Annotated in this window: 40 protein-coding genes, 2 tRNA genes and 3 rRNA genes (2 of these 45 cut by a window edge); 17 read left to right on the top strand and 28 right to left on the bottom strand. The window is 38.7% G+C overall.

Annotated features, from left to right (window positions below):
* A protein-coding gene (locus tag B5488_RS14760) for a glutamate synthase subunit beta (RefSeq protein ID WP_079735963.1) crosses the window boundary here: on the top strand, positions 1-1,286 show its 3' portion. The gene continues 175 nt to the left of window position 1, outside the view; only the last 1,286 of its 1,461 coding nucleotides appear in the window; its start codon lies off the left edge, out of view; its stop codon occupies positions 1,284-1,286.
* A gap of 128 nt (positions 1,287-1,414) precedes the next feature.
* Here B5488_RS14760 and hemL read toward each other — a convergent pair whose 3' ends face one another.
* Genes hemL through B5488_RS14740 form a run of 4 tightly spaced genes read right to left on the bottom strand, consistent with a single transcriptional unit; the run spans position 1,415 to position 4,839 of the window.
* Positions 1,415-2,704 (bottom strand): glutamate-1-semialdehyde 2,1-aminomutase, encoded by a 1,290-nt coding sequence (gene hemL / locus B5488_RS14755; protein WP_079735962.1) that lies wholly within the window; start codon positions 2,702-2,704, stop codon positions 1,415-1,417.
* A gap of 6 nt (positions 2,705-2,710) precedes the next feature.
* The gene (locus B5488_RS14750) at positions 2,711-3,541 is read right to left on the bottom strand and encodes a glucosaminidase domain-containing protein (protein ID WP_079735961.1); all 831 of its coding nucleotides are present in this window, start codon (positions 3,539-3,541) and stop codon (positions 2,711-2,713) included.
* A gap of 1 nt (position 3,542) precedes the next feature.
* Complete coding sequence (locus tag B5488_RS14745; RefSeq protein ID WP_079735960.1) at positions 3,543-4,481, bottom strand: 1-aminocyclopropane-1-carboxylate deaminase/D-cysteine desulfhydrase; 939 nt, start codon at positions 4,479-4,481, stop codon at positions 3,543-3,545.
* Between the two features lie 31 nt (positions 4,482-4,512).
* Positions 4,513-4,839: a hypothetical protein gene (locus B5488_RS14740; protein WP_079735959.1), complete on the bottom strand. Its 327-nt coding sequence runs from the start codon at positions 4,837-4,839 to the stop codon at positions 4,513-4,515.
* A gap of 32 nt (positions 4,840-4,871) precedes the next feature.
* Here B5488_RS14740 and B5488_RS17995 point away from each other — a divergent pair, with 32 nt between their 5' ends.
* Entirely contained in the window at positions 4,872-5,042 is a 171-nt protein-coding gene (locus tag B5488_RS17995) for a DUF5522 domain-containing protein (RefSeq protein ID WP_170065312.1), read from the top strand.
* Here the strand turns inward: B5488_RS17995 and B5488_RS14735 are convergent.
* Entirely contained in the window at positions 5,037-5,501 is a 465-nt protein-coding gene (locus tag B5488_RS14735; protein WP_170065311.1) for a copper resistance protein NlpE, read from the bottom strand. The genes B5488_RS17995 and B5488_RS14735 overlap by 6 nt on opposite strands.
* Before the next feature lie 190 nt (positions 5,502-5,691).
* Here B5488_RS14735 and B5488_RS14730 point away from each other — a divergent pair, with 190 nt between their 5' ends.
* The 3 genes from B5488_RS14730 to B5488_RS14720 all read left to right on the top strand — a co-directional run bounded on the left by B5488_RS14730 (position 5,692) and on the right by B5488_RS14720 (position 10,129).
* Positions 5,692-7,689: a urocanate hydratase gene (locus B5488_RS14730; RefSeq protein WP_079735957.1), complete on the top strand. Its 1,998-nt coding sequence runs from the start codon at positions 5,692-5,694 to the stop codon at positions 7,687-7,689.
* Positions 7,690-7,701: 12 nt separating this feature from the next.
* The gene (locus B5488_RS14725; protein WP_079735956.1) at positions 7,702-8,244 is read left to right on the top strand and encodes a DUF4136 domain-containing protein; all 543 of its coding nucleotides are present in this window, start codon (positions 7,702-7,704) and stop codon (positions 8,242-8,244) included.
* A gap of 130 nt (positions 8,245-8,374) precedes the next feature.
* Positions 8,375-10,129, top strand: a complete 1,755-nt coding sequence (locus tag B5488_RS14720; protein WP_079735955.1) for an aromatic amino acid hydroxylase — start codon at positions 8,375-8,377, stop codon at positions 10,127-10,129.
* Between the two features lie 140 nt (positions 10,130-10,269).
* Here B5488_RS14720 and tnpC read toward each other — a convergent pair whose 3' ends face one another.
* From tnpC to alaS, 6 genes are all read right to left on the bottom strand, one after another.
* Entirely contained in the window at positions 10,270-11,910 is a 1,641-nt protein-coding gene (gene tnpC, locus B5488_RS14715) for an IS66 family transposase (RefSeq protein ID WP_079733450.1), read from the bottom strand.
* A gap of 38 nt (positions 11,911-11,948) precedes the next feature.
* On the bottom strand, positions 11,949-12,323 hold the full coding sequence (gene tnpB, locus B5488_RS14710) for an IS66 family insertion sequence element accessory protein TnpB (RefSeq protein ID WP_079733451.1): 375 nt from the start codon (positions 12,321-12,323) through the stop codon (positions 11,949-11,951).
* Between the two features lie 3 nt (positions 12,324-12,326).
* The gene (tnpA, locus tag B5488_RS14705; protein ID WP_079733452.1) at positions 12,327-12,611 is read right to left on the bottom strand and encodes an IS66 family insertion sequence element accessory protein TnpA; all 285 of its coding nucleotides are present in this window, start codon (positions 12,609-12,611) and stop codon (positions 12,327-12,329) included.
* Positions 12,612-12,635: 24 nt separating this feature from the next.
* Complete coding sequence (locus B5488_RS14700; RefSeq protein ID WP_079735954.1) at positions 12,636-13,244, bottom strand: DUF4230 domain-containing protein; 609 nt, start codon at positions 13,242-13,244, stop codon at positions 12,636-12,638.
* 290 nt (positions 13,245-13,534) lie between these two features.
* Complete coding sequence (locus tag B5488_RS14695) at positions 13,535-14,488, bottom strand: GSCFA domain-containing protein (protein ID WP_079735953.1); 954 nt, start codon at positions 14,486-14,488, stop codon at positions 13,535-13,537.
* A 147-nt stretch (positions 14,489-14,635) separates the two neighbouring features.
* A complete protein-coding gene (gene alaS, locus B5488_RS14690) occupies positions 14,636-17,245 on the bottom strand; it encodes an alanine--tRNA ligase (protein WP_079735952.1) in 2,610 nt (869 codons plus the stop codon).
* A gap of 130 nt (positions 17,246-17,375) precedes the next feature.
* Here alaS and B5488_RS14685 point away from each other — a divergent pair, with 130 nt between their 5' ends.
* From B5488_RS14685 to B5488_RS14665, 5 genes are read left to right on the top strand one after another with little or no spacing between them, the layout of a single operon-like run.
* The gene (locus B5488_RS14685; protein ID WP_079735951.1) at positions 17,376-18,353 is read left to right on the top strand and encodes a M23 family metallopeptidase; all 978 of its coding nucleotides are present in this window, start codon (positions 17,376-17,378) and stop codon (positions 18,351-18,353) included.
* Entirely contained in the window at positions 18,353-18,682 is a 330-nt protein-coding gene (locus B5488_RS14680; protein ID WP_079735950.1) for a MerR family transcriptional regulator, read from the top strand. Before B5488_RS14685 ends, B5488_RS14680 begins: the two co-directional genes overlap by 1 nt.
* A 2-nt stretch (positions 18,683-18,684) precedes the next feature.
* Entirely contained in the window at positions 18,685-19,281 is a 597-nt protein-coding gene (locus B5488_RS14675) for a LemA family protein (RefSeq protein ID WP_079735949.1), read from the top strand.
* Between the two features lie 5 nt (positions 19,282-19,286).
* Entirely contained in the window at positions 19,287-19,727 is a 441-nt protein-coding gene (locus B5488_RS14670) for a TPM domain-containing protein (RefSeq protein WP_079735948.1), read from the top strand.
* Positions 19,728-20,525 carry a TPM domain-containing protein gene (locus B5488_RS14665; RefSeq protein ID WP_079735947.1) on the top strand — a complete coding sequence of 266 codons (798 nt, stop codon included), beginning with the start codon at positions 19,728-19,730 and terminating at the stop codon, positions 20,523-20,525.
* Positions 20,526-20,911: 386 nt separating this feature from the next.
* Here the strand turns inward: B5488_RS14665 and B5488_RS14660 are convergent, their stop codons facing one another.
* From B5488_RS14660 to era, 3 genes are all read right to left on the bottom strand, one after another.
* Positions 20,912-23,671, bottom strand: coding sequence for a TonB-dependent receptor (locus B5488_RS14660; RefSeq protein WP_079735946.1), 2,760 nt, complete (start codon positions 23,669-23,671; stop codon positions 20,912-20,914).
* 105 nt (positions 23,672-23,776) lie between these two features.
* Positions 23,777-25,084: a ribosome biogenesis GTPase Der gene (der, locus tag B5488_RS14655; protein WP_079735945.1), complete on the bottom strand. Its 1,308-nt coding sequence runs from the start codon at positions 25,082-25,084 to the stop codon at positions 23,777-23,779.
* Between the two features lie 178 nt (positions 25,085-25,262).
* Entirely contained in the window at positions 25,263-26,144 is an 882-nt protein-coding gene (gene era / locus B5488_RS14650) for a GTPase Era (RefSeq protein ID WP_079735944.1), read from the bottom strand.
* Positions 26,145-26,499: 355 nt separating this feature from the next.
* On the opposite strand from era, the gene B5488_RS14645 reads away from it, so the two are divergent.
* Both B5488_RS14645 and B5488_RS14640 read left to right on the top strand, forming a co-directional pair.
* On the top strand, positions 26,500-28,044 hold the full coding sequence (locus tag B5488_RS14645; protein WP_079735943.1) for a SulP family inorganic anion transporter: 1,545 nt from the start codon (positions 26,500-26,502) through the stop codon (positions 28,042-28,044).
* Positions 28,045-28,080: 36 nt separating this feature from the next.
* The gene (locus tag B5488_RS14640) at positions 28,081-29,511 is read left to right on the top strand and encodes a nicotinate-nucleotide adenylyltransferase (protein WP_079735942.1); all 1,431 of its coding nucleotides are present in this window, start codon (positions 28,081-28,083) and stop codon (positions 29,509-29,511) included.
* Between the two features lie 101 nt (positions 29,512-29,612).
* Here the strand turns inward: B5488_RS14640 and B5488_RS14635 are convergent, their stop codons facing one another.
* The gene (locus tag B5488_RS14635; RefSeq protein WP_079736635.1) at positions 29,613-31,559 is read right to left on the bottom strand and encodes a M1 family metallopeptidase; all 1,947 of its coding nucleotides are present in this window, start codon (positions 31,557-31,559) and stop codon (positions 29,613-29,615) included.
* A 177-nt stretch (positions 31,560-31,736) separates the two neighbouring features.
* Positions 31,737-32,192, bottom strand: coding sequence for an RNA methyltransferase (locus tag B5488_RS14630; protein WP_079735941.1), 456 nt, complete (start codon positions 32,190-32,192; stop codon positions 31,737-31,739).
* 115 nt (positions 32,193-32,307) lie between these two features.
* Here B5488_RS14630 and B5488_RS14625 point away from each other — a divergent pair, with 115 nt between their 5' ends.
* Positions 32,308-33,138, top strand: a complete 831-nt coding sequence (locus B5488_RS14625; protein ID WP_146128788.1) for a universal stress protein — start codon at positions 32,308-32,310, stop codon at positions 33,136-33,138.
* A gap of 66 nt (positions 33,139-33,204) precedes the next feature.
* Here the strand turns inward: B5488_RS14625 and rrf are convergent.
* From rrf to B5488_RS14575, 10 genes are all read right to left on the bottom strand, one after another.
* Positions 33,205-33,313, bottom strand: a 5S ribosomal RNA gene (gene rrf / locus B5488_RS14620).
* 169 nt (positions 33,314-33,482) lie between these two features.
* Positions 33,483-36,316: ribosomal RNA gene (locus B5488_RS14615) — 23S ribosomal RNA — on the bottom strand.
* 243 nt (positions 36,317-36,559) lie between these two features.
* Positions 36,560-36,633: transfer RNA gene (locus tag B5488_RS14610), tRNA-Ala, on the bottom strand.
* Positions 36,634-36,804: 171 nt separating this feature from the next.
* A tRNA-Ile gene (locus B5488_RS14605) sits at positions 36,805-36,878 on the bottom strand.
* A gap of 188 nt (positions 36,879-37,066) precedes the next feature.
* Positions 37,067-38,592 (bottom strand): 16S ribosomal RNA (locus B5488_RS14600).
* Together the 16S, 23S and 5S rRNA genes with 2 tRNA genes alongside form the textbook arrangement of a ribosomal RNA operon.
* Before the next feature lie 727 nt (positions 38,593-39,319).
* Entirely contained in the window at positions 39,320-41,227 is a 1,908-nt protein-coding gene (locus tag B5488_RS14595; RefSeq protein WP_079735939.1) for a putative porin, read from the bottom strand.
* An 809-nt stretch (positions 41,228-42,036) separates the two neighbouring features.
* Positions 42,037-43,461, bottom strand: a complete 1,425-nt coding sequence (locus tag B5488_RS14590) for a RagB/SusD family nutrient uptake outer membrane protein (RefSeq protein ID WP_079735938.1) — start codon at positions 43,459-43,461, stop codon at positions 42,037-42,039.
* 13 nt (positions 43,462-43,474) lie between these two features.
* Positions 43,475-46,489 (bottom strand): SusC/RagA family TonB-linked outer membrane protein, encoded by a 3,015-nt coding sequence (locus B5488_RS14585; protein ID WP_079735937.1) that lies wholly within the window; start codon positions 46,487-46,489, stop codon positions 43,475-43,477.
* Positions 46,490-46,709: 220 nt separating this feature from the next.
* Positions 46,710-48,143: a RagB/SusD family nutrient uptake outer membrane protein gene (locus tag B5488_RS14580; protein ID WP_079735936.1), complete on the bottom strand. Its 1,434-nt coding sequence runs from the start codon at positions 48,141-48,143 to the stop codon at positions 46,710-46,712.
* A 12-nt stretch (positions 48,144-48,155) separates the two neighbouring features.
* Entirely contained in the window at positions 48,156-51,284 is a 3,129-nt protein-coding gene (locus B5488_RS14575; protein WP_079735935.1) for a SusC/RagA family TonB-linked outer membrane protein, read from the bottom strand.
* A 269-nt stretch (positions 51,285-51,553) separates the two neighbouring features.
* On the opposite strand from B5488_RS14575, the gene B5488_RS14570 reads away from it, so the two are divergent.
* Both B5488_RS14570 and B5488_RS14565 read left to right on the top strand, forming a co-directional pair.
* On the top strand, positions 51,554-52,153 hold the full coding sequence (locus tag B5488_RS14570; RefSeq protein WP_079735934.1) for a ribonuclease HII: 600 nt from the start codon (positions 51,554-51,556) through the stop codon (positions 52,151-52,153).
* Positions 52,154-52,183: 30 nt separating this feature from the next.
* A complete protein-coding gene (locus tag B5488_RS14565) occupies positions 52,184-54,637 on the top strand; it encodes a hypothetical protein (RefSeq protein ID WP_079735933.1) in 2,454 nt (817 codons plus the stop codon).
* Positions 54,638-54,658: 21 nt separating this feature from the next.
* Here B5488_RS14565 and lipB read toward each other — a convergent pair whose 3' ends face one another.
* Both lipB and B5488_RS14555 read right to left on the bottom strand, forming a co-directional pair.
* Positions 54,659-55,357, bottom strand: coding sequence for a lipoyl(octanoyl) transferase LipB (lipB, locus tag B5488_RS14560; protein ID WP_079735932.1), 699 nt, complete (start codon positions 55,355-55,357; stop codon positions 54,659-54,661).
* Positions 55,354-55,518: a YqaE/Pmp3 family membrane protein gene (locus tag B5488_RS14555; protein WP_079735931.1), complete on the bottom strand. Its 165-nt coding sequence runs from the start codon at positions 55,516-55,518 to the stop codon at positions 55,354-55,356. The genes lipB and B5488_RS14555 overlap by 4 nt, the downstream gene beginning before the upstream one ends.
* A gap of 227 nt (positions 55,519-55,745) precedes the next feature.
* Here B5488_RS14555 and lysS point away from each other — a divergent pair, with 227 nt between their 5' ends.
* Together lysS and B5488_RS14545 are read left to right on the top strand one after the other, a co-directional pair.
* Positions 55,746-57,437 carry a lysine--tRNA ligase gene (lysS, locus tag B5488_RS14550; protein WP_079735930.1) on the top strand — a complete coding sequence of 564 codons (1,692 nt, stop codon included), beginning with the start codon at positions 55,746-55,748 and terminating at the stop codon, positions 57,435-57,437.
* 187 nt (positions 57,438-57,624) lie between these two features.
* Positions 57,625-57,671, top strand: partial view of a zinc-dependent metalloprotease gene (locus B5488_RS14545; RefSeq protein WP_079735929.1) — the 5' portion only. Its footprint extends 2,443 nt past the window's final position; only the first 47 of its 2,490 coding nucleotides appear in the window; the start codon lies at positions 57,625-57,627; its stop codon lies off the right edge, out of view.

The following is a 57,671-nucleotide window of genomic DNA, read 5'->3' as shown; positions in this document are numbered from 1 at the left end:
CGCTTGGAAACTTAATTCCAGATTTTAACCATGCGGTTTATAAAAACGACTGGAAAAAGGCACTTAGCATTTTACATGGAACCAATAATTTCCCTGAATTTACCGGGAGATTATGCCCGGCACCTTGCGAATCTGCTTGTGTTCTGGGAATTACAGATCCGCCGGTGGCCATTGAACTTATTGAGAAATATATTGTTGAGCGAGGATTTAAAGAAGGTTGGGTAACACCGCAACCTCCAAAATCCAGAACAGGAAAAACAGCCGCAGTTGTAGGCTCGGGTCCTGCCGGGCTTGCAGCAGCACAACAGCTAAACCGATCCGGCCACGAAGTCACCGTTTTTGAGCGTGACAAGAAAATTGGCGGACTTCTACGTTATGGAATTCCAGATTTTAAGATGGAAAAACATGTGATAGATCGCCGGGTAAATATTATGAAACAAGAAGGAATCAAATTTGAAACAGGGGTTCATGTAGGCGAAAATTATGAAGCAGAAAAACTCAAAGAATTTGATGCCGTAGTACTTTGCGGTGGTGCCACTAAACACCGAAATCTTCCTATTGATGGAGCCGAAGGTGACGGTGTGATGCAGGCAATGGATTTCCTAAAAAATAACAACGAAGTTGTAGACGGATTAAAAGAGCAAACCGAAAAATTTTCAGCTGAAGGTAAAAATGTGATTGTTATTGGAGGTGGTGACACCGGTTCCGACTGTGTTGGAACTTCTAATCGCCACGGAGCAAAATCGGTTACCAATTTTGAAATCATGCCGGTTCCAGGAGAACATAGAGACAAAGAAAATCCTTGGCCATACTGGCCGTTTACGCTAAAAACTACTTCTTCTCACGAAGAAGGTGTGGAGCGCAATTGGAGTATTAATACCAAAGAATTTATTAGGGATAAAGAAGGAAACTTAAAAGCTCTAAAAACAGTAAATATAGAATGGATTAAAGGTAAAAATGGAAGGCCACAGCTAAAAGAAGTTGAAGGATCTGAAAAAGAATGGCCTTGTGAACTAATACTTTTAGCTTTAGGATTTACAGGACCAGAAAAAACTTTAAGTGAACAATTAGGTTTGGAACTTGATAGCAGAACTAATATTAAAGGAGATAAAAGTTACCAAACCAACATTCCAAATATATTTACCGCAGGAGATATGCGTCGCGGGCAATCTTTAATTGTTTGGGCAATTTCTGAAGGTCGTGAGGCTGCATATCACGTAGATAAATTTTTAATGGGAAAATCTTTGTTACCAAGAAAAGGGGAAGGTGATCTTCCCGCTGCTTAATTTGAATTTTGAATAAATTGTAGGTTAAAAGCGTCCGGGTTTCGGGCGCTTTTAATTTTTAAAGTGAAGTTGAAAAACAATTAATAAACCTCACAGGTTTAAAATCCTGTGAGGTTTATTTTTTGGAATTACAGTGTTTTAGCCACTTTATTTACTGCTTCAATCGTAGTGTCTAAATCGTCATACGAAAGTGCATCACTTATAAACCAGGTTTCATAGGCGCTTGGTGCTATATAAATTCCGTTTTCCAGCATTCCGTGGAAGAATTTATTGAAAGTACCAAGGTTTGCAGATGTTGCAGCCGAAGCAAAATCGGTTACGGGTTCTTTCCCAAAATGTACCGAAATCATAGAACCTATACGGTTTATGGTAAAATCGATATTGTTTTGAGTCAGCACTTTTTCCATTCCTTCGTGAAGGTATGCAGTCTTTTTATCTATGCTTTCAAAAATCTCTCTTTTGCCATCCAGTTCAGTAAGCATAGCTAATCCTGCCGCCATCGCCAGCGGATTCCCACTTAGCGTTCCGGCCTGATAAACCGGCCCAACCGGTGCCAGGTAATCCATAATTTCATTTCGGGCAGCAAAAGCTCCAACCGGCAAACCACCACCAATAACTTTTCCGAAGCAGGCGATATCGGCGTTTACTCCCATTCGCTCCTGGACGCCTCCTGCAGCTAGCCTAAAGCCGCTCATTACTTCATCAAAAACCAATAAAATATCGTACTGATCACAAAGTTCTCGCAAACCTTCAAGAAAACCTTTATTTGGAGGAATACAGCCCATATTTCCGGGTACGGGTTCTATAATAATACAGGCAATTTCATCTTTATTGGCTTCAATTAAAGATTTTACATTTTGAAGATCGTTATATTTTGCAAGCAGTGTATCTTTTGCAGTCCCCTGTGTAACTCCCGGGCTATTTGGCGTTCCAAAAGTAACCGCACCGCTACCGGCCTGGATGAGAAAAGAATCGCTATGCCCGTGATAACAACCGGCAAATTTGATGATCTTTTCTTTTCCGGTAAAACCGCGAGCAAGTCTAACCGCACTCATAGTCGCTTCGGTCCCCGAATTTACCATTCTTATCTTATCGATATTAGGAACCATTTTTACCGCCAATTCCGCGATTTTGGTTTCAATTTCGGTAGGAGTACCAAAAGAAGTTCCTTTTTTGGCAATATCTATAACCGCATCTATTACCGGTTTGTGGGCGTGACCTAAGATTAACGGTCCCCACGAATTTATATAGTCTATTAATTTGTTTCCGTCTTCATCATACAAATAGGCTCCTTCGGCTCTTTTTATAAAAATGGGATCTCCGCCCACTGCTTTAAATGCTCTTACCGGTGAGTTCACTCCGCCGGGAATTACTTTTTGTGCCGAAGCGAACAATTCGCTACTTCTTTTATAGATCATAAATTTTTATTCTGAAGAGATAATTACCAACATTTGCCCTACGGAAATATTAGTGTCTCTTAAATTATTAAATCGTTGTAATTCTTCTACAGTGGTATTATGTTGTTTTGCAATCCCGTATAAAGTATCGCCTTTCTTAACCCTGTAAGTAACAGATTCGGGTGATTCTGGTGTATAGGTGTAACTTGGCGAAGGCCGGTTTAAAACTGTCCCATCAAATTGATAGAGCCTGTAGCGCTCTATCAAACTAATTAATTTATCAGGATAACGTCTATCGGTAGCATAACCAGCTTTTCTTAAACCTCTTGCCCATCCTTTATAGTCATCTTTATCTAAATCAAAAAGTTCAGAATAACGCTTTCTTTCGGTTAAAAAAAGTGAATGATCGCGGTAGGAATAACGGGCATCTTTATATTTTCTAAAACATTCACCACGGGCATCGTCGTCGTGGTAAGCTCTAGCGCCTTTCCAGTCGTGACATTTAATTCCAAAATGATTATTAGCACGCAAAGTGAGATCTCCTTTGCCTCCGCCAGATTCTAAAATTCCCTGGGCTAGGGTAATACTCGCCGGAATATCGTAAAGTCTCATTTCTTCCATAGCTACCGCTGCAAAATCCCTAATATAATCTTCTACAGTGTACAACCGCGGATTCACCGGTGGGAGTATTGGTTCGCCATCTAAAGGTTTTACTCCTTCTATTTCTCTACCTGAAGATTCAGTAAAAACATTTTCCTTGTTGGAATCTTTTTTAGTGGTGACTACTTTTTTCTTGCTTCCGCAGGAAACTGCAAATGCAGCGAGAAAAATCAAAACAAAAAACCGGTTAATTCTCATATTAAAAAGTGATTAGGGGCAATTTTTTCTTTTTTAAAAACGTATTCATTCCCTGAATTCCTTGTAAACCTCCAGTGTGAATGGCCAGAATTTTACTTCCGGAAGGGAAATATCCGGCTTTTATAAGGTCAAAAATACCAAAAACTAACTTTCCTGTATATATCGGATCTAATTGAATTTTATATTTTTTTTTGAAATTATTAATAAAATTTATCAATTCTGAATTTACCTTAGCATAACCACCAAAATGATAATCCAGTTTTAACGTCCAATTTTCCTTAAAACTGTATTTTTCAATTTCTTTGGAAAGAAAATCGCCTTTTAAAGCCGGAAAACCCAAAATTTCTTGATTTATACCTGAAGCATTTATCAAACCCGCAAGGGTGCCACCGGTACCTACAGAAGCCGCAATAAAGTCGAATTGTCTATCATTTTCTGTCAAAATTTCCTGGCAACCTTTAACCGCCAACTCATTAGTTCCCCCTTCCGGAACAAGATAAAATTCACCGAATTCGTCTTTTAATCGCTGCTCAAACGCTTTGGTTTCCTTTTCTCTATAATCTGCTCTTGAAACAAATTTAAATTGCATTCCACAGGAATTAGCATACTTAAGGGTGGGATTTTGCGCTAAAGTATTTTGAAGATTCCTGCCTAATTCCTCTCCCCGTATAATCCCTATTGTTTTTAACCCGAATAGTTCCCCAGCTGCTGCCGTTGCGGCGATATGATTGGAAAAAGCTCCTCCAAAAGTGAGAAGCGTTTTTTGCTTTTGTTCAAGCGCCCTGGCAATATTATATTTTAATTTCCTGAATTTATTCCCTGAAACTTCCGGATGCAGTAAATCTTCCCGTTTTAGATATAGCGAAATTCCATTAGAAAACTCAGTAACAAACTGATTTTCAGAATGTAATTCAGTAAAAATATTTGGAGATTTGGACATAGGCAAATATCCGAATTCTAAAATGAGCTACCTAAACAAACTGTAAAAATGCCCAGAATTTACGTTCCTGTAAATAATTTTCTTTCATTTCCTGGCTGTACGCTTCGCGCTCAAAACTGATATTTTTATAGGCAAGAAAACGGTCTTTATAATAAAGTAAGCGCAGCAAATATTCAGCTAAATACCAAATATAGAAAGGTAAAATAAGTAATTCTAATTGCTGCCTTAGATGAATTTTTTCGTGATTAATAAAATTAAAATCATCTTTTAGATCACTATTTTTAAGAATAACAAAAGGCCATAAACTCACCCCTTTAAATGATTTTCCCAGAAGATATTTGTTAACGATTAGAATCACGTGTGGAAGTTAAGAAATTGTATTTTTGCGATATGAGTTTTTTCAAAAAAAGAATTCCGTTAGAAGAAGGCGATTATTACATCACGCCCGAAGGTTATCGTTGTTTTACCGAAAAATATCACCTAAAACGCGGCTATTGCTGTGAGAGCGGTTGTCGGCATTGCCCATACGGTTTTGATAAAAAAACCGGGAAACAATCATAGATCATTAATTTTTGTTAGTCTGTATTTCATCGCAGAATCTCCCATTACTTTAGATTCGTCCTTAAAAATCTGTAGCAGGTAATTTTCGCTAACTTTAAAATAGAGTTTTTGTCGCTCTCCCAACCCAATGGTATTCCCCTGCTTATTCCACTCTAATTTCCCTGTTTCGTTAAGATTGTTTTCTTCAGCTTCGGCTCTTCCCAGGTAATGTTGGGATAGCACATAATCTAAATTTTTCTTTAACCGAATACTGGTTTCAATTCCATCACAATTTTCACAAGGCAAAACACCTTCATACACACCTGCCCAATCCAGGGAATCTTGAGCACTATATAAATCTTTTGAAGGTGCTTTCTTATTTTCACTCGAACTTCCAAAAGAAATTGGTTTTGCAGTTTTCTCTTCATTTTTGCAGGAAATAAGAAAAAGAATTGAAAAGAGAATTATTATGATTTTCACCTTTATAAGAATTTATAAGTTATTAATTTGGTTGTTGTGGCTGTTGACGATAGCCGTGTTTTGTAAATGCCCATTACGGGCTTTCAATTTAAATCTTTAAAAGAGCGCTAAATTTATAGAAAATGAAATTTAAAACTCCTTAATTTAACATTTCTTCCTATTATTGAAACCTATTGCAAACAGAAATTAAATGGACTTTAAAGCGAAAATATTACAGGGAATTCCAAGCGAACTTCCTCCCAAAAAAGAATACGATACCTCGGTAAACCACGCGCCTAAACGCAAGGCTATTTTAAATGCCGAAGAGAAGCAACTAGCTCTTCAAAATGCCTTGCGTTATTTTGAAGAAAAACATCACCAGGAATTGCTACCTGAATTCAAGGAGGAATTAGAGAAATACGGGAGAATCTATATGTATCGCCTGAAACCGGACTATGATATATATGCCCGAAATATTGAAGCATACCCCGGAAATAGCACGCAGGCAAAAGGAATTATGTTAATGATTCAAAACAACCTGGATCCCAAAGTAGCGCAACATCCCGACGAATTGATCACTTACGGTGGCAACGGTGCGGTTTTTCAAAATTGGGCGCAATACCTGCTCACTTTGCAATATTTAGCCGAAATGGAAAACGACCAGACTTTGGTAATGTATTCCGGTCATCCTATGGGCTTGTTCCCCTCTCACGAAAATGCACCGCGAGTAGTTGTAACCAACGGAATGATGATCCCAAACTATTCGAAACCCGATGACTGGGAGAAATTTAATGCGCTAGGTGTAACTCAATACGGCCAAATGACGGCCGGAAGTTATATGTACATCGGTCCCCAGGGAATTGTTCACGGTACGACGATTACAGTCTTAAATGCTGGTAGAAAAATTTCAAAATCGGGAGAAGGCCTGGAAGGGAAATTATTTGTGACTTCCGGTCTTGGCGGAATGAGCGGCGCACAACCCAAAGCCGGAAATATCGCCGGCTGTATCACTGTTTGTGCTGAAGTGAATCCAAAAGCAACACAAACCCGTCATAGCCAGGGCTGGGTAGACGAAGTGATCTCTGATTTAGAGAAACTTGCCAAAAGAGTGAAGGAAGCCAAAGCCAACAAGGAAGTAGTTTCTATCGCTTTTCAAGGAAATATCGTAGAAGTTTGGGAATATTTTGACAAAAAAAATATTTATATTGATTTGGGTAGTGACCAGACTTCCTTACATAATCCCTGGGCCGGAGGTTATTATCCGGTAGGATTAAGCCTGGAAGAAGCCAATAAAATGATGGCCGAGGAACCAGGGAAATTCAAAGAAAAAGTACAGGAAAGTTTAAAAAGACAAACCGCGGCAATTAATAAACATACCGCTAAAGGCACCTATTTCTTCGATTACGGAAATGCTTTCTTATTAGAAGCTTCACGGGCTGGAGCCGATATTTTTGCTGAAAATGGTAAAGATTTTAAATACCCGAGTTACGTTCAGGATATTATGGGGCCAATGTGTTTTGATTACGGTTTTGGACCTTTCCGGTGGGTTTGTGCATCAGGAAAAGAAGAAGATCTCGATAAAACCGATAAAATAGCGACCCAGGTTTTAGAAGAACTTAAAAAGAATTCTCCGGAAGAAATTCAGCAGCAAATGGCTGATAATATCCAGTGGATAAAAGGTGCAAGGGAAAACAAACTGGTAGTGGGATCTAAAGCCAGGATCCTCTATGCCGATGCCGAAGGCCGAATGAAAATTGCTAAAGCTTTTAATGATGCCATTGGAAATGGGGAAATAGGAACGGTTATTTTAGGTCGTGATCATCACGATGTTTCCGGCACAGATTCTCCCTATCGTGAAACCTCAAATATCTACGATGGATCCCAGTTCACAGCCGATATGGCTATACAAAATGTAATTGGAGATAGCTTTAGAGGCGCTACCTGGGTGAGCATCCATAATGGCGGCGGAGTTGGCTGGGGCGAGGTTGTAAATGGCGGATTTGGTATGATTCTTGAAGGAGATAAAGCATCGGAAGAGCGCTTAAAATCTATGCTTTTCTGGGATGTTAACAATGGAATTGCCCGCCGAAGCTGGGCCCGGAATAAAGAAGCAGTCTTCGCTGCAAAAAGGGCTATGCAAATGGAACCAAAGCTAAAAGTAACGATCCCAAACCTGGTAGACCCAGCTCTTTTCGACACTAACATTTAAAACTATTATTTTATGAAAGTCTTAAAAATTACACCGGTTTTACTTCTGCTGGCTGTTTTGGTTACTTCCTGCAGTAGTGTGAGAGTTGCTTCAGATTACGATAGGGAAGTAAATTTTAATCAGTACCAAAGTTACGCGTTTTTTAAACCGGGGATAGATAAAGCCGAGATTTCCGATTTAGATAAGAAACGAATTCTTAGGGCCATAGAAGATGAAATGCAGCGTAAAGGTTTTACAAAATCTGATAATCCTGATCTTTTGGTAAGCATTTTTACTAAAACCAATGAAAATATAAACATCTACCAAAACAATATGATGGGCTGGGGATACGGTTGGGGATGGCATCCCTGGTATTGGGGCTCAGGCTTTAATACGGTAAACCGCACCAGCGATGGTACTCTTTATATAGATCTCATAGATGCTGAAGGTAAAGAATTGGTTTGGCAGGGAATGGGAACTGCTGCCCTCGCGAGCGATGTGAATAAAAAGCAAGCCAGAATTAACGAAATTGTTCAGGAAATACTGGAAAAGTATCCTCCACAAATAGAAGATTAACCCAACAAATTTTTTCAACAAAAATGCTCCTTATACAGGAGCATTTTTATTTTATAAGGCAATTGATTATCAATTTATGAATTTCAGCTTAATTTCTTATCTTTATATTGAATTTTAGCTAATCACAATTATGCTCGATAAAATTGAATCTAATGCGATTTTAGACCGCTTGCCGGCCCATCTTCAGCAATATATAAAACCACAGAATTACGACGATTATACGCCGGTTAATCACGCAGTTTGGCGGTATGTAATGCGCAAAAATGTAGATTACCTAAGTAAAGTTGCGCACAAATCTTACCTGGAAGGTTTAAAACTAACCGGGATTTCCATAGACCATATTCCCAATATGTACGGGATGAACCGTATTTTAAAGGAAATTGGCTGGGCTGCCGTTGCTGTAGACGGGTTTATCCCGCCAGCTGCTTTTATGGAATTCCAGGCTTTTAATGTTTTGGTAATTGCCAGTGATATTCGGCAACTGGAGCATATAGAATATACCCCGGCACCCGACATTATTCACGAAGGCGCGGGCCACGCTCCTATTATCGCCAATCCCGAATATGCAGAATATTTAAGACGTTTTGGTGAAATTGGATGTAAAGCGATTTCCAGTGCGAGAGATTATGAAATGTATGAAGCTATAAGGCATCTTTCTATCATTAAGGAAGCCGAAGACGCACCGCAGCAAGAAATTGAAGCGGCTGAAAAAAAGGTTGATAAACTTCAGAATGAAACAACTGAGCTTAGTGAAATGGCGCAGATTAGAAACCTACACTGGTGGACAGTTGAATACGGATTAATTGGTACGCTTGAAAATCCTAAAATCTACGGCGCAGGTTTGCTTTCTTCTATTGGTGAGAGCGCCTGGTGCATGACCGATAAGGTGAAAAAGATCCCTTATTCCATTGAAGCCTGCAAACAGGAGTTTGATATTACTAAACCTCAACCTCAACTTTATGTTACTCCAGATTTTGCGCATTTAAGTTTAGTTTTAGAAGAATTTGCCAATAAAATGGCCTTGAGAAAAGGTGGATTGAAAGGAATTCAAAAATTGATTGATTCTAAAAATCTTGGTACTATAGAATTAAGTACCGGGTTACAAATTTCAGGAGATTTTTCAAAAGTTATTGAGCACGAAGGAAAACCAATTTATATAAAAACTTCAGGAAAAACGGCGCTTTCGCACCGGGAAAAAGAACTGGTGGGTCACAGTGTAGAAAACCATCCAGACGGTTTTAGCTCACCAATTGGGTCTTTAAAAGGAATTAATCTCGCTATAGAAGATATGAGTCCGCGGGATCTTAGCGCTTATGATATTTACGAAGGTGAAAAGATTGAATTTGAATTTGAAGGCGGAATAAAAGTTAAAGGAGAAATTATTACCGGCACCAGAAACCTACAAGGTAAAATTATCCTGATAAGTCTTAAAGATTGTACTGTTACTTATGGCGATGAAATTCTATTTAAACCTGAATGGGGTAAATATGATATGGCGATAGGAAAGGAAGTTATTTCAGCATTTGCCGGCCCTGCCGATAATCTTTCGTTCGATCTTATTACCCACAAAACTTCCAGTACTACTATAAAAAGCAAAAACACACCGGAACGGGAAGAATTGAATTCCCTTTATGCTTCGGTTAGAAATATTAGAGGAGGAAAAGATGCAACATTTTCGTTAGATGCGGCCTTAGATCTGGCAAAAAAACATCACCAGAAAGATTGGTTGCTTTCTGTAGAAATCTATGAGATGGTGGTGGGTAAGGATGAAAAACTCACTAAAGAGGTTTTAAATCATTTAGAAGATGTAAAATCCAAAAGGCCAGATATTTCGCATTTAATTGATGGAGGAATAAATCTTATAGATGCGCAATTAGTTAAATAAGCTCCCGCATTTAATAGGAAAAATTAGAGTTTTATCTCCTGTAATTCTTCTGAATCATTAAAATTATGATCATTGTACTGTATCCATTCGGCTAAGTACCCCTTATAAAACTTGAATAATTTTGTAAGCAGTTCTTTTGCCTATTTATTCAGCTGTAATTTTTTGTAATTCTGGGGATAGAGATTCTTAATATCCTTATACTTGATGATCATGATATTCTCTAAGGTATATTTTAACCACTGGTAAGGATTTACCTCATGTTTTTTGCAGATGGCAAAAAAGGAATAGATTGCTGCGGCTCTTTGCGCAGCCTGATGGGACCCGGCAAATAGGTAGTTTTTTCTACCGATTGCAATGGTTCGGATTTTATTCTCTATTAAATTATTGTCAATACGTAAATTGCCGTCATAGAGGTATGCACACAACGCATCCCACCTGGAGACGCTATAGGCAAGGGCTTTTCCTATCAGACTTTTGGGCAGGGTGCGGGCAAGCTGCTGGGTCATCCATTTCCCCAATTCATTGATCACCGGTAGTGCCTTTTTCAGCCTAAGCTCCTTGGTGTCTTCAGGGCCCAGCTTAGCTTCTTTGATTTCTCTTTCAATGGCATATAAACATTGTATCTGCCTTAAGGCATGTTTTGCCCTTTGCGGATCATTATCCAAGGATTTTTCATAATAACGTCTGGCATGAGCCCAGCATCCTAGATGGGTTACCCCTTCCTTTTTAGCATATTCATCATACACTACATAACCATCTGTCTGAAGATAGCCTTTAAAGTCTTTCAGCATATGGACAGGTGCCTTTTGCCCACGGGTAGGCTGGTAGTCAAAGACTACATTTCCATCGATCGGGCTATGGTATACCCAATAGTAACCCAGATGGGTTTTTCCTTTTTTTCCCTCATCCTGGACTTTTATTGTCGTCTCGTCTACTTGCAAGTAGCCTTGGGATTTTACATCTGCTATTAATTCTTCAAAGAGAGGAACAATCCGGTCGAGCCCTTTGGCACACCAGCCATTGATAGTAGAAGGAGCAATGGGTATCTTTTCCCTTTTAAAACGCTGAAGCTGCCGGTAAAGTGGTAAATGGTCACAGAATTTATCGACCAATATGGAAGTTACAAGTCCGGCCCCGGCAATACCTTTATCGATCACCCGCTCCGGTAGTTCCCCAATGACCACACCTTCGCCAGACTTGTGGGCATATTTATACCGAATATACCTGCGGATAAAAAACCGTGCAGGTTCGCAGTCCAGTTCATCGGTAACTTCCTGACCGATACATTTCCTTCCGGAGATATCCTCCTGGGGATAGATCTTCACTTCTTCTACCGGGAGATGGTCTGGTAATGGCTGGCGGCCTTTATGATTGGTATTTTTCTTCTTGCGCTGGTAGGTAATCTTCTCAGTAAAGGCTTCTTCCCGGTTTTGAAGTTCTTGGGTATTGGGCTCAAAAGGCAGGGTCAACTGATCCTTATCCTCAAAACGCTCGCGTTTCTGACCAAACTGCATCCTTCGAAACATATCCAGCTGGCTTTCCAGATAAGCTACTTTTTCTTCAAGAACCCCAGATTTGCTTAAATATTTACGAAGTTGCTCATCGCCCCGGGCAAGTTCCTTGTCTGCTTGTTTTAAATCTTTCTCCTGTTGCTTTAATTCTTGCTGAAATTTTTGAAGCTCTTTTTTATGGGAAGCGATCGCTTTGGAATGCTCTTGGGACTGCTCTTTTATAAGGGCCAACAATTGTTGTTTTGAGAAGGATTCAAGGGCTTTTTCCATACTATAAAAGTACGGTTTTTTAGCCTTTAAAGCAACAATTATTTTACATTTTTATCAGCAAAAACAAGGGGTTTGGGAGGGTTGTACCTGGAAAGGTGACGCAGTTTTTCTGCTTTAATCCCTTCAATCATCATCACCAGTTGGCCCCAACTCACACCTCCTGATCGCAGGCCTTTGGGCAGGGAGAACGTACCCTTTTCCAGGCGCTTATAATAAATGACAAAACCCCCGGATTCCCAGTGCAGGAGTTTGATGTGGGTGGCCCGGCGGTTGATAAAAATAAACACATCTCCACTAATAGGATCTTTTCCCATCTTACCGGTTACCAATCCCGATAGGCCGTGGAATCCTTTGCGCATATCACAAGCTCCCTTATAGAGATAATACCGGTGGGAAGAACTTAAACTGAACATAAGCTACAGGTTGATCAGTGCAGATAATTGACCCAAACCAATACCGGAAACCTCTAATTGCACGCCATTAGGATACCTAAGGCGGTACTGAGATTGGAAAAAATCTGCTTTATCAGGAGATAATTTTACAAAACCGTCAAAAGCTTCCTCTTTTGTGTTTTTCCATTTTTTTAACCAGTAAAAAAACTTACTGGGGGCTATCCCATGGTTACGGCAGAAAGTTTTCTTACTTAAACCACTAATTTCCCATTCCTTGATTATTTCAAACATACTGGCTTGCTTATCCATTTATTTTTTGTGGCAAGCTAGAATTTATCTGAAGTTTACAAAAGATGTACTTAGCCGTTTGGATACATTGTACTGAAGCGTCCATCCCATAGAACTGGTTAGAATATAGATTTTTTGTAATTCGCTAATCAGTCTGTTTTGTGCATTTGATTTCAGCGAAGAAGCATCTACTTTTTTTCTGATAGATTTTTCTATACGGGTTCTTATTTTGTTATGGTCCTCAGCGTCAAACTGGTTTAAATAATCCTGGGTAACATCGTAATATTTTATATCGGGATTTATAGAAATTTCTTCTTTAGGAATATAAGTAATACGAACAATTTTATTTTCTTCATCAATTTCGGTTCGGAGTTTACTTAAATCGTAGGCCACCGTTGCCTTTGCATTAACTACGATTAATGCTTTTTTTCTAGCCGAAAAAACATCTAAATAGAATTTCTTAGAGTCCTTGTAAGAATAAACCTGCGAGAAAGTTCCTTCAGTCACTACCAGTTTCCCAACATTTTTAATTTGCTGCTGAAGCAGGGCTGTGCTTTCTTCTAACTGGTCTCTTTCATTATTTCTATTTTCACAATAGCGAATTCCAAAAACAACAAGCAATACCAAAATAGCTCCTATAAGGAAATTTCTCATTTTTCAATTTTTTCTAAAGGTACAAAGAATGTGAATTTAGGGGATTTTGAAGAAAACATTAAAGTTTTAAAACACTTATGGACGGCCCCACCCGTCCATAAGTTTTTAAATTTCTAAAATCTACCCCAACAAATTTTAGAAAACGAATTAAGATACCAGTCAAAACTCTCGGCTTCTCAGCTATTCGTTTTCAATGACTTATATCTAAAATTCTACGATAAAAATACAAAAAAAATTAGTATACAGACAGATTCGAAATTAATTTAATATTTTTTTGACAATATCTTAATTTAGAACTGAATGTGGGGATAGCGGTTTTGAAGAGTTAAAACTTTAGAATTCAATTTTTCCAGGAAGTGTTGATGTGCATCAGATTTAGGATTAAATGGGCGATGTGCTAATCCTTTTTGAATATTTTCCACCTCATTTAAAACCGAAAAGGAAGCTTCTGAAAACCAGGTTTCTATAAATCGTTTCCAAATATAATCTATGGCTGCTGGAGAAGGGTGCAACATATCTTCAGCATAAAACCGATAGTCCCGAAGTTCGTCCATCATCAATTCGTAGGAAGGGAAATAAAGCCCTTTAACCCCTAAATTCCTTTCTAATATATTATGAACAGCGCTAATTAAATGCGCCTTGCTTCGTTGATTTTCAATAAATCCGTCTTTGAGATGCCGAACTGGAGAAACCGTAAAAATTACCGTAATTTCAGGATTTATTTCCTGCAGGAATACTATAATATTATTCAATGAAACCTCTATTTCCCCAACTGGTTGTAGTTCCTTTCTAAATTCCTTCTGCGGAATTTTATGACAATTGGCTACCGTTTTTTCGTTTTCCAAATGAAAATAACTCCAGGCAGTGCCTAAAGTAATCACCAAATGTGAACTTTGCTGAAGAAACTCGCGGGCGTTATTTAATGCTGAATTTAGGTTTTTTAGCAAAACCTCAGCGTCTGGATGACTTAACGAAGAATGTGCATCAAAACAATGCCAACGCTCCTGGTGCTGAAAAATATCTTTTTCAGTATATAGCTTTTCTTCATTAAGCTTCTGAAAAAACTTTGCAATAGCTAATGGATGGAATAGAATTCCGAAGGGATTCTGGAAATTTTGCAGTTTATAGAAATCCAGTTTTTTTCCGATATTCTCTACAAAACAGGAACCAATAAGAAAGACCTTAGATTCGTAATCTATCTTAGGTTCAGCCTCTTTTATAGGTATCTTGGTCCTGAATTCCATAGAGTTATATAGAAGCTGTCTTAAAAGGTTTTAAAACCGTCATCTTGAATTTATTTCAAGATCTAACGTACTGGTAATCAAAAAACATGTTAGAAGCTGAAACAAGTTCAGCGTGACGAAAATAAACTTTTCAGACAGCCTCGTGCTTTATTTTAAATAGGCCTGTGCTTCTTGCAAAGCCTCATAAATTCCTTCCGGCTTTTTACCACCGGCAGTTGCGAAAAACGGCTGGCCACCGCCACCGCCCTGGATATATTTACCAAGGTCTTTTACAATTTTCCCCGCGTGCAAATCTTTTTGTTTAGCCAAATCTTTAGAAATATAGCAGCTCAAAAGAGCCTTTCCATTATGCTCGGTTCCGAATAATAAAAATAGGTTTTCAAACTCTTCTCCCAACTGGAATGCAAGGTCTTTTATGCCGCCGGCATCAAGATCAACTTTTTTCGCAAGAAAATTCACTCCGTTTATTTCAGAAATTTCAGACCTTAATTCGGTTTTCATGTTTTTAGCTTTATCTCTTAATAAAACTTCAACCTGCTTTTTTAAAGCTGCGTTTTCTTCCTGCAAAGTATTCACCGCTTTTACCGGGTCTTTTGCATTTTTCAATTCGGCTTTTATTTGCTCCAAAACCTCATCCTGGTTAGCAAAATAATCTTTAACTGCTTCCCCGGTAATTGCTTCAATCCTTCTAATTCCTGAAGCTACGGCACCTTCCGAGGTAATTTTAAAATGCCATATTTCGGAAGTATTCTTTACGTGGATTCCCCCGCAAAGCTCCATAGATTCTCCAAAACGAATGGCGCGAACAGCATCCCCGTATTTTTCACCAAAAAGCGCCAGAGCGCCCTGGTTCACAGCTTCCTTAAACGAAATACTTCGTTGCTCTTCTAAAGGTAATTGTTCATTGATTCGCTGATTTACCAGTTTTTCAACCTGCTCTAATTCCTCTTTATTTACTTTGCTGAAGTGCGAAAAATCAAAACGCAAGTAATCTCCTTTAACCAGAGAACCTTTTTGTTCTACGTGAGTTCCCAAAACTTCCCGAAGCGCCTGGTGCAATAAGTGCGTGGCTGTATGATTAGCCGCGGTAGCTGCACGATTTTTCGAGTTTACAACTGCCTTAAATTTATCTTTTGGATTCTTAGGGAGCGATTTAGCAAAATGAACAATTAAGTTATTCTCCTTTTTAGTGTCGGTGATTTCAATCTTATTGTTTTCAATATCTGTAAGAAAACCTTTATCTCCAACCTGTCCACCACCTTCAGGATAAAACGGGGTTTGTGTAAGCACAATTTGATATAATGCACCTTTTTTGCTTTCCACTTTTCGGTATCGGGCAATTTGAGTTTCAGCTTCTAAATTATCGTAACCCACAAATGCTTCTGCATTTACTGGATTTATTTCTTCCCAGTCTCCGGCAGTAACCTGGGTGGCTGCACGAGACCTGTCTTTTTGCTCTTTAAGCTGAACTTCAAATTCCTTTTGATCAAGATCAAATCCGCGTTCGCGTAAAATAAGCGCGGTTAAATCTATAGGAAAACCAAAAGTATCGTAAAGCTCAAAAGCTTTCTTCCCCGAAACAGTTTTCCCTTTAGTTTCAAAAATTATATTTTCCAATAAAATCAAGCCCTGATCTAATGTTCTTAAGAAAGATTGCTCTTCTTCCCTAATCACATTTTCGCATAAAGTTTTTTGAGATTTAAGTTCAGGAAATGCTTCCCCCATTTGCTTGCTTAGCACTCCTACCAACTTATAAATAAACGGCTCTTTGGTATCTAAAAATGTAAATCCGTAGCGAATGGCGCGTCTTAAAATTCTTCTAATCACATAACCGGCACCGGTATTTGAAGGCAGTTGCCCATCGGCAATAGAAAAAGTTACCGCTCTTACGTGATCTGCAATTACCCGGGTTGCGATATCGGTTTTTTCAGATTTTCCGTAGGTGGAATTTGTTATTTTTTCAAGTTCAGAAATTAGCGGCGTAAATACATCGGTATCATAATTAGATTGTGTTCCCTGTAAAACCATACAAAGACGTTCAAAACCCATCCCGGTATCTATATGTTTTGCTGGCAATTCTACCAGCGAACCATCGGCTTTTCGGTTATATTGCATAAAAACCAGGTTCCAGATCTCCACCACTTGTGGGTGATCTTCATTCACCAATTCTTTTCCGGGTTTCTTGGCTTTTTCAGCTTCAGAACGAATATCTATATGAATTTCAGAACAAGGTCCGCAAGGTCCCTGGTCGCCCATTTCCCAAAAATTATCTTTTTTATCGCCATAAACAATACGATCTTCAGGAACAATCTTTTTCCAAAGATCTAATGCTTCGGTATCTAAGCCTAATTTATCCTCTTTGCTTCCTTCAAAAACAGAAACGTAAAGATTTTCAGGAGTAATTTTAAAAACTTCAGTAAGTAATTCCCAGGCCCAGTTTATGGCTTCCTCTTTAAAATAATCGCCAAAACTCCAGTTTCCCAACATCTCGAACATCGTGTGATGGTAAGTATCCATTCCCACTTCTTCCAAATCGTTATGCTTTCCGCTTACGCGAAGACATTTTTGGCTATCGGTAATTCGGGAACTTGATGGTTCGCTATTACCTAAAAAATACTCCTTAAACTGAACCATCCCCGCATTGGTGAACATAAGGGTGGGATCGTCTTTTAACACCATAGGCGCAGAAGGAACGATTTTATGAGATTTGGACTTAAAAAATTCTAAAAACTGGCTTCTTATTTCCTGAGATTTCATCTACTTAATCTAATCTAAAATTATTAATTGTGTTGGTGCTGAAACAATTCCTATATTTGTTCGTTTACCAGACTAAACTTAGCACGGTAATTGCTCAGTATTGTTGGCAAAAATAGCATAAATTTGACTCATGTCGAAGGTTAAATATTATTACGATAGCGACACGCAATCCTATAGAAAAATAGAGCGCCGAAAAGGCCGCCGCATAGGGATTGTACTGCTTAGTATCTTAGGATCTTTCCTTGCCGGTTTTCTATTACTGGTAATTTATTTAAATATTCCGCAGATTGTAACTCCAAAAGAAAAAGCCTTAAAACGCGAACTTCAAAATATGGAATTGCAATATGGTTTATTGAATAAAAAAATGGGTCAAATCCAGAATGTTCTTGCTAATATTGAAGATCGCGATAATAATATTTACCGGGTTTATTTTGAAGCTAACCCAATTCCTGAAGAGCAAAGACGCGCAGGTTTTGGCGGTATTAACCGCTATAAAGACCTGGAAGGTTTTGATAATTCTAAACTGATTATTGAGACTAGCAAGCGAATGGATATTCTTACCAAGCAGCTGGTGGTACAATCTAAATCTCTTGATGAAATTGCCGCATTGGCAAAGGAAAAAGAGAGCCTGTTATCCTCCGTACCTGCTATACAGCCGGTAAAAAACGAAGATCTTAGTAGAATTGCTTCCGGTTACGGTTGGAGAACCGACCCGTTTACCAAAGTGAGAAAATTTCATCACGGAATGGACTTTAGCGCCCCTCGTGGTACGCCGGTTTATGCCACGGGAAATGGCAGAGTTGAAAGAGCAGACAATCGCTCTACCGGTTATGGAAATCACATAAGAGTAGATCACGGTTATGGCTATACCAGCCTTTACGCTCATTTATATAAATATAATGTGCGAGTGGGACAACGAGTTCAACGCGGCGATATTATTGGTTACGTGGGAAGCACGGGAAGGTCCCAGGGGCCACATTTGCATTATGAGATCTTTAAAGATGACAACCGAATTAACCCTATTAATTTTTATTACGGAAACCTTTCGCCAGAAGAATTTGATAAAGTTCTGGAAAAAGCGCAACAAGAAAACCAATCCCTGGATTAATGCATCTTAATTTACCAGAAAAAAGATATTACGGCATTGGCGAAGTAGCAGAAGCCTTTAAGGTAAACACCTCCTTAATTAGGTTTTGGGAAAAGGAATTCGATGTAATTCAGCCTAAAAAAAATGCTAAGGGAAATCGTAAATTCACACCCGAGGATATTAAGAATTTAGAGCTTATTTATCACCTGGTAAAAGAGCGCGGTTTCACCCTGGAAGGTGCAAAAACACATTTAAAAGAAGAAAAACACAAAACCCTTAGCAACTTCGAAATAATTCGTAAGTTGGAAGGAGTAAAAGCAAAACTAATCAATCTTAAAAATCAGTTGTAGAAATGAAAAAATGGTTAATCCCAGTAATAGTAATCGTAGTTCTTGGCATTATTGTTTACAGTCTTACCGCAGGAGTAAATAACACCGCGGTAGAATATGAAGAAGGAGTTATAAAGAATTGGGCCGATGTTGAAAATGCTTATCAGCGAAGAAGTGATCTTATCCCGAATTTGGTGAATACCGTAGAAGGTTCAGCCGATTTTGAGCGTGGAACTTTAACTGATGTTATTGAAGCGCGCGCCAAAGCAACTTCTGTAAATGTTGATGCCGGAAATTTAGATCCGCAGCAAATTCAGCAATTCCAACAGGCGCAAGGCGGATTATCTTCAGCATTATCAAGGCTTTTAGTCTCTGTTGAAAGATATCCCGATATTAAATCGAATCAGAACTTCCTTCAATTACAATCGCAATTAGAAGGAACAGAAAACCGAATAAGTGTTGCGAGAAATCGCTATAATGAAGCCGTGAGACAATACAACACTTATATTAGAAAATTCCCGAATAATATTTTTGCCGGAATGTTCGGTTTTGAAAGAAAACCAGCTTTTGAAGCAGAAGAAGGTGCAGAGAACGCCCCAGATGTTGAATTTGATTTTTAAGCAAGATGAGCAAAGTTGAAGATTTTTTAAGCAAAAGAGACGAAGAAGAGATTATTGAAGCCATTAGAACAGCAGAGAGTCATACTTCCGGCGAAGTAAGAGTTCACTTGGAAAAAACCACCGGCGAGATGGATATTTTTGATCGCGCCATGGAAGTTTTTCATATGCTGAAAATGGATAATACCAAGCACGATAATGGAGTGCTTATTTATGTTGCCGTAGAAGATCACAATTTTGTGATCTATGGCGATAAAGGTATTAATGATGTAGTCCCAGATGATTTTTGGGAAAGCACCAAAGATGCTATTGTAGAAAAGTTTAAAAAAGGAGAATTTAAGCAAGGTTTGGTAAACGGTATTTTAACCGCCGGCCAGCAACTTAAAAAACACTTCCCGTATAGCGATGATACACGGGACGAACTCTCCAACGAAATTTCAAAAGGATAAATGCCACAATTCACTAAAAAATTCAACCTATTATTTTTGTTTTTTCTCGTTTTTTCGGGGGTTATATATGCACAGCGCGATGTTCCGCCTAAACCATCAGACCAGACAAGCGTTTATGATGAAGCCGATATCTTGTCTTCTTCGGAAGAAAGTCAGTTAGAACAGAAGTTAATTAACTATGCCGATACGACTTCAACCCAAATTGTAATAGCTACTATAGAATCTTTACAGGGAGAATACGAAGGAGTTTACGCTGCAGAATGGGCTCAAGAATGGGGAATTGGACAAAATGAAAAAGATAACGGACTCTTAATTCTTGTTGCTGAAAATGACCGGAAAATCTGGATAACCACGGGTTATGGACTCGAAGAATACCTGACTGATGCACGAAGTAAACAAATAATAGAACAAATTATTCTTCCTGAATTTAGGAACGAAAGTTATTACAACGGCCTCAATGCTGGCACTACGGCTGTCTTCCAGGTCCTGGCCGGCACTTTTGAAGGCACACCACAATCCCGAAATTCAGAAAGAAGCTTTCCTCTCCAGGGAGTTGTTATGCTTATTATTTTTGTAGTCATTATTATTTCGTTTTTTAAACGGCGTGGTGGCGGTGGCCGCAATGGCGGAAGAAGAAGCGCCGGAGACACTTTTCTAGACGCTATTATCTTAAGCTCTCTAGGACGTGGTACTTTTGGCGGAGGCAGCTCTGGTGGAGGTTTTGGCGGCGGAGGCGGCTTTGGTGGTGGTTTCGGCGGCGGCGGCTTCGGCGGCGGCGGTGCCGGTGGAAGCTGGTAAATTCAGTGCGCAGGTTTCAGTAGGCAGTGGGCAGTAAAACAGTTCCCAGTTTCCAGTTTAAATGATTTCTTGATCTAATCGAGTTTATTTTAAAAATTCATAAAGCTCCTCTCCTTATTTTCAAGGGGAGGTGGCCGCAGGCCGGAGGGCTCTGGCTTTTGAAACTGAATTCAATTGCAAGATTCAACCGAAAAACCTATAAAAATAAAGACTGTTTGAGAGGTTGGTTTGAATCGTCATCCTGAACTTGTTTCAGAGCCTGCTCCGCAATTTATTCGGAGATCTAAGATGTTGGTAATCTAAACGTGTTAGAAGCTGAAACAACTTCAGCTTGACGGAACTAAGACCTCTCAAACAGTCTTCTTCACTTTCAGAAGAAATTCAATCTACCTTCCTCTCTTATTATTAGGATCTTTTCCACCAAACTTGCTGATTTTATAGGTAAAGCTCAGCATAAAATATTGTTCTAAAACAAGCTCTTGTGTATCCTGGATAAAATCGTCTCCTGTGAATCTTCGGGTTGCTATATTTTGATCCAGCAAGTCAAATACTTTTATTTTTAGCGTTCCATTATCTCCAAAAACTTCATATCCCAAACTGGCATTCCATAAGTAGAATGAATTTTGAAATCCCGGGGATGCGTTCCCAATAGATTGGTAAGCAATATCACTTCCTATTACAAATTTCTCTGGCCAAAATGAAGTAAGCGCCAGGGAGATACTCTGGTTCTTATAATTTTCCTCCCTGTTATTAAAGCTGTATTCAGCATCTACAAATTCAACGCTATAAAAAGGTTCTATAGTCACCAAATCCCTGAAATTATATTCCACTCCTAAATTAGGAGTTAGGTTTAAAGTTTTAGAAGTAAAACGTTGCTCGTTTGTAAACCCAGCATTTCTATTGTAATTTCCATACACTCCTCCTCGAATTTTAATAGAGCTTTCTTTTTCCAGTTCAAAGGTTTTATCAATATTTCCACCACCAAAATAGCTGTAAACACCATCTACGTTGGTATATGTTGTGGTTCGCACTAAATCTTCATCTACCGTACTTCTTGTTACTACCTGGTCATCGGTGAAATTTCCGCCTAAATAGGCATAAAAACCAGATCGCGTTTTAAAATCAAAATTATTAAAGTTGAAATAAAACCTGTGCCTTAAAGCAGGCCTAAGATCTGGATTACCAGTTATAATATTTAGCGGATTAATCGTATTGGTTACGGGTTGCAATTGGGTAAGTGAGGGTGTGTCCCAGGAGTTGCTGTAATTAAAATAAATAGATTTACCTTGCGATAAACTATACCTGAAATAGGCATTTGCAAACACATTTTCATAAGTATTATCTATACTCGTTTCTGTGAAAAGGTCTTCATTTTTTAGCCTGATGCTTTGAAATCCTCCTGAAAGGCTGGCTCTTAATTTTTCATCATTATAAACCAAACCTAAACTTGGCCGATGCGTAAAAGATTCAGATTTAAAATCATTACTCAATTCATCATCCAGTAAAGTATAATCGCCTTCATCGCTTGCATCATAAACCAGGCGCTCATTTCGGCCGTCTGCTTTATCAAAATTATAACTTACATCCAACATTAATGCTTCGGTAATAGGAAAACGGGTACTTAGATCTACCCCGTAATTATTATCCCTGTTTTCTTCGGAAATTAACTGGTCCTGAATATCGGTATTCACCAATTCCCCTTCCTGATTATAAATTTCTCTTTCAGAAAAGAAATTGTTATCCTGTGAACGCGTGTTGTTCTGGTTATTAAAACCTACACTATAATACCCACCATTTTCACCAAATTTACGGGTAAAATTTAATCGGTTAGAGAAGTTTACGCTATGAACTTTAGAATTATTATCGGTTAAAGCGGTGTTTATGGGAGTCCCATCTTCTGCAACAGATTCGGTAAAAGATTGATTAGAAGAACGGCCATTATTCGTGTTTATATTAGGCCTAACTGAAATCCTGGTCAAGGTATCAGGCTGTATCTCAAATCCTAAATTAAACCGGTGATTGTTGTTAACCCGGTTACCGCTAGATTCAGAATTATTGAAGAATCTTCTATCTGGTAAAATGTTCTCTCTTTGGGTTCTGGATTCTGTACGGTTATCGGCGCGGCTATAAAAATAATTAGATGAAAGTTCGGTTTCCTGAGGCCATTCGTTCACAAAACTAAATCCCGCGTTATCAGATTTTGTAATCCCGTTTCCTGATCCAAAATCACTCCCGTTAATGCTGAAATTTCCACCTCGACTCCTGGTGATGGAATAAGCATTACGGCCCATCGCGTCATAAATTTCATCGAAAGAAAACCCGGAAGAATTAATGTTGTTGGAACTCGCCAAAAGGCTCACCCGCATATCATTTTTAAAATAATTTCCAATTCCGCTTAATTCATAACGATTATCGGTCCCGCCACCGGCAGTAAGCCTGGAGAAAAATCCGCGGTTTTTATCTTCATCTATGGTAATATTGATGGTTTTGTTTTCGGCATCTCCTTCTTTTCCGGTAAACTCTTCAGATTTTGTTTTGCTATCTACAACCTGAAGTTTATTAATTAACTCCTTAGGCAGGTTTTTGGTAGCGATTTTAGGATCGTCTCCAAAAAATTCTTTTCCGTTCACTTTAATTTGTGAAACCGGGGTGCCATTAACGGTAATACTCCCATCGGTAGCCACTTCTACTCCTGGTAATTCTTTCAGCAATTCTTCTAAATTGGCGTCTTTACGCGTTTTAAAAGAAGCCGCGTTAAATTCTAGCGTATCTTTTTTTATCGTTACCGGTGCGCGGGAAGAAGTAATAGTTATTTCATCTAAAGCATTATCGGCCACCTGCAATTTTATAACATCGAGATTTACTTCGCTATTAATTTTAACCTGCTGAGCATAAGTCTTAAAGCCGGCATAGGAAATAAGTAAATTTAATTCCTGAATTTCTGTACTTCCTGAAAGTTGAAATTCTCCTGCATTGTTTGAAATTGTATAAGTAACCAAACTACTATCTGCAGGTTTCTCAAGATAAACCGTAGCCGATTCCAGCGGTTCCCCTTGCGGGCCGGTTATTTTACCATTAATTTCAAAATCCTGGGCGGTTAAATTTCCTGCCAGGAAAAGCAAGGCAAGTGAAAGTAAAATTCTCATTTAAAGGTTAGGTGTTAAAAATTTGAATAAATCAAGACAAAGCAATGCCTCACTAACTATATTGGTAGTTAGACTCTCAATTTGTTACAAAGTTTAACAGAGAATTTATTTTTTCCTGAAATACACTGAAATCGGCACTCCTTTAAGATCAAATTCCTTTCTTAACTTGTTCTCTATAAATCGCTTATAAGGATCTCTCACGTATTGCGGAAGATTACAGAAAAATGCAAATTGCGGTTGGGGCGTAGGTAATTGTGTACAGAATTTAATCTTTACATATTTACCTTTATAAGCCGGCGGAGGATTTTGCTCTATTATTGGAAGCATTATATCGTTAAGCTCGCGGGTTTTAATTTTCTTACTACGATTCTCAAAAACCTTTACGGCAGTTTCTATCGCTTTAAAAATACGTTGCTTGGTAAGCACCGACATAAATACAATAGGTACATCGGTAAAAGGTTCTATTTCGCGCCTAATCATTGCTTCGAATTCTTTCATGGTGTTGGTTTCCTTATCTTCAACCAAATCCCATTTATTAACGAGAATCACGATTCCTTTTCGGTTTCTTTGTGCCAGCCAGAAAATATTCTGAACCTGCCCGTCAAATCCGCGGGTAGCATCTAAAATTACCAAACATACATCACAGTTTTCTATAGCACGAACAGATCGCATTACCGAATAAAACTCAAGGTCTTCCTTAACCTTGGATTTTCTACGAATTCCGGCGGTATCTACCAGGTTAAATTCAAACCCGAATCTATTATATTTGGTATCCATAGAATCGCGGGTAGTCCCGGCAATATCTGTAACTATATAACGCTCTTCCCCAATTAAAGCATTAATAAAAGAAGATTTCCCTGCGTTGGGGCGTCCCACTACTGCAAATCTTGGCAATTCGGTTTCTTCTTCGGCTTCGGTTTCAGGGAGCGCTTCTACTAAAGCATCCAGTAAATCTCCGGTTCCACTACCGCTTGTACTGGCAATAGGGAAATATTCTCCAAGACCCAGCGAATAGAATTCCACCGCATTTTCCAGTCTTTTATTATTATCTACTTTATTGACAGCCAGGAGTACAGGCTTGTCAACTTTTCTAAGTAATTGCGCAACGTCTTCATCCATTGGAGTCACACCACTTTCTACATCTACTATAAAAATTATGGCATCGGCCTCATCTATAGCGAGTTCTACCTGCTTATCTATTTCAGCTTCAAATATATCGTCACTTCCAACCACATAACCACCGGTATCTATAAGCGAAAAATTACGCCCATTCCAGTCAGATTTTCCATAATGGCGATCGCGGGTTACCCCACTTACCGAATCTACAATCGCCTCACGGCGTTGAATTAATCTATTAAAAAAAGTAGATTTTCCAACGTTTGGTCTTCCTACAATGGCTACAATATTGCCCATAACATTCTATTCTTTATTCCCTCAATGCGGTTTTTCTCTGAGTTTATTCAGAGAATGTAATTGTTTGCAAAATTAGTGTAAAAATTCGGGTTTACCCGAAACTTAGAAAACGGAAGTTTATATCGTGAGAAATTGAATTCTTCCGGTGAAATCTTTAAAATTTTTAATCTAGAAGAAATTATTCATTATACCCGAAACGCTTCAACTGGCGTTGGTCGCTTCTCCAGTTTTTGTTCACTTTTACGTAAAGCTCAAGATGCACCTGTTTTCCGAAGAATTTCTCAAGATCTTTCCTGGCTTCTACGCCTACCCTTTTTAAAGCGGCGCCTTTATGGCCAATAATAATCCCTTTTTGGGTTTCACGTTCTACCATAATCACGCTTCGCATTCTAATAATTTTCTCTTCTTCAAAAAATTCCTGGGTATCAATTTCTACCGCGTATGGAATTTCCTTTTTATAATGCATTAAAATCTTTTCGCGAATAATTTCATTTACAAAGAAACGTTCAGGTTTATCGGTAAGCGTATCTTTTGGATAGAACGCAGGAGATTCTGGCAGTAATTCTATAATTCGGTTAAAAACTTCGGCAACATTAAAACCTTCCAGGGCCGAAACCGGGAAAATTTCAGCATTAGGCACTTTCTGCGTCCACATTTGCACCTGACTTTCCAATTCTTCCTGGTTGGATTTATCAATTTTATTCAACAATAAAATAACAGGAATATCGGTTGAAATTATTTTATTAAAAAAGGCTTCATCTTTAAGTTCCTGTTCACCAATTTCTACCATATAAACCAAAACATCAGCATCTTCAAAAGCAGATTTCACGAAACCCATCATAGATTCCTGCAACTCGTACGCAGGTTTTATAATTCCCGGGGTGTCGCTAAGAAGCATCTGGAAATCTTCACCATTTACAATCCCTAAAATCCTGTGGCGAGTGGTTTGCGCTTTAGATGTGATTATAGACAATTTTTCGCCTACAAAAGCATTCATTAAAGTAGATTTCCCCACGTTAGGGTTCCCAATAATATTTACAAATCCTGCCTTATGTGCCATTTTGATAATTTTTATGCTGCAAAGGTAAGACGATTCACTTACAGTTATCTGCTTTTGATTTAAATTTATTTCTGAAATAGTCTTTCTCTTAATTTTCTAACAAAATTTATTAGTAAATTGATAATCAGACGTCTTCATATTATGAAAGCATTAAAAATTTGCAGTTAAGTAGGTGTAAACTTTTCTATTAAAAATAATTGGCTAATTTTGCCGGCTCTTATGAAGCAAAGAAGAAACATACAATCGTCTCCACTTACGCCGCCCTAGGTAGTTAAGTCTTCTCTTCTATTTATTCCGAAATTTATTTTCTGCGGAAGAAATTCCGCTTTCCATTATTTATTAAAATTATATTCTGATGCAAAAAATCTTCAACCTGTTTGATTTTTCACAAAAAGTAGATTACAAAAATGAAGTTTTAGCCGGGCTTACCGTCGCACTAGCTTTAATTCCAGAAGCCGTAGCTTTTGCATTAATCGCAGGGCTTTCCCCATTAACCGGTTTATATGCCGCATTTGTAATGGGACTGGTAACTGCTATTTTAGGTGGTCGCCCGGGAATGATCTCTGGCGCTACAGGTGCGGTGGCCGTTGTAATAGTTGGCCTGTCAATTTCCCACGGGCCAGAATATATATTTGCCACCGTAGTGCTGGCAGGTTTAATACAGGTATTGGCGGGAGTTTTAAAACTAGGGAAATTAATACGTTTAGTGCCACACTCGGTTATTTTTGGTTTCGTAAACGGTTTGGCAATCATCATCTTTATGTCGCAATTAGACCAGTTTAAAGCTTTAAATCCTGTTACCGGTGAATTAGAATGGATGACAGGCGCACCAATGTATACTTTTCTTGGTCTTGTAAGTATTGCTATTTTAATTATCTGGCTATTACCAAAACTTACAAAAGTAGTCCCGGCCACTCTAGTTGCAATTTTAGTAGTTTTTGGAATTGTAGCTGCGTTTGGAATAGATACGAAAACTGTTGGTGATATTGCTTCTATTAAAGGTAGTTTTCCCCCCTTCCACATTCCTATGGTACCTTTTAACCTGGATACTTTAATGCTTATTTTCCCATACGCCGCCATTATGGCCGGGGTTGGATTAATTGAAAGTTTATTAACTTTAAATATTGTTGACGAAATTACAGAAACTCGTGGAAGCGGAAATAAAGAATGTGTAGCCCAGGGAACGGCCAACGTACTTTCAGGATTTTTCTCTGGGATGGGTGGTTGTGCTATGCTTGGCCAGAGTTTAATAAACGTTTCATCTGGAGCAAGAGCAAGACTTTCGGGAATTGTAGCTGCAGTGAGTTTATTGATCTTTATTATGTTTGGCTCTTCGGTTATAGAATTACTTCCAATGGCCGCCTTAACCGGGGTTATGATTATGGTTGCAGTTGGCACCTTTGAGTGGGCCAGTTTAAGAACTTTTAGAAGAATGCCTAAATCTGATATTTTGGTAATGGTTTTGGTTACTGTAGTAACCGTAATACTTCACAACCTTGCTTTAGCAGTATTAATAGGAGTTATTATTTCGGCCCTGGTTTTTGCCTGGGACAACGCAAAACGTATTAGAGCCAGAAAGCGTATTGATGAAGATGGAATAAAACATTACGAGATTTACGGCCCTCTTTTCTTTGGCTCTGTACAGGCTTTTAATGATAAATTTGATGTAATAAATGATCCCGATGAAGTAATTATAGATTTTTCTGAAAGCCGTGTAGTAGACATGTCGGGGATTGAAGCCTTAAACAAGCTTACCGAGAGATACCATAAACAAGGCAAAAAACTTCATTTAAGACACTTGAGTCAGGATTGCCGAAGATTGCTTAGTAATGCCGATGCTATAATAGATGTAAACATTTTAGAAGATCCAACCTATAAAGTTGCGGTAGATAAGGCTTAAGTTTCTTAACTTTATACTTCAACTAAAATACACACGATGTCTATAATTGCTGAAGGAGAAAAGAAGTTTGAAGAAATAACTTCGGTGCAGAACAAGGCGATGCGCCTTAACTTAAATGAAAATATATACGGAACTTTTGCTGAAATTGGTGCCGGCCAGGAAACCGTGCGTCATTTTTTTAGGGCCGGGAATGCTTCTGGAACTGTAGCAAAAACCCTAAGCGCTTACGATAAAGATTTTAGTGACGCTATTTATGGGATTGAAGATGATGGTCGCTATGTTACCGAAGATAGGTTAACCAGTATGATGCGTTACGAAACTGGGCTTATTGAAGAACGTATTTCCCGCCTGAAGCATCCCAATAAATTATTTTTTAGCTATGCTAATACCGTAGCCACCATAGACTGGGCTAAAAAGTATAAAGGCCACGGCTGGTTGGGAATTAGATTTCAAACAAAACCGGGTGAAGATTATAGCGAGATTGTTTTGCATGTGCAGTTTCACGAAAACAATGCTGCACACCAGCAAATTAGCCTGGGGATAATGGGCGTAAACCTTATACACGGTGCTTTTTATCACTACGATAATCCTAAAAAGCTACTCAATCATTTATTTGATCACCTGAATACCGATAAAATTGAAATTGATGCTATTAATTTCACCGGCCCTGTTTTTAAAGAGGTAGATAATAGATTAATGAGCCTGGAACTGGTAAAAAAAGGCATCACTGAAGCAATTATGTTTGCACCAGATGGTAATAATATTTTACCGGCCAGTTTACTTTATAAAAAAAATATTTTAACGCTTCGCGGAAGTTTTAGACCGGTTACTAAAGTAAATATGGCGATGTACGAAAAATCGCTGGAACTTTTTATAAACGAAAGAAAAGTAGAAAAAGATAATACAATTGTAATTTTTGAAATTACGCTTTCTAATTTAAAAGGCGAAGGAGAGATAGACGAACAGGACTTCCTTGATCGTGCAGATTTACTGGGTTCTTTAGGACAAACGGTAATGATCTCAAACTTCCAGGAATATTATAAGGTGGTAGAATATTTTGGCCAACATACAAAAGAACGAATGGGCCTTACAATGGGTGTAAGTACACTTCAGGACATTTTTGACGAAAGATATTACCGTCATTTAAGCGGTGGAATTCTTGAAGCCTTTGGAAAATTATTCTTTAAAAGTTTAAAAATATATCTATATCCGCTTAAAGATCAGGAAACCGGCGAGATTATTACCAGCGAAAATCTAAAGGTACATCCAAGAATGCAGGAGCTTTATCAATATTTTAAAGATAATGGCCGGGTTGTAGACATCAAAGATTATGACCCTAAAACCTTAGATATTCATTCCAGGCAGGTACATCAAATGATTAGAGAAGGAAAAACGGAATGGGAAGATATGCTTCCGGAAAGCACTACTAAAATGATTAAAGAAAAGGAACTTTTTAGAGGAAAATAAAGAAATAAATTACCTCGGGCTACTCACGAGGCATTTGTAAAAACTAAAAAGCCGTTTGAAATAAAATTCAAACGGCTTTTTAGTTTAAGATTTTTAGCTACCTAATCCTTATAAAAAGAATTCGGCCAGGCATCATTCCCCGAACTTACATCGGGTAAAATTTTATTAGGGTCTAACTCTACATTTTCAATAGATTTATCGGTGCGGTGTAAGTAATTCCAGGAATCACCGCGTTGCCAGATCTCTACCGGAAGGGTCACATTTTCTGAAGAACCATCTTCGTAAGTAATTTCCATTTTAACCGGCATTGGTATTTCGCCCTTGTTGGTTAAAGAAATAATATAATTACCTTCATATTGTCTCACGCCATCTAATCCCAGATCTATATTGCCTGTTCCGTAGAACCATTTTTTAAAGAACCAGGAAAGATTTTCTCCCGATACATTTTCCATATGATTAAAGAAATCTGCCGGCTGCGGATGCTTGTAAGCCCAGGTCTCTATATAAGACTTAAAAGCATTGTCGAAACGCTCCTCTCCTAAGATATATTCTCTAAGTAATAATAAGCCAATCGCGGGCTTGTAGTAAGCTATCATTCCAAGATTTCTTAAGTTAGAAACATCTGGATAAGTATCTATTCCCTCTCTTTGCTCGCTAGTAAACCAGCCGGTCATATTCCTGGTTTTGTTTAATCTTGCAGGATACTCACCATCGTTGAAATCTAAAGTACTGTAATAGTTGATAAAAGTATTAAAACCTTCATCCATCCAGGCGTATCTTCTTTCGTTAGTTCCAACAATCATCGGGAACCAGTTATGGCCAAATTCGTGATCTGTAACTCCCCAAAGCGAAGCCCCTTCACTTTTCCATCCGCAAAAGTTAAGTCCGGGATATTCCATTCCGCCTATATCAGCGGCAACATTCACAGCAACTGGATAAGGATATTCAAACCATTTTTCAGAATAATGCTCTACAGAAGCTTTAGAATATTCAGTAGAACGGCTCCAGGCTCCCTGCCCATCACTTTCTTTTGGGTAGGCAGATTGGGCCATAGCTTTCTTTCCGCTTGGTAAATCTATTTTAGCCGCATCCCAGATAAATGCTTTTGAAGAACCAAAAGCTACATCACGGGTGTTTTCCATCTTAAAATGCCAGGTAAGCGTGCCTTCCTGCTTTGCGCGTAAAGACATATCGTTTACTTCATCTGGCTTAATTAAATAAACCGTAGAATCGCTTTCTTTGGCTCTATCCATTCTATCTCTAACGGTAGAAGATAATACCTGTCTCGGGTTTTGTAGTTCTCCAGAAGCCACAACAATATGGCTCGCAGGCGCAGTAACTTTAAAATCGTAATCGCCATAATCTAAATAAAACTCACCTGCACCAAGATATGGTTCTATATTCCATCCTTCTACATCATCATAAACCGCTGCTTTAGGAAACCATTGTGCCAAAGCATAAATCGTCCCGTCTTCAACATCCAGTCGTCCCATACGGTCCATACCATCTACAGGAATTTTATATTCAAAGTTCATAGACACTGTGGCCTTCCCTCCATTTGCAGGTATAGGATCTTCAAAGAAAACCTGCATTCTGGTGTCATTTATCAGGTAATCTGAAGAAGAACTTCTTTTTACTTTTGCTTCCAGGTTAGAGATAGTATAGCCTCCATCAATATCCCCGTTATAACGATTTCCCTGAATTGGAGTAGTTAAAGTACCGCGAGAATCTTCGGTGAAACGGTTTTGTTCTAAATGCATCCAGATAAAATCTAACTCGTGCGGACTATTATTAGTATAAGTTAGTGTGATTTTACCTTGTATGGTATGGTCTTCATCATTTAAGGTGACATCAATATCATAATCGGTTTCATTTTGCCAGTATTCCGGGCCCGGTCTACCTGAAGCAGCACGGTACATATTCCCACTACGGTCCATAAATTCATTAAAATCACCTTGGTTGTTTCCTACAACCTCCTGTGCTTTAGCGCCGGTACTAAACATTCCTGCCACCGCGAGGCCAAGCAAAGCTCTGGATAAATATCTCATTCTTTTAAGTTTTATTGTAATTGTCGCTAATTTAACCAAACTGATTAAAAAATCCTGAAAATTCCTCATCATAAAAAACGGAAATAAAAGAATAAAAAAAATCAGTCTAAAAACTGAAAAATAACAAGTCTTCAACCGAAATAATTTATTTCCGTCTGTAAAATTGTAAAACCTGGTTTAAAGAAATTTGCTATTACGGTCGTACATAATAATGCTTCCTGCAACAGAAACATTTAAACTTAAACTCGATTGAAATTTCACCAGGAAATGCGCTTTTTCAATAGCTTGATTAGAAAGACCGTGATCCTCGGCTCCCAGTAAGTACACACAACGTCTCGGATGGGCAAAAGTCTCAAGCGGCTTAGCATCATCTGTAAGTTCTACTCCTACCAGCATAGCACCCTTTGGTAAATTTGAATAAAAATCTTCAAAAGTTTTATAATGAAAATAAGGCATGGCACCTACAGCTTTATGGGTATCACAGGCCTGTTTTGCATAACGATTTCCAATTGTAAAAATATAACTTGCTCCCATATTTTGGGCCGATCGCCAAAGTACGCCCAGGTTTTCGGGAGTTTTTCCATTTTGAATACCTATACCAAAAAATCCTTGTTCCAGGTTATCTACTTTCATAAGAGCGCAAAAATAAAAAGAATTAATTTTCCTGCGGAATTTAGTATGACATAAACCTGATATTTATCATTTCAAATTGCGTCAATGGAGCTTAACTTTATAGAAAATAGGCATCGTGAAATACATTCTTATACCCACCGACTTCTCGGATTCTGCAAATTATGCATCAGAATTTGGAATTCAAATAGCCAAGTTGCTTGAACTTCCTTTAAGATTTCTTCATAGCATTCAAACACCGGTAGACTGGTCTAAGTTAAATAGACAGGATGAGAATAAATATCCAGAATCTAAGGCGAGAATTAATAGCGCAAAAGAACAATTGAAAATATGGGAGAAAAAGGCAGAAGAAAAAGAGGTAGAAGCAGAACACACTTTACTCTTCAATACCGGTATGGAAGAATTGAATAGTTATGTAAACCCTGAAAAATACGAATTAGTAATTATGGGTACGCACGGTACTAAAGGTTTCGAAAAAATATTGGGCTCCAATACTCAAAAACTTATTCGGCAATCAAAAGTTCCAGTTTTGGCGATTAAATATCAATTTGATATTTCAAACTTTAAGAAAATTCTAATCGCAACAGATTTAAAAGAAGAATCGCAAAACGCGTTTAAAAAAGTTTACAAGTTTTTAGAGAAATTAAAAACTGAAGTAGAACTAGTTTATATAAATACACCGTATAATTTCAGAGAGACTGACCAAATAGATAATATGGCTGCTGAATTTTTAGCGAAGATTGAAATTAAGGAATTAAATGTACAGTGCTTAAATGCGAATAATGAAGCCCGCGGAATAGGAATGGCATTAAATAAACTCAAACCAGATCTTTTTACAAGTATAACCCATCAACGCTCCGGTCTTGACACCATTTTTAGCCCTAGTACTACTGAAGAGATAATTAATAATTATGACTTACCGGTACTGAGTATTAATAGAGATTTATAGATAATACCTGTTCCACTTTACTCCATAAAAAAACCCTTCATCAAATACATGATGAAGGGTTCAAAAAAAAGGCGGTGACATACTCTCCCACAAATAGCAGTACCATCTGCGCTAACGGGCTTAACTTCTCTGTTCGGAATGGGAAGAGGTGAGCCCCGTTGCCATAACCACCTTAAGTCTTTAGTAAACAGTTTACAGTCTATAAGTTCGCAGTATTGTTACTACCCACTCTTTTACTTACAACTGCCTACTCTAATAAGTTGACATATTTAAGAAACAAAGAATAAAGAAAGACTTTGGTAATAGCATTCAAGTCCCCACACCTTTTGCAAGGCGTGGGAATCGCATCAAGCTTTACGGATTATTAGTACCACTCGGCTATGACATTGCTGCCTTTACACCTATGGCCTATCAACGTGGTCGTCTCCCACGGTCCTTTAAAGAAATCTCATCTTGTGGTGGGTTTCGCGCTTATATGCTTTCAGCGCTTATCCCTTCCCAACGTAGCTACCCAGCAATGCTCCTGGCGGAACAACTGGTGCACCAGAGGTTGGTCCAATCCGGTCCTCTCGTACTAGGATCAGGTCCACTCAAATTTCTAACGCCCACTACAGATAGAGACCGAACTGTCTCACGACGTTCTGAACCCAGCTCGCGTGCCACTTTAATGGGCGAACAGCCCAACCCTTGGGACCTTCTCCAGCCCCAGGATGTGACGAGCCGACATCGAGGTGCCAAACCCCCCCGTCGATGTGAGCTCTTGGGGGAGATCAGCCTGTTATCCCCGGCGTACCTTTTATCCTTTGAGCGATGACCCTTCCATGCGGTGTCACCGGATCACTATGCTCTACTTTCGTACCTGATCGACCTGTATGTCTCTCAGTCAAGCTCCCTTTTGCCATTGCACTCTACGCACGGTTACCAAGCGTGCTGAGGGAACCTTTAGAAGCCTCCGTTACTCTTTTGGAGGCGACCACCCCAGTCAAACTACCCACCAAGCACTGTCCCTCATCTAATGAGGTTAGGCTCCGAACAAGTAAAGGGTGGTATTTCAACAATGACTCCACACCGCCTGGCGACGGCGCTTCAAAGTCTCCCACCTATCCTACACATCACTTGTCCAAAGTCAATACTAAGCTATAGTAAAGGTGCACGGGGTCTTTTCGTCCCGTAGCGGGTAATCGGCATCTTCACCGATACTACAATTTCACCGAGCTCATGGCTGAGACAGTGTCCAGATCGTTGCACCATTCGTGCAGGTCGGAACTTACCCGACAAGGAATTTCGCTACCTTAGGACCGTTATAGTTACGGCCGCCGTTTACTGGGGCTTCAATTCAATGCTTCGCCGAAGCTAACATCTCCTCTTAACCTTCCAGCACCGGGCAGGTGTCAGGCCCTATACATCATCTTTCGATTTAGCAGAGCCCTGTGTTTTTGATAAACAGTCGCCTGGACCTCTTCACTGCGGCCCCGCCGAAGCGGGGCGACCCTTCTCCCGAAGTTACGGGCCTATTTTGCCTAGTTCCTTAGCCATGAATCTCTCGAGCACCTTAGAATTCTCATCCCAACTACCTGTGTCGGTTTACGGTACGGGTTGCCGCCACTCGCTTTTCTTGGAAGTCGATTTGCTAGATTATCACGCCAGCCGAAGCCTTTGTGTACTATCGGAGTGTTACCACATCCTTCAACGCACTATTCCGTCAGTGCGCACTAACTTTTCGCCTCCGTCCGCTTTAACGTGGGGCAAGTACAGAAATATTAATCTGTTGTCCATCGACTACCCCTTTCGGGTTCGCCTTAGGTCCCGACTAACCCCCAGCTGATTAGCATAGCTGGGGAAACCTTAGTCTTTCGGTGTGCAGGTTTCTCGCCTGCATTATCGTTACTTATGCCTACATTTTCTTTTGTAACCAATCCAGCATACCTCGCAGTACACCTTCATCTCTGTTACAATGCTCCCCTACCACTCCATATCTAAATATGAAATCCATAGCTTCGGTAATATGTTTATGCCCGATTATTATCCATGCCGGACCGCTCGACTAGTGAGCTGTTACGCACTCTTTAAATGAATGGCTGCTTCCAAGCCAACATCCTAGCTGTCTGGGCAGTCCAACCGCGTTTCTTCAACTTAACATATATTTTGGGACCTTAGCTGATGGTCTGGGTTCTTTCCCTCTCGGACACGGACCTTAGCACCCATGCCCTCACTGATATAAAACATTTTATAGCATTCGGAGTTTGTCAGGAATTGGTAGGCGGTGAAGCCCCCGCATCCAATCAGTAGCTCTACCTCTATAAAACTATTATACCGCTGCACCTAAATGCATTTCGGGGAGTACGAGCTATTTCCGAGTTTGATTGGCCTTTCACCCCTACCCTCAGGTCATCCCAAGACTTTTCAACGTCAACGGGTTCGGTCCTCCACTATGTGTTACCACAGCTTCAACCTGCCCAAGGGTAGATCACACGGTTTCGCGTCTACCATTACCAACTTAAATCGCCCTATTAAGACTCGCTTTCGCTACGGCTCCACAGCTGAACTGCTTAACCTTGCTGGAAACGGTAACTCGTAGGCTCATTATGCAAAAGGCACGCCGTCACCCCCTAAAGGGCTCCGACCGCTTGTAAGCGTATGGTTTCAGGATCTATTTCACTCCCTTGTTCAGGGTTCTTTTCACCTTTCCCTCACGGTACTGGTTCACTATCGGTCTCTCAGGAGTATTTAGCCTTGGCGGATGGTCCCGCCGGATTCATACAGGGTTTCTCGTGCCCCGCACTACTCAGGATACCACTATCGTTACATTCTTTACCTATACCGGGCTGTCACCGTCTATGGCCAAGCTTTCCAACTTGTTCTAATTCTGTTTGCAACAAATGTTGTGGTCCTACAACCCCATAAGGTCCGTAAACCTTATGGTTTGGGCTAATGCGCGTTCGCTCGCCGCTACTAGCGCAATCACTATTGTTTTCTCTTCCTCCGGGTACTTAGATGTTTCAGTTCTCCGGGTTTGCCTCCTTGCGGATACTTAACCTTCAGTTAAGTGGGTTGCCCCATTCGGATATCTGCGGATCAACTTGTATGTGCCAATCCCCGCAGCTTTTCGCAGCTTATCACGTCCTTCTTCGCCTCTGAGAGCCTAGGCATTCCCCATACGCCCTTATCTAGCTTGTATGCTTCTTGCTTATGCTCGAATTTCTCGTGACCTTAATCACAATATTATTCTATTAATTTAATTAATTTACCTCGTTATAAAAGTAAACTTCTATAACTGTAGTTTTCTCGTATTCTTTGTTTCTCAATATGTCAATGAACTTTTTTCCTCTCAAACGACCTAATTTCAATGGCAAACAAACGAATATGCTTACGCGTTTCCTGATGTTTGTAATACCTATCCCCCTTAAATCTAAAGGAATTGTGGAGAATATCGGAGTCGAACCGATGACCTCCTGCGTGCAAGGCAGGCGCTCTAGCCAGCTGAGCTAATCCCCCATTGTTAGTTGGCAGTGGTCAGTACTTAGTACGCAGTCTTTATTACTGCTAACTGCTACTGCTTACTGCAAACTGGGTTACCCAACTTCTAAAATTTCCTTTCAATTTGTAATGAACTTCAATCTCCTCTGCACCTTCTAACTTCTAACCGTGTACTTCGTACTTCGGTAGTAGTCTCAGGCAGACTCGAACTGCCGACCTCTACATTATCAGTGTAGCGCTCTAACCAGCTGAGCTATGAGACTGTCCTTTGTGTAATGAATACTATAAAATGTATATTGAATAATCCAACCTACATCCCACAGTATACACCATACAATTTCTTAAATATTAAATCGACAGCTTAGAATCAAGACCAAAAAAGGTCTTTAAGAACTTCCCTTTGATTCTTGCGCGTTGTTATCACTGATAAATCAGCTAAACATTGCTCTAGAAAGGAGGTGTTCCAGCCGCACCTTCCGGTACGGCTACCTTGTTACGACTTAGCCCCAGTTACCAGTTTTACCCTAGGCGGCTCCTTGCGGTGACCGACTTCAGGTACCCCCAGCTTCCATGGCTTGACGGGCGGTGTGTACAAGGCCCGGGAACGTATTCACCGCATCATGGCTGATATGCGATTACTAGCGATTCCAGCTTCACGCAGTCGAGTTGCAGACTGCGATCCGAACTGTGATAGGGTTTGTAGATTCGCTCCTTCTCGCGAAGTGGCTGCTCTCTGTCCCTACCATTGTAGCACGTGTGTGGCCCAGGACGTAAGGGCCGTGATGATTTGACGTCATCCCCACCTTCCTCACGGTTTGCACCGGCAGTCTGGCTAGAGTTCCCGACATTACTCGCTGGCAACTAACCACAGGGGTTGCGCTCGTTATAGGACTTAACCTGACACCTCACGGCACGAGCTGACGACAACCATGCAGCACCTTGTAATCTGTCCGAAGAAAAAAGTGTTTCCACTCCTGTCAGACTACATTTAAGCCCTGGTAAGGTTCCTCGCGTATCATCGAATTAAACCACATGCTCCACCGCTTGTGCGGGCCCCCGTCAATTCCTTTGAGTTTCATTCTTGCGAACGTACTCCCCAGGTGGGTTACTTATCACTTTCGCTTAACCACTCAGATCTTAATCGATCCGAACAGCTAGTAACCATCGTTTACGGCGTAGACTACCAGGGTATCTAATCCTGTTCGCTACCTACGCTTTCGTCCATCAGCGTCAGTATATTATTAGTGATCTGCCTTCGCAATCGGTATTCTGAGTAATATCTATGCATTTCACCGCTACACTACTCATTCTAACCACTTCATAATAACTCAAGGCAATCAGTATCAATGGCAGTTCTCCCGTTGAGCGGAAGACTTTCACCACTGACTTAACTGCCCGCCTACGGACCCTTTAAACCCAATGATTCCGGATAACGCTTGGATCCTCCGTATTACCGCGGCTGCTGGCACGGAGTTAGCCGATCCTTATTCGCAGAGTACCGTCAAACTCCCACACGTGGGAGTGGTTCTTCCTCTGTAAAAGCAGTTTACAACCCATAGGGCAGTCTTCCTGCACGCGGCATGGCTGGATCAGGCTCTCGCCCATTGTCCAATATTCCTCACTGCTGCCTCCCGTAGGAGTCTGGTCCGTGTCTCAGTACCAGTGTGGGGGATCTCCCTCTCAGGACCCCTACCTATCGCTGCCTTGGTAAGCCGTTACCTTACCAACTAACTAATAGGACGCATACCCATCTAATAGCCATAAATGTTTAATGATAATCTCAGGAGAGATCACCATACTATAGGGCATTAATCCAAGTTTCCCTGGGCTATTCCCTGCTAAAAGGTAGGTTGTATACGCGTTACGCACCCGTGCGCCGGTCGTCATCTGGTGCAAGCACCAATGTTACCCCTCGACTTGCATGTGTTAGGCCTGCCGCTAGCGTTCATCCTGAGCCAGGATCAAACTCTTCATCGTTGTTTCTTAATATAATTACAACAATCAAACGTCTGTACTCAAAGATGACTTCTCTAGTCTTAATTCTAAATTATTTGTATCATTCTTCTCTCGAAAAATGTACGCGCTGTCAATTCAATAAATCAATGAACTTCCCCGATTTTATTCGGGATATTCTTGCCGAAACCTAAGGACTCGAACCCTATCGCTTTACGCACCCACCCGGGATTTCTTTTCAATATTTCTGGGAACTCGCTCAGTCTGTAAGCGGCTGCAAATATACACTACTTTTTAGTTATACACCAAATATTTTTTAGAAAAATTTTTGACTTTATTTTCAAAAAGCAACACCTTCAAAAGAACTTAAAAATAGCTCGGATTCCTTACAAATCCTTCGCTGTTTTTGCGGCTGCAAATATACACCCTCTTTTGTTTCTGGCAAGTAAAAAATAAGTTTTTTTACTTTTATTTTTTTTAAGCTTTTTCAACCTTAAAAAAATACCGTATCCCAATATGTAATGAACTTTCCACTTTACTCCGCAACCCTCGTTGTGTCGCAAAGCGGGTGCAAATATACTGCTGTTTTTTAGATGCACAAGCCTTTATTCAATTTTAGATATTTTTCAGAAAATTTCAGTTAGACCTACTTTATTCTCATAATTATCATGCTTCAGATGCATTGCACTCTCTAATTAGGCAAATAATTGGTTAAAAAACATTGAATAGAGAATTGCTTCCGAAGAAATTTTTAAAGAAAAAAGTTCCAAACAAGACCAAATCGAAGTAAAAAGTCTCTATAAGCATAGCGCGGGGCTACAAAGTTATTGTTTGCATCCAGCAAGGAATTCACATTTTCAAGTTTCAAAAAGATTCGGGTTTGATCTACTTTTGCATTAAAAAAGAAATCTACTACCGGATAATTCCCGAATTCAGCTGAATTCTGAACGTAGAATTCGGCTAACACCGGATCGTAGGCATTCATATTATAATTAGTAAAGTATTTAAAGGTAAATCCCGTTTGGAGATAAAGCGCCTTATCAAACCATTCATCTTTATAATAAATAGAATTCCGGGTTACAAATTCAGGAAGATTTAAAACCGAGGCACCATCAAGAACATTTTGATACATTAACGTATTATCTATCGCAAAAAGACCAAAATCAAAATCTTTACTTGCCTTTAACTTTAAATAACGCACCTGGTCTCCTGCCTGAAATGGTTTCACCAGGGTATCTTCCCCTTCAGCAAAATAGGTGTAATTTTGAATTTGAGTTAATCTACCTTCAACATTCAGCAATTTTTTGGAACGTAATTTTCCGTAGATACTTTGCGTATTTACATTATCAAATTCATTCTGCCAATTGTAATTAATATACGTACTTTGATAAAGCAGAAAATTATAATTAGGCATATGGCTGTTTTGGTTAACCCCAAACTCTAATCTATTCTCTTCATCTAAACTATAACCAGCATGTGCTGTAAAATAACTACCGGTAAAATCACCGGCAAGATTGAGCATGGCATCGGCCTCTACATCAAATCCGCCAATACTCTTTCTATACTCCCCACCCACAGAATAATTTGATCCTGTAAGTTTATTATTAATAGTATCGCTTTCCCGTATATAGAAAGTTTTGTACCCGTATTCAAAATTCTTAACTGCCGCTTTAGCTTTCACTTCCCCCAGGGTTTTATTAGACCATTGCACATAGGCCTCATTATAAAATTCTGTTAGCCGCACTCGGTCTCGTAAATTATTTCGCTGGAAAGAAGGGCCAAAAATATCGTTTACAGCATTGGTTTGAAGAAAATCGAATTTCTTATAATCGTGATTAAAAATGTGCCCTGCTTTTAGCGCATTAGACGAAAGAGTATCTGGCCTGGTCACGTGATAAAAATGATCTAGATAGAAACGTTTTCCGTATAAGGTGCTTTCGGCATTTTCAAAATTCATTGCCAGCAAGGAACGATCTTCGAATTCTTCTTCTTTATCGATATACTGCTGAAGTGCTAAATCTGAAAGTCCGCCGTTTTCCTGGTTCATTAAATCGTGGGAGACAAAATGCGTTCTTAACTGATATTTCCTATCCAGTGTTTTATAAGTTAAACCGAACCTGAATATCCCTGTACTTGTTAGTGCATTTTGATATCTACCCAATGCGCGCACGCCTTTATATTCAACTGAAAAATTTACTCTTTCTGAAGTGTTTATAGTAAATAAAACATCTAACTGTTGACCTTGTTCGGGTACGGTTTTAAAATAAGCCTCGGTTACCGGCGTAGGGACGTGGTAATAATAAATATCTTCTACTTCAAGAAAATTATAATGCCTTGCCTGAGCCCCGAATTCAGGATATAATTTTTTAGCATCAAAATCTACCCCTAACCTATTGTAGGTTTGCCCGGTATTGGAAAATGGTAATAATTCAAAATTATCTTTTCGGCGGTAATTGAATTTATAATCTTTTTCTATGGTAAGTGTGGTATCAACAAAAGTGGTGTCGTTAGCTATCGAAATAATTTTGTAAGCAGAGATTGGGGGTTTAATGGTGTCTTCTTTAGTGGAAGCATCCGGCTTCTGACTACCAACTTCTCTGGATTGGGAAAAACCAGGGAGTGAACACAAGACTATACAAACCAAAAGGATATTCTTCATTCTAAATAATTCCAGAAGCACAAAAGTATAATAATTAACTTAACTAAATGGCAATTGGCTTCAACAAAAAGAACTTATTGAACATGAATCTTATACGCCTTTATACCCCCTGAATGCCTTAAAATTGAGTACCATATATTCGATTCATTTAACCAAAGCTTTGAAATTTTCTTTTAAAACAGATTAGGTTATTATTGTGTTGCCAACTTCTTCCGGTAAATCTATAGAAACTAAAATACATTGTTGGCAGTTGTTAGCCTGATAGCTGTGAATTTATGGCTTAGACCCCTTGTTCAGCACTTAAATAACGAACATTTTTTAGTTGCTTTATAATAGGCAGTAATAGTTATACGGTTTTTTTAGTATCGAATAGAATTATTCTACTAGTAATTATTCCGTTTAACAGACCAACCTTTAGGAATTTAAAGAATACAAAACTTTTACATATAAAACCACAGTTCTAAAAGTTGTTTTTCTAATGCTTTCTTTGATGTTTTGTTGAACAAACTTGTTACGGAGAGGGCTAGCTTTAATCCCACCAAGATAAAATCGAAATATTTTATTTGTTTTAAATTAGCTATTAATCCGTGAGGTTTTTTTGGTTAAAAATCTTATTAATAATTCTCACAGTTATTCGTGGAGCAAAACATACTAGCAAGGAGACAAAAAACTTAGCATTTGCTATCTAAATAGATTTCAAATACAGTTTTAACTTTTATTCGGACAAAAGAACACCGCCCTAAACTCAATTTAAATATAAAAAGGCTGTCCATTCAGACAGCCTTTTATCATTGAATAATTATAAAAACTTAATAATCATCATTTTGTTCCAATGAAGGATTCAAATCAATTTCTCTAGTCGGTATTGGAAAAATAGTAAGTGGATCACCTAAATTAGACACATCTTCGTTAGGTTGACCTGGTCTCCTCAAACTCATTCCATTTCTTAACAAATCGGACCTTCTATGCCCGCCTTCGAATGCTAGCTCTTTTCTTCTTTCTCTAACAATATCTTCTATAGTCACAGCTGCAAGTGGCTCTAATCCAGCCCTGCTTCTCAACATATTGATATCGCTCAAGGGTGTTGCACCAATTGATGCGTCTGCCTTGAAGTTAGCCTCGGCACGGATCAAATAAAGCTCTGTGATACGAATAATTGGAGCATTATCAGATAGTGTGGCCCCATCATCAAATTTAGTAGTGAATACCGCAGTAGTATCACCAAAAGCATCAGCACCAACCTGAGTTAATTCACTATATCGTAAATCTCCTTCTTCCTCAAGATAAGCAGCAATCAAATTAGGACTAAAAGGAGCATCACCACGCGCTTCGGGTGTTGGATTCAATAAATCTGAATAACCAATAGTAGCTTGATTATCAATTGCAGTGTTAATTATGGTAAAAACATCTTCAGAAGTTAAAGCATTATAAAAGTCATAATTAGGTGCCAAAGAGTATACTGAAGAATTTATTACTTCGGTTGCAAGCTCAGCGGCTTCCGTATTATTTTCTCTATACAACTCAAGTCTAGCTAATAAAGCTTTTGCAGCCCCAGAAGTAGCCCTACCGCGAGTATCTGCGTTTGCAGCATAAGATTCCGGTAAATTGTTTATCGCAAAATCTAAATCAGTGGCAATTTGCTCGTATACTTCGTTTAAGGTATTACGTGGCCCTTGAAAATCTTCTACATTATCTCCCCGGAAATCATCTAAAACAATTGGAATAGATAAACTGGCTCCCTGAGCTACCTGATAAGGTTGCCCAAAGTATTCTGACATATTAAACATAGACAGAGCTCTAACAAACCTAGCTTCACCCAGATATTGATTTTTAGTGCTTTCAGAAAGAGCATCTAATTCTACTGAAGGCAAATTGTTAATTACAAAATTAGATGCTTCAATCACATCCATATTCTGGAACCAATAACCATTTACTGTAGTGTTATCCGCTTGAGTATTATAATCATAGATTGCTCTCAGGGTTGGAAAAGAACCAAAGAAAACAGAATTATCAGCCTGAAATTCGGTAGAAGTCTGTGGTCCCCCATTAAAAGCATCAACCGACTGAGCCTGACTGTAAAGTCCTAAAATTAATCCTTCAATAGTGGTTGGGTTACCTAAAGCCACCTCCGGTGATACATCATCCTCGGATCTAATTTCTAGTTGATCTTCACATGAGGTGAAGAAAACTACCGCCATAAGCAGCATTATATTATATATTCTTATATTTTTCATACTAATATTTTTTTTAAAAATTCAATTTAACACCAACAATGTAAGATTTTGATTGTGGAGCTACGAAAAAAGATTCTCCTAATGAAAGTGGATCTAAACTATCAGTTACCTCAGGATCTATCCCATCTAACCTATCACTTTTAATAGTGAATAAGTTGGTAGCAGTTCCATAAATACGTACACCGGAAATAAATCCAGAAGTCATTGGAACATTATAGCCTAAAGTAATGTTTTTTAGCCTTAAATAAGAACCATCATACATTTGCAAGGTAGAAGCTCTTTGGTAGGTGCCAAAAGTTGCACTGGCAGGAGATGGAACAAAAGCATCTCTATTATCTGGTGTATAATAATCTAGAACATCTGTATCTAAATTAAAAGACCCTACAAAATTAGCGTTTCTAACAAACCTATCACCATCAATCAAAATATCATTCCCATAAGAGAAATTAAATAAGGTATTCAAATCAAAATTTTTCCAGGTCCAGGTACTTCTAAAACCACCATAAAAATCGGGGTTTGCATCACCTACAATAACCCTATCATTTGGAGTAGGATTGGTAGTAAGCTCACCGTCTCTTGTTAACCATTCAGCATCACCAGTTTCAGGATTCACACCTTGGTAACGTATTAAATAAAAACTATTTGCTGACTCTCCAACAATAGCTCTCTGCGCAGGTGTTCCCTGAAGAAATTGTCTTCCCTGAACATCTGTCCCTGCTCCCGGCAATGAAATCACCTCATTGTTTAAGGTAGCCAAATTGAAGTTTATATCCCAACTAAAATCATCGGTACGAATTGGAGTAGCGCCTAAATCAAATTCAAAACCGCTGTTTTCTAACTCACCTGCGTTTCTAGTAACTGCAATTGCACCTGACGCAAGTTGAGCACCAGTAGCACCAGGAACCGGTACTCCAATCAATAAATTATCAGTTCTTTTCTTATAATAGTTAACGTTTAAACGTAGTCTATCGTTGAAAACTCCAATTTTTACACCTAAATCTAAGGTAGCAGTTTCCTCCCATTGTAAGTTTGGCAAAGCTGTTCCTGTATTAGTTAAACCTGGATTACCATTATAATCTGCACTTCCGAATGTTGCCTGGGAAGTAAAGTTACCAATTCTATCATTACCAGTAGTACCATAACTACCACGCACTCTCAACCTATTAAAAAAGCTTCCTTCCATAAAAGCCTCGTTCGCGATGTTCCATCCAGCCGCAACGGCGTAAAAAGTACCAAATCTATTATTGATTCCAAATCTTGAAGACCCATCTCTACGTACAGAACCTTCTAAAAGGTACCTTCCATCAAAATCGTAATTTGCCTGAGCAAAATAACCCAATAAAGCACTCTCGCTAGTTGTGGTAGACGTAATTGAAGGTTCAGAACCAGAACCTACATTAGGCAGATCATCGGTTAAGAAATTTGTTGTACCAGCTTGCGTTACTCTAGTATTAGTTTTTTCGTATTGATATCCAACTAATGCTCCCAAGGTATGTTTACCAAAAGTATTATTCCAATTTAAGGTAGAATTAAAGTTAACACGCTCCACCTGTGCGATAAAAGTATCTGCAGAACCTCCAGGAACAAATATTTCGGACTCCCTAAGTGTGTTCTCTACAAATCTTTTATCTAAACCTAGACTATTTCTCCAGGTAAATTGGTCGTTTAAAAAATCTACTTCCCCAAAAATATTTCCTAACATACGGGTAGTTTCTGCTAAATTCGTCCCTAATGTTTCAAAGCCAATAAAGTTTGCTCCGGTTTGACCAGAAGCAATAAAATTGCCATTTTCATCTCTAGGTAAGGCATTTGGGCGTATTAATTGTGCAGAAGTAAATGGAGAACGAGTCTCATTTTCCTCTCTGATCCGATCATTTTCAATAAAACTAAGGTTTACATTAGCCCCAGCTCTAAAATTATCATTGATATCAGTTCCTACGTTTAATCTTACATTGGTAAGTTCTTGTTCGTTGCCAAAAATAAAACCTTCTGCATCAGTGTGATTTACCCCTAAGTAATAATTAGAATTTTCTCCACCACCTCTTACAGATACATTTTGAGTAGAATTGAAACCTGTTCTTGTTGCCGCACCAAGCCAATCAAAACCTGACCCAGTATAATCCCCGCCACCAACTTCTAATACATCTTGAGCATTTTGGGTATCCAGACCATTTCTAATCCTTAAAACATCAGCATAAAATTGACCGTATTCTGAAGTGTTTAAAATTTCTGGAAGATCAGTAGCTTCTGAAATCTGCACAAAACTTTCAAACTGAACCACTGGGGCTTGTCCTTTTTTCCCTTTTTTGGTTGTAATAAGGATTACCCCGTTAGAGCCACGAGATCCATAAATAGCGGTTGCCGCAGCATCCTTTAATACAGTAAGTGAAGCAATACTTTCCGGGTTTATAGAAGCTAATGGGTTTAACGCCCCCCCACCTAGTTCAAATGATTGCGAACTGTCATCTAAAGGCACTCCATCTACAACAAATAAGGGTTGAGAACCACCGGTTAAGGAGTTTACACCCCTTACTCGAATACTGGATCTAGACCCCAAAACACCAGATGCTCCGGTAATACTTACACCAGATGCTTGCCCTTGTAGTAAATCTTGTGGAGTCTGGGCGGGGATATCATCAATCTCTCCTTCTCCCACTACCGCAACAGACTGAAGCAATTTATCTTCCTCCCTTTCACCAAAACCTACAATAACAACTTCCTCTAGGGCTCCTGTAGCCGTCCCAAGAGTTACATTTATTTCACTGGGAGCGCCAACTGTTATCTCTTGAGTTTCATAACCCACAAAGCTAAAAACCAAAATCTCCCCTTGATTCACAGAAATTGAGTAATTCCCATCAAAATCAGATTGAGTTCCAGCGGACGTTCCTTGTACCACAATGTTTACCCCCGGTAAGGGCAAACCATCTTCATCGGATACCGTTCCCGATATCATCTTTTCCTGTGCAAAAGTAAATTGCACTACGAACGCTAGAAATAGCGTAAGAATTCCATGTAATTTGTTTTTCATTATTATTTAAATTTGAATTAGCCTGCGCCAAAAATCATAATAAATTCTTAATAAACCAAATGAAATATTAATAAACAGTAGTTAAAAAACATAAAACCAGCACATACTTTCCAAATATTGCAATAGTGTTCCATTATTTTATTAGTAAATAAGGATCATATTTACTAATAAAAAAAGGCCGCCATTGAGGCGACCTTTTTCATTGTAAAAAAATGTGAAATTATCTCCAACCACCGGTTGAATAATCTTCTCCCGGAGTACCCGTAGATCCTCCAAAAGTATAATAAGGGATTCCTGCTGCATCAAGAGCAGCTCCAGGAATTGGAAAATGTAATAAAGTACCGGGTTCCAAAAGGTCTTTCCCTCTCATTTCGTAATAACCCAGACCCATTCCGGTATTCATTAATTCAACCATTCTTTCATAATGAATAGCATCGGCAACTGCGTCTTCTTCAGCAGGTACATCAGGTAAACCACCACGGTCCATCCCGTTAAGAACGGCTGCCGCAGCAGCAGCATCACCTAACCATAAGTGAGCTTCTGCCTTATAAGTAGCGTTCTCTGCCTGTAACATTTCGTAAAGATCTGTAGTGAACCCTGAACTTAACCAATCATCCCATCTTTTCTGTCTATACGTACTCCAATGGTAAGTCCCTCTGTCTTCAGAAAAATCCTGGTAATCTAGGTACTCGAAGTATTCATCAAATCGAGAATCAGGACTGGTAGCCTCAGGTAGACTGGTTTCTCCAGCAGGCCAGTAATTAGGATAGTCATCGGCCATCATTCCAATAATTCTCATATCAACTCTACCCCATCCTGGATAAATAGAATATGCTATAAAATCTGGCCACCACTGGTTCCAACCATCCTGGCCTACAGCGAAATCGTAAGTAAGTCCGTTTTCAGCGTAAGTAAGGATTCTATCCCAATCCAAGGCGGCTCTTTGAGTAGCATTCCTCGCACTATTCACGTACATTCTTGCAGCCAGGGTATTCAGAAATTGACTCCACTGATCGCTGGTAAGTGATTGTCCATATACCTGCCCCTCAGAAAGAGTGAAATCTCCACGATCAGCAGCCGCGATAGCAAGATCAAGTTTATCCAAAGCTAAAGGAATTGCTTCATCAAAAGAAAATGGCTCACCGTTATTAAGAGTTCCTGTTTCATCAAAGGCATAAACCCTATCAAAAATAAGAGCTAAACTACCAATAGCAGCTCCCTGACCAAAACGGGCTAATGATTCCACTTTATCATTATCAGAAAACTCTAATCCTTCTTCTATTTGAATTGTAAGAGCATTTGCATCAGAAAGAATAGCATTCAACGAGTTAAAATAACTTTCAGTCGCAACACGATGAGTATAGGAAGAAGAGTTATTCCATTCTATCCTTGGCTCACTAGACATATCCCACATGGCCATATTCCCCCAGGACATTGTAATTTGATCTGCCATCACGTTAGTCACCAAGCCGGGACCTTCGTAATTGTTTTTGGTGTTATACCAGCTTTGGAAAAGCTGGTTGGCTGTAGATTCGTTAGCCAACTCTTCGCTAGTTGGCTCCTCTTCATTTGCTACCTCCAGGTCAGTTTCCATATCACAGGAGTAGAACATGAGGGCAAAAGCAGCCAAAAATGTTAGTTTTATATTTTTCATATTTCTTTTTTTTTAAAATTTAAGTTGAACCGAGAAATTATAAGATCTGGCAACAGGATAAACCCCATAATCTATCGCATAATAATTTTGGGTAAGTGAATCGTACCGTTGTACCTCTGGATCCCATCCACTATAATCAGTGAAAACCAGTAAATTTCTTCCAGTAACACCAAGTCTAAGAGTGTTAAAGAAACCATTAGCTACACCGGATAACTGATCTCTTCCAAAAGTATAGAAAATCGAGGCCTCTCTAAGTTTTACGAAAGATCCATCTTCTACCCAATGCTCCAAATCTCCGTTCGCAGCATATAGACTTTGGTAGTAATCCTGGGTTTTCTTTTCACCTTCAGCCACTCCTGCCTGGTCCATTATTGCATTTCGGTTATCCCTGGTTAACCACTGGCCCTGGCGGTTGTAAATATCTCCACCTTCTTTCCAATCCCAAAGCATATAGAAGTTAAAACCTTTATACTTAAAATTAGAGGTTAAGCCAAGATTAAAATCGGCATTTTGAGAACCAATTTTGCCATACAAGGCATTTCCATCTGCATCAACACGACGAATTGCTCTTTCATCTACTGTTCCAACAGCATCAGCTAAAACAACCACACCATCGCGGTTAACAACATAATCGCTAATATTTCCACCTTCCGGTAATTGTTGTTGCATTTGGTCAAGAGAAGTTACAAAAGAGTTCCCGTACATAGCACCAAACTCTTCACCTTCCTCAATTCGGAAAATTCTTCCCGGGGTATTAGTTCCGGCTGGCCCTACAATAATAGGATCTACATTAAGTTTTTTCACTTCGTTTCTTGTTCTGCTAAAGCGCAATCCAAGATCCCAACCCCAATCTTCTTGCTTAATCACTTCAGCATTAAGCATTAACTCTAAGGTATTAAATTCTACGGTACCAACATTTTGCCATTGCTTGTTTCTTCCCTCATTTGTTGGAGCAAAGATATCCACAAACATAAACTGATCTTCAGTTTCAGCATTTGCATAAACTCCTTCAAAAGTAAATCTATCAAGGAAACTAACATTTAAACCTATTTCCCTTTCAGTGGTTAAAGAAGGCTTTAATGAAGGGTTAGCCAGCACACGATCGGTAGAAACCAAACCTGATTCCAAGTCGGTATAATCATACTGCCAGTTAAAACCTGGACGTTGTCCTGCAGTACCAAGGGCTGCATGTATTTTCATTTCCTGAATTCCAGGAATTTCTAAATCTTCTGAAATTCGGTAAGCTCCTGAAACCCTGTAGTAATTGTTCCACCTATTATCCTCACCAAATAAAGAGGAACCATCTACACGATACATAGCATCAAGGATGTATCTATCTCTAAAATCAAAACCTACAATTGCAAAAAAGTTTTGAGCTCTCTCATCCCGCAAAGAAGAACCTATGTTAGTTCTATCTGTAGGAAAGTTATCCAGAGATTGCACTCCCTGGTAAGTGAAGTCATACCCTTCACCAAAAGAATATTCATAGTGGTTATCTTCCATTAGGTAACTTAATTTACCAGCAATATTAAGATCTCCAAAAGAATCTACGTAATTAAGCGTAGCCTGAGCTTTTTGTGATAAAGTGAAAGAATTTTCTTTAGAAAAAGCTCCTTTTGAATAACTAAACCCAACATCTTCGCCTCCAAGACTTCCTCCCGTTTGGAATGCAGTATAAGGAGTAAGAGTTTGATTGTTCCAGGTAGTACTCTCTACGGCGTATTCGAGATCAAGGTTTAAAGGATCTGCAAATTTCACATTCAAGTTATAAGAACCAAGAAATCGGTTTCTTACCGCATTTTCTCTAACTGTCGCAAGGTTGTACATGGGGTTAATAGTAGTAGCCGCCCATGGGTTTGGAATATAGTAATATGGCTGCCCATCTGGGTTTGCCGCACTAAGATCCACATCTGGATCTGAAAGAGCAAGATCGAAAATAACTCCATCAAGTGTCCCACCTGGGGTCTCGTTATTTGAACGAATGTAGTTATTATTAGTAGTAAGCTTTAACCATTCGGTTATTTTAAAATCTCCGTTCAAACGTGCGCCGTACCTTTCATATCCCCCTGTTTCTGCAAAAATACCTTCATTTTGAGTTCTTTCAGCAGAAAAGAATAGATTAGAAAATTCTGAAGCATTGGACACAGATGCATAAGTAGTAATATCCAAACCTGTATTAAAGAAGATATCCTGGTTATCGTAATACGCCCCAAAAGGATTATCGGCATAGCGATCTTCCGAAGGAATTCTAGCACCAGATACTCCAAGCCTACCTACTCCAGTATACCCATCAGCGTAGTCAACACCAGCATATCGAGTATAACGGTTTTCACTTTCAAAATCGTCTGCCAATTCATAGATATGAGATCTATTTATATCAATTTTATTAGCAAGTTGAGAAAAACCAACATCATTTCTTACTGTAACCTGAGGCCCATCCTGGCTAAATTTACCTCTTTTAGTAGTAATTACAATTACTCCATTACCGGCACGTGACCCGTAAAGAGCAGATGCAGAAGCACCCTTCACAATTTCAAAAGAAGCAATATCATCGGTATTGATATCCTGGATACCACCTTCTACCTGGATACCATCTACCAAAATCAAAGGTTCCTGGCCTCCAAAAAGGTTAGTAGCTCCACGAAGTTGAATCGTTGATCCATCTCCAGGCTGCCCGAAGTTAGTTACCGTAACCCCGGCAACTTTACCCTGAAGGGCACTCGCCGCAGAAGTAGCAGGAATAACTTCCAGATCTGCAGCATCTACTTTATTTACAGTCACAGAAAGCTTCTTACGACTTGTAGCTCCGGCAAGACCCGTAACTACAACTTCTTCCAATGCTGCGGCATCACCTTCCAGAGTGATATTAATTACATCTTCATCACTCACTACCCTTTCCTGAGTAGCAAGACCAATAAAAGAGAATGACAAAACATCTCCTAAAGAGGCATCGATAGCATAATTTCCATCAAAATCTGTTTGGGTTCCAGTAGTGGACCCTTTAATTAAAACGTTCACCCCCGGGATAGGCAAACCCTGTTCGTCCATAACCGTTCCGGTTATAGTCCTTTCTTGTGCAAAGGAAATCTGCACAACTAACGCCAGTAATAGCGTTAGCATCACGTGTAGTCTTTTTTTCATATTTATTAGTTTGAATTATCTTGTGGCTAAATTCCTAATATTATCTTAATTAAACAAACCTTAATTTTATTTTTTTTCACATTATTTAAGATATTATTAGCGTTATACATTATTCTTCGAACTTTCTGAAACCTTAAAATATTATGATAATTTCAATGAAATCAGTATCTGAAGCATCATTTTAATCAATATGAATATTTAGATTGAAGGAATGTTAATAAAATTAATTTCTTAATTTTTTATACTTTTGAATCACAAAGCTACTTTATATGCTTCTCCCTTATTTTGCTACTACTATTAATGAATGCGGCACCGACGAAGCCGGGCGTGGCTGTCTCGCCGGTCCCGTAACTGCAGCAGCTGTTATTTTACCGAAAAACTTTGAAAACAAGTTATTAAACGACTCTAAACAGACTAAGTTAAGCGATCGTAATAGCCTAAAAGAAATTATTATTAAAGAGGCTATCACTTATGGAATAGCCCATGTTTACATGGAGGAGATTGATAAAATTAATATCCTAAATGCTTCTATTTTGGCTATGCACCGCGCTATTGATCAGCTAAAATGCGAACCGGAGCATATTATAGTAGATGGCAATAAGTTTAAGCCTTATCGAAATATTAATTATGACTGTATTATAAAAGGCGACGGGAAATTTTTAAGTATTGCTGCGGCTTCTATTTTGGCAAAAACTGCCAGGGATGAATTTATGCAGAAAGTGCATCATGAATTTCCCATGTACAATTGGCAACAAAATAAAGGCTATCCTACTAAGGAGCATCGGCGGGCGATTATGGAGTTTGGCAGTACTCCCTATCATAGAAAAAGTTTTAAACTACTTCCAGAGCAACTGAAACTTGCACTATAACTTCTATATTTGTCGAAATTTTTAGCTTTTATGAAGAAAATCCTCTTCAAACTTTTGTCACTTTTTCTTCTTATTTCCTGCCAAAATCAGGAAAAAACCGTGGATATTTCTAATTTTATTCCAGAAGATGCTGCGGTTATTATCCAAACCCCTAACCTTAAAAGTCTGCAGCAGCATTTAGAAAACATCAGCTTTTTTAATGAAAACAAATTCAGTGCGAAAAATTATCTGAAAAAGGAATTAGGTTATTTAAATCATGCCGATACTCTTACTGCCGCCATAATCGCCTTTTCTATCTCTGAAAACGAGAAATTAGCATATTCTTTAATATTAAAAGACAAACCAAAGTTTCAATTAGATTCTATTAAAAATAAATCGGTTGAAAGTATTAAAGCTGAAGGACATAACTATCAAAAAATGGTTTTGGAAGGCAATACCTTTTTTATCTCAACAGGTAATGCTCCATATATAACTTCCAATTCTGAAGAAAAACTGATACAAATTCTGGATAAAGAAAAATTACTAAAAACCGAGGATTTTCAAAGAGTATATTCAGCTATAGATCTTAACAAAACTTCTATAATCTTTAATCATCAAAACTTTAAAGCTTTTCAGCAAAATTTATTTCCAAATCTAGAGCTGAAAAATGTAGCAAACTATGCCGATTGGAGTGCCATAGATCTCGATATTTCAAAAGATGGCATTTCTTTTAACGGACTCAGTATTGCCAACAATTCATCTAACCTTCACAAAATTTTTCAAAATTCAGGAACGGTTTCACAGAGTTTTGCCTCAATAACACCAGCAAAATCGCTTGGTTTTACCGCTATAGGGTATAAAAATCCTGAAATATTTCTTCAAAATTTAAAAAAGTTTAGAGGTGATTCCGTTTCAAATGTTATTGATGAAATTATTTTAAACACCCAGGAAGCCGGAATTTTCACTACTACAGCAAACTCCTTATTTGCCATAAAAACATTGGTAAATGTTGAAGCCACCGATTTGATTTCTGATTATGCCGAATTGGAAGAAAATTACCGGGATTTTCCTATATACAAGGTATCAAAACCCGAAATTTTTGAAACTCTTTTTAGCCCACTATTCACTCCTAAAAAGAACAATTTCGCCGCAGCGATTGGTGAATATCTCATTTTTGCAAGTTCAATACCGCAACTGCGCGAATTAATTGCCGATTATGTAAATGAAAATACGCTAGCCCATCAATCTTATTATAAAGAAAATCAGCAAAAGCTTGCCCAGGAATCTTCTATACTTATTGTTGGTAATCCCCAGGAATTAAAACCCAAGCTGGCTGAGGCCGTAGCAAATAAATTAAGTGAAGAAATTAGCAATTTAAATTTCGGCGAGCATAAACTGGCGATTTTACAATTGGTAGAAGAAGGCGATTTTGCCCATATCCATGCTACTTTTGAGACGCAAAGCAACAATAATAATTCAAATACAAAAACAGAAGAAATCCTTTCGGTAAGCCTGGAAGCCGAATTATTAAACGAACCGGTTTTGGTCAAAAATCATTTGAATAATCAAATGGATATCGCGGTTCAGGATATTAATAACACGCTTTATCTAATTTCTAACAAAGGCACGGTTTTTTGGAAGAAAAAATTAAGCGGGCCAATTCTGGGCGAAATCAAACAGGTAGACCTTTTTAAAAATGGTAGATTTCAGCTCGCTTTTGCAACTCCCTATTCTATTGAGGTTTTAGATCGAAATGGCAATACTGTAAAACCCTTTCCATTAGAATTTAAAGATGAAATTACACAGCCGCTGTCTCTATTCGATTATGATAATAACCGGAAATATCGCTTTTTGATTACTCAAAATGATGAAGTGTTTATGTATGATAAAAATGGAAAAAGCGTAAAAGGATTTGATTTTAGAAGAACCAATTCTGAAATTCTACAGGCACCAAAACATTTAAGGATTCAGAATAAAGATTATATCGTTTTTCCTGAAAAATCGGGTAAACTAAATATTTTGAGTAGGCAGGGAGAACATCGGGTAAACGTAAAAGAAAGTATTGATTTTTCAGATAACGAATGGTATGAATTTGAAAATGATTTTGCTTCTACCAATGCAGAAGGAAATCTTGTAAAAGTTACACAAACCGGACAGGTTAACATTACAAACACAAATTTTAGCGAAAACCATAGGATTTCGGCCAGGCCTAATTTACTGCTTAGTCTTTCAGAAAATATTTTAAAAATTAAGGATAAAGAATTAAACCTGGATTACGGACTTTACACTAAACCGGAAATCTTTTATGTAAACGACAAATACTATATAGGTCTAACCGATTTGCAGACCCAAAAAGTCTACGTTTTTGACAGCAATGCAGAACTTCTTCCAGGTTTTCCGGTTTATGGCACCTCGGGAATTAATTTGAACAATGCAGATATAGACCACCGCCCCGAATTTGTAGTAAAAGGTGGTGAGAAAGAGCTTTTGATGTATAAACTATAGTGAACTGAAAAAAAATAAACACTAACTCAATTCTGCTTCAAATAATTCAGTAAAATGTTTCAAAACCTTCTCTTGGACTTCAACCAGAGGAATTTCTTTTTTTCCCAATTCTACATTCAAAGAAGTGACCGCTTTTCCTTCAATTCCGCAGGGAATAATATGGTCAAAAAAGCCTAAATCGGCATTTACGTTCAATGCAAAACCGTGCATGGTTACCCAGCGACTGGCACGAACGCCCATCGCACAAATCTTTCTTGCAAATGGAGTTCCCACATCTAACCAAACCCCAGTTTCGCCAGGGCTACGTTCGGCTTTTAAGCCATAATCCAATAAAGTTAGAATAATACACTCTTCAAGAAATCGAAGATATTTATGAATATCGGTAAAAAAATTATCCAAATCTAAAATAGGATAACCTACTAGTTGCCCGGGACCGTGATATGTGATATCCCCGCCACGGTTAATTTTATAATATTTAGCTTGCCTTTTTTCAAGTTCAGCTTCAGAAATTAGCAGGTTTTTTATATCGCCACTTTTACCCAAAGTATAAACGTGCGGATGCTCTACCATTAAAAGGTAATTTGGCGTGATTTCATTTAAATTCTGCCTTCGGTTTTTAATTTTAAGATCAAGAATTTCCTTAAAAAGACTTTCCTGGTAATCCCAGGTTTCTTTATAATCCTTGTAACCTAAATTCTGTAAGTTTATCTGCTTATTCATACGCCTTTTCTAGGATTATTCAGAATAATAAGTGCCGCGATCACTCCCGGAATCCAACCCAAAATAGTAAGGATTACCACAATTAAAATAGAGCCACAACCGCGATCGTAAACCGCGAGGGGTGGAAATAAAACAGAAAGAATTACACGCCAAACACTCATAAATTATATTCAGATTTTGGGTTTTTAAACTTGCAACCTCAAACTTTAAACCCATTCAAGTGGCAAAGATAAGATTATAAATAGAGAAAACTTATTTGATAAAGAACTCCATTTTTATTACAAAATAGTATCAAAAAATTCAGGTTTATATCGCATTGGTTGGTAGCCACATAGTCACTATATTTGCACTCGTTTTGCCAAAGCAAGCAATAAATTCAAATACGAGTATGCAATTATCTGAACAGGAAATAGTAAGAAGAGAGAAGCTTTCTGCATTAAGAAAAGCAGGTATTAACCCCTACCCGGCAGATTTATTCCCGGTGGAAGATACCAGCAAGGGAATTAAGGAGAATTTTGAAGAAGGAAAAAAAGTGGTATTGGCCGGTAGGTTAATGTCCCGCCGTATCCAGGGAAAAGCCTCTTTTGCCGAAATACAGGATTCTAAAGGAAAAATCCAGGTTTATTTTAACCGTGATGAAATTTGCACCGGTGAAGATAAAAGCAAGTATAATGATGTTTATAAAAAATTGCTGGATATTGGCGATTTTATAGGAATTGAAGGGGAACTTTTTAAAACCCAGGTTGGCGAAATGACGGTAATGGTGAAAGATTTCATTTTGCTGAGTAAATCTATTCGACCGTTACCACTTCCTAAAACCGATAAAGACGGAAATACTTACGACGGATTTACCGATCCCGAACACCGTTATCGCCAGCGTTATGCTGATTTGGCTGTAAATCCAAAAGTGAAAGAAATCTTCGTAAAGCGCACAAAGTTGTTCAACGCAATGCGGAACTTCTTTAATGAAAGAGAATATTTTGAGGTAGAAACTCCAATTTTACAATCTATCCCCGGTGGTGCCGCAGCGAGACCGTTTGTTACGCATCATAATGCTTTAGATATTCCCCTTTACCTAAGAATTGCTAATGAATTATACCTGAAACGTCTTATTGTAGGCGGATTTGACGGTGTTTATGAATTCTCGAAAAACTTCAGAAATGAGGGTATGGATAGAACGCATAATCCTGAATTTACCGCCATGGAAATCTATGTAGCCTATAAAGACTACAACTGGATGATGGAATTCACCGAGACCCTTCTTGAACATTGTGCAATTGCCGTAAACAATACTACTGAAGCTGTTTTTGGTGAAAATAAAATCGATTTTAAGGCACCGTATAAGCGAGTGACCATGACCGATTCTATTAAGGAATTCACCGGTTTTGACATTACAGGAAAATCTGAAGCTGAAATTAGAAAAGCAGCTGAAGATATGGGAATTGAAGTTGATGAAACGATGGGTAAAGGAAAACTCATCGATGAGATTTTTGGTGAAAAATGTGAAGGAAATTATATCCAACCCACATTCATAACCGATTATCCGAAGGAAATGAGTCCGCTTTGTAAAGAACACCGTGAAAACCCTGAATTAACTGAGCGTTTTGAATTAATGGTTTGCGGAAAGGAAATCGCAAATGCATATTCTGAATTAAACGATCCTATAGACCAGCGTGAACGTTTCGAAGAACAGCTAAAACTGGCCAAAAAAGGAGACGATGAAGCAACCGAATTTATAGACCAGGATTTCTTAAGAGCCCTGGAATATGGTATGCCTCCTACTTCCGGCTTAGGAATTGGGATGGACCGTTTAATTATGTTCCTAACAAATAATCAATCAATCCAGGAAGTGCTGTTTTTCCCGCAAATGAAACCCGAGAGAAAAGCGGTTGAATTAAGCGAAGATGAAAAAGCGGTTTTTCAGTTATTAAAAGATGATGTAATTCAGGAATTGGAAACTGTAAAAACCAAGTCTGGATTAAGCAATAAAAAATGGGATAAAACCCTTAAATCACTTAGAAAACATAAAATGATAGATGTTTTTAAGGATGACGAAACAATGAAGATTAAAGCGGTTTAAAGTTCAGAAAAGCTTTTACAGCTTAGCTGGACAATAGTTAAAACAAGACTTTTTTAACTATGTATTTAAACCTTTTTAAGATAAATCAGTCAAAAGATCACCAAATGGTGGTCTTTTTTCGTTTTTTAGCCTTCGCTTAAGAAAATTTATCACTTCAAATTAATCACACAAACCAAAATTAAACTTTATGACCAAACGATTTACGCATAAGCTCTTTTTAGTAGCCTTATCGGT

This window comes from Salegentibacter salegens, from assembly GCF_900142975.1.
GTDB classification, from domain to species: Bacteria; Bacteroidota; Bacteroidia; order Flavobacteriales; family Flavobacteriaceae; genus Salegentibacter; species Salegentibacter salegens.
This window is presented reverse-complemented; position numbering and strand designations above follow the sequence as displayed.

Excerpts from the sequence above, each read along its gene's own strand:
- hemL (WP_079735962.1), bottom strand. The coding sequence starts at position 2,704 with ATGATCTATAAAAGAAGTAGCGAATTGTTCGCTTCGGCACAAAAAGTA.
- B5488_RS14750 (WP_079735961.1), bottom strand. The coding sequence starts at position 3,541 with ATGAGAATTAACCGGTTTTTTGTTTTGATTTTTCTCGCTGCATTTGCA.
- B5488_RS14745 (WP_079735960.1), bottom strand. The coding sequence starts at position 4,481 with ATGTCCAAATCTCCAAATATTTTTACTGAATTACATTCTGAAAATCAG.
- B5488_RS17995 (WP_170065312.1), top strand. The coding sequence starts at position 4,872 with ATGAGTTTTTTCAAAAAAAGAATTCCGTTAGAAGAAGGCGATTATTAC.
- B5488_RS14730 (WP_079735957.1), top strand. The coding sequence starts at position 5,692 with ATGGACTTTAAAGCGAAAATATTACAGGGAATTCCAAGCGAACTTCCT.
- B5488_RS14725 (WP_079735956.1), top strand. The coding sequence starts at position 7,702 with ATGAAAGTCTTAAAAATTACACCGGTTTTACTTCTGCTGGCTGTTTTG.
- B5488_RS14720 (WP_079735955.1), top strand. The coding sequence starts at position 8,375 with ATGCTCGATAAAATTGAATCTAATGCGATTTTAGACCGCTTGCCGGCC.
- tnpC (WP_079733450.1), bottom strand. The coding sequence starts at position 11,910 with ATGGAAAAAGCCCTTGAATCCTTCTCAAAACAACAATTGTTGGCCCTT.
- tnpB (WP_079733451.1), bottom strand. The coding sequence starts at position 12,323 with ATGTTCAGTTTAAGTTCTTCCCACCGGTATTATCTCTATAAGGGAGCT.
- tnpA (WP_079733452.1), bottom strand. The coding sequence starts at position 12,611 with ATGGATAAGCAAGCCAGTATGTTTGAAATAATCAAGGAATGGGAAATT.
- B5488_RS14700 (WP_079735954.1), bottom strand. The coding sequence starts at position 13,244 with ATGAGAAATTTCCTTATAGGAGCTATTTTGGTATTGCTTGTTGTTTTT.
- B5488_RS14695 (WP_079735953.1), bottom strand. The coding sequence starts at position 14,488 with ATGGAATTCAGGACCAAGATACCTATAAAAGAGGCTGAACCTAAGATA.
- alaS (WP_079735952.1), bottom strand. The coding sequence starts at position 17,245 with ATGAAATCTCAGGAAATAAGAAGCCAGTTTTTAGAATTTTTTAAGTCC.
- B5488_RS14685 (WP_079735951.1), top strand. The coding sequence starts at position 17,376 with ATGTCGAAGGTTAAATATTATTACGATAGCGACACGCAATCCTATAGA.
- B5488_RS14680 (WP_079735950.1), top strand. The coding sequence starts at position 18,353 with ATGCATCTTAATTTACCAGAAAAAAGATATTACGGCATTGGCGAAGTA.
- B5488_RS14675 (WP_079735949.1), top strand. The coding sequence starts at position 18,685 with ATGAAAAAATGGTTAATCCCAGTAATAGTAATCGTAGTTCTTGGCATT.
- B5488_RS14670 (WP_079735948.1), top strand. The coding sequence starts at position 19,287 with ATGAGCAAAGTTGAAGATTTTTTAAGCAAAAGAGACGAAGAAGAGATT.
- B5488_RS14665 (WP_079735947.1), top strand. The coding sequence starts at position 19,728 with ATGCCACAATTCACTAAAAAATTCAACCTATTATTTTTGTTTTTTCTC.
- B5488_RS14660 (WP_079735946.1), bottom strand. The coding sequence starts at position 23,671 with ATGAGAATTTTACTTTCACTTGCCTTGCTTTTCCTGGCAGGAAATTTA.
- der (WP_079735945.1), bottom strand. The coding sequence starts at position 25,084 with ATGGGCAATATTGTAGCCATTGTAGGAAGACCAAACGTTGGAAAATCT.
- era (WP_079735944.1), bottom strand. The coding sequence starts at position 26,144 with ATGGCACATAAGGCAGGATTTGTAAATATTATTGGGAACCCTAACGTG.
- B5488_RS14645 (WP_079735943.1), top strand. The coding sequence starts at position 26,500 with ATGCAAAAAATCTTCAACCTGTTTGATTTTTCACAAAAAGTAGATTAC.
- B5488_RS14640 (WP_079735942.1), top strand. The coding sequence starts at position 28,081 with ATGTCTATAATTGCTGAAGGAGAAAAGAAGTTTGAAGAAATAACTTCG.
- B5488_RS14635 (WP_079736635.1), bottom strand. The coding sequence starts at position 31,559 with ATGAGATATTTATCCAGAGCTTTGCTTGGCCTCGCGGTGGCAGGAATG.
- B5488_RS14630 (WP_079735941.1), bottom strand. The coding sequence starts at position 32,192 with ATGAAAGTAGATAACCTGGAACAAGGATTTTTTGGTATAGGTATTCAA.
- B5488_RS14595 (WP_079735939.1), bottom strand. The coding sequence starts at position 41,227 with ATGAAGAATATCCTTTTGGTTTGTATAGTCTTGTGTTCACTCCCTGGT.
- B5488_RS14590 (WP_079735938.1), bottom strand. The coding sequence starts at position 43,461 with ATGAAAAATATAAGAATATATAATATAATGCTGCTTATGGCGGTAGTT.
- B5488_RS14585 (WP_079735937.1), bottom strand. The coding sequence starts at position 46,489 with ATGAAAAACAAATTACATGGAATTCTTACGCTATTTCTAGCGTTCGTA.
- B5488_RS14580 (WP_079735936.1), bottom strand. The coding sequence starts at position 48,143 with ATGAAAAATATAAAACTAACATTTTTGGCTGCTTTTGCCCTCATGTTC.
- B5488_RS14575 (WP_079735935.1), bottom strand. The coding sequence starts at position 51,284 with ATGAAAAAAAGACTACACGTGATGCTAACGCTATTACTGGCGTTAGTT.
- B5488_RS14570 (WP_079735934.1), top strand. The coding sequence starts at position 51,554 with ATGCTTCTCCCTTATTTTGCTACTACTATTAATGAATGCGGCACCGAC.
- B5488_RS14565 (WP_079735933.1), top strand. The coding sequence starts at position 52,184 with ATGAAGAAAATCCTCTTCAAACTTTTGTCACTTTTTCTTCTTATTTCC.
- lipB (WP_079735932.1), bottom strand. The coding sequence starts at position 55,357 with ATGAATAAGCAGATAAACTTACAGAATTTAGGTTACAAGGATTATAAA.
- B5488_RS14555 (WP_079735931.1), bottom strand. The coding sequence starts at position 55,518 with ATGAGTGTTTGGCGTGTAATTCTTTCTGTTTTATTTCCACCCCTCGCG.
- lysS (WP_079735930.1), top strand. The coding sequence starts at position 55,746 with ATGCAATTATCTGAACAGGAAATAGTAAGAAGAGAGAAGCTTTCTGCA.